The sequence below is a fragment of the Achromobacter sp. K91 genome (assembly GCF_003576205.1).
Taxonomy (GTDB): Bacteria; Pseudomonadota; Gammaproteobacteria; order Burkholderiales; family Burkholderiaceae_B; genus Achromobacter; species Achromobacter aegrifaciens.
Genome location: NZ_QWFB01000025.1, coordinates 1 through 54,660, shown reverse-complemented (window position 1 = coordinate 54,660; position 54,660 = coordinate 1). Strand labels below are relative to the sequence as shown.

The following is a 54,660-nucleotide window of genomic DNA, read 5'->3' as shown; positions in this document are numbered from 1 at the left end:
GCACCAGTTGCAGCAGCTTGCGCTTGCTGGTGACGACGTAGCTCACGTTCAGGCGTGCGAATTCGTACTGGTGGGGCAGCGGCTGCGCCAGCTTGCCGAGTTCGGCCAGGCGCGCCAGGATCCAATCGTAGAACGGACGCTGGTCTTCGAATTCCAGCGTGCAGACGCTGTGCGTGATGCCTTCCAGCGCGTCTTCGACCGGGTGCGCCCAACTGTACATCGGGTAGATGCACCACTGGTCGCCGGTGCGGTGATGGTGGGCGTGGCGCACGCGGTACATGACCGGGTCGCGCAGGTTGATGTTGGGCGAAGCCATGTTGATCTTCGCGCGCAGCACCAGGCTGCCGTCCGGATGCTTGCCGTCGCGCATTTCGCGCAGCAGCGTCAGCGACTCGGCGGCCGGGCGGTTGCGCCAGGGCGAGTCGGTGCCGGGTTCGGTCAGCGTGCCGCGGTTGGCGCGGATCTCTTCGGGGCTTTGCTCGTCGACGTAGGCGTGGCCGGCCTCGACCAAGGCCTCGGCGAACTCGTACATGTAGCCGAAGTAGTCGCTGGCGAAGTACAGGTTGTCATTGCCGTCGGCCTTCCAGTCGAAGCCCAGCCAGTGCACGGCCTCGATGATGGCGTCGACGTATTCCTGGTCTTCCTTTTCCGGATTGGTGTCGTCAAAGCGCAGATGGCAGACGCCGCCGAAATCGCGGGCCAGCCCGAAGTTCACGCAGATGCTCTTGGCGTGGCCGAGGTGCAGGTAGCCGTTGGGCTCCGGCGGGAAGCGCGTGCGGATGCGGGCCGAATCCAGTCCGCCTTGTTGTTGCAAGGCCGCCGGGCCAGGCTTGCCCGCCCAACGCTTGCCTGCGAAGCGCTGGGCTTCGAGGTCGTCTTGAACGATGTTGAGCAGGAAATTTGATGCGGCAGGGGTCGGCGTCGTGGCGGAGGTCATTCTTGAAAGAATAGGAAAAAGCAGCGACAAAGAGTCAATTTTGCCACGTTCCGCAGGCGGGGCCTTTTTGCTGCCGGTGCAACCGGTTTCAAACTGTCCCCACAGTCATGTAACTGGCTCTACACTACGGGCCATCATGGACATATCCACGTTATCCCTGGCCCGCACGCAGTTCGTGGCCAGCCTGAGCTTTCTGGCGTTTTTCCTGGCCTTCTCCCTGGCGCTCGCCTGGGTACTGCTGTTCTTCAAGATCAGGGCGCGCTGGTCCGGCCAGGGCGGCTGGACCGCCGCGTACCGCTTCTGGGTGCGGATATTCGCCCTGGCCTTCGTGCTGACGCTGGCGGCCAGCGTGCCGGTGCTGATCCAGCTGGGCAGCCTGTGGGCCGGCCTGATGGACAAGATCGGCAACGTGGCAGGCCCCTTGCTTGGCTACGCCATTCTCTCGGTCTTCATCCTCAAATCCTGTTTCCTGGGCGTCATGCTGTTCGGCCAACGCCGTGTGTCGGACGGCGCCCACACGTTGGCCGTGCTGATGGTGGCGGTGGGGCAGCTGGTGGCGGTGTTCTGGGTGCTCGCGCTGCAATCCTGGATGCAGACGCCGGACGGCGCGCTGCTGGTCGATGGACGCTATCAGGTCTATGACTGGATGGCCGTGGTGCTGAATCCCTCCGTGGGCTGGCGCATGGCGGTGGTGATGGTGGGCGCGGCGCTGGCCGCCGCGTTCCTGATGATGGGCGTGACGGCGCTGCAGGCCCTGCGGCGTCCGCTGGGCGACGGCGAGCGCAACGCGTTCAAGACCGCGCTGGTGGTCGCCGTGGTGGGGGCTTTCATGCAGTTGCCGGTCGCGACCGGCGCCGGGCAGATGATTGCCAAGCTGCAGCCCGCCAAGGCCGCTGCCGCCGCGGGCTATTGGGAAAGCGGCGCGGAGCCGCAACTGGTGCTGTTCGCCTGGCCCGATGCGCGCGCCCATACCAACGTGGCCGACGTGACCCTGCGCAACATGGGTGGGATGTGGCTGCACCGCAACCAGGACGGCACCTACCGCGGCCTGGACAAGTATTCGGGCATGTTGCCGCCGGTGGCGCTGACCTTCTGGTCGTTGCGCGTGGCGGCAGGGCTGGGCTTGCTGATGCTGGCCGTGGCCTGCGTGACCTTCCTGTGGACGTTCCGGCGCGGGTTGGACCCGTCCACGCTGCCGCCGTGGTGGCAGCGGGTGCTGTGCGGCATGATGTTCTCCGGCGCCATCGCCGTCGTGGCCGGGTGGTGGGTATCCATCCTGGGCTTGCAGCCGTTCGCGGTGAACGGCACCGTCACGCAGTCCGAGGTGCTGGGCATCGTGGCCTCCAGCACCGTGCTGTACGGGTTGATCGGCTATGGCGTGCTGTACCTGCTGCTGCTTGCGGCGTTCGTCGGCATGCTGTTCCACGCGGCGCGCTATGGCGTTGTGCCCGTGCGCAAACTGGCTGGAGGTACGCCATGATCGCCATGCTGGCCGCCTCCCAGGGCCTCAACCCCGACGATCCCTCTTTCTGGATGCCGCTGGCCTTCATGGCGCTGCTGTTCGTGGTGATTGCCGCGGGCATGGTGCTGGACGGTTTCGACCTGGGCGTGGGCATCCTGCTGCAACTGGCGCCGGAACACGAGCGCGGCCGCATGATGAGCCTGCTGAGCCCGTGGCGCGACGCCAATGAGTTCTGGCTGCTGCTGGGCATGGGCCTGTTCGCGGCGGCGTTCCCGTTCGCCTGGGGCGCGGTGCTGGGCAAGCTCTACGGACCGCTCACCTGCATGGTGCTGGGCGTGGTGCTGCGCAGCGTCTCGTTCGAGTTCCGCATCCGCGCGCGCAACGAAATGAAGCCGCGCTGGATCTTCGGCTTCTGGGCGGGGTCGCTGATCACCGCTTTCGGCCAGGGCATGCTGCTGGGCCGCATCGCCACCGGCTACCAGTCCGATGCCGGCTACGGCTGGTTCTCCATGTTCGTCGGCCTGTGCGCGGTGGCGGCCTATGTGCTGCTGGGCGCGTCCTGGCTGGTCATGCGGGTGGACGGCGATCTGCAGCGCCGCGCCGCCAACTGGGCCCGCCACGCCATCCGCTGGACGGCGGTGGGCATGGTGGCCATCGCGGTCACGCTGGGTCTGGCCAACGCGGGTATCTTCTACAAATGGAGCAACATCGCCCACCTGAGCCTGGCGGCGACGGTCTGGGTGCTGATGCTGGCGGGTTTCGTCGCAGCCGAAATGCTGCTGGCGCGGTTGCCGGGCAAGGCCGACCGTTTCAGCTGGCTGCCGTTCGTGTTGTGCGTGGCGCTGTTCCTGCTGATGCTCAGCGGCCTGGCCTACAGCCTGTTCCCCTACCTGATCCTGGACGACATGACGCTGTGGGACGGCGCGGGCGCGCTGGGTTCGATGCGTCTGGTGCTGGCCGGAGCGGTGGTGGGCATACCGGTGGTGCTGGTATTCAATATCCTGGCGTACCGCTCGGTGTTCGGCAAGGAACGCGCCCCGGTGCCGCTGCTGCCGCCGCCGAGCTGATCCGGCCGGGAAGTCCGGCCGGAGCCGTCGTCACAAGACCGGCTTCGCTACCCGCTGCAGGATTTCTTCGCCGTAGGCTTCCAGCTTGCGGGCGCCCACGCCGCTGATGTGGCTCAGCTCGTCCATGGATTCGGGCTGGGCCAGGGCGATTTCGCGCAGAGTCGCGTCGTGGAAGATGACGTAGGCCGGCACCCCGTGGCTCTTGGCGACTTCGCCGCGCCAGGCGCGCAGGGCCTCGAATACAGGTTGCAGTTCGGCCGGCAAGTCGATGGCTGCCGCCTTGGGCCGGCCGCTGCCGCTCTTGCCCGAGCGCGGCTTCTTTTCGGATTCCCGGCGCAGCATCAATTGGCGTTCGCCCTTGAGCACGGCGCGGCTGCCTTCGGTCAGGGCCAGCGTGCCGTAGCCTTCGTGGTCCACCGTCAGCAGGCCTTGCGCCAGCAATTGGCGCAGCACGCCGCGCCAGGCGGTGTCGCTCAGGTCCGCGCCCACGCCGAATACGCTCAGCGTTTCGTGGCCGTGCTGCTTGGTGCGGTCGGTGACCTTGCCGCGCAGGATGTCGATGATGTGGCCGGCGCCATAGCGCTGGCCGCGCTCCTTCCACAGGCGGTAGACGGCGGACAGCACCTTCTGCGCCGCGACCGTGCCGTCCCAGGCCTGCGGCGGTTCCAGGCAGACGTCGCAATTGCCGCAGGCCGTGATCTGCTGGCCGAAGTAGGCCAGCAGACGCACGCGCCGACATTCCACCGTTTCGCACAGCCCCAGCATGGCGTCCAGTTGCTGGCCCAGGCGGCGGCGGTAGGACTCTTCGCCCGGCGATTCGTCGATCATGCGGCGCTGCTGCACCACGTCCTGCAGGCCATAGGCCAGCCAGGCCGTGGCAGGCAGGCCGTCGCGGCCGGCACGGCCGGTTTCCTGGTAATAGCCTTCCACGGACTTGGGCAGGTCGATGTGCGCCACGAAGCGCACGTCGGGCTTGTCGATGCCCATGCCGAAGGCGATGGTGGCCACCATGACCACGGCGTCCTCGCGCAGGAAGCGCGCCTGGTTGGCGGCGCGCACCTGCGCGCTGAGGCCGGCGTGATAGGGCATGGCGTCGATGCCCTGGTTGCACAGGAACTCCGCGGTCTCTTCCACGCGGGCGCGCGACAGGCAATAGACCACGCCCGATTCGCCTTCATGATCGGTCTGGATCATTTCCAGCAATTGCTTGCGCACCTCGTTCTTTTCGATGATGCGGTAGCGGATGTTGGGGCGGTCGAAGCTGGAAACGAAGTGGCGCGCATCGTCCAGCGACAGGCGCTGGGCGATTTCGCGGCGGGTGTCGGCGGTGGCGGTCGCGGTGAGCGCGATGCGCGGCACGTCGGGCCAGCGCTCGTGCAGCATCGACAGGCCCAGGTATTCAGGGCGGAAGTCGTGGCCCCACTGGGACACGCAGTGGGCCTCGTCGATGGCGAACAGCGCGATGCGGCCGCGTTCCAGCAATTGCAGGCAGCGGTCGGTCAGCAGGCGTTCGGGCGCCACGTACAGCAGGTCCAGCTCGCCGGCCAGGAAGGCCTGCTCGACGTCGCGGGCCACCCGCCACTCCTGCGTGGAGTTGAGGAAGGCCGCGCGCACGCCCAGTTCGGTCAGGGCGTCGACCTGGTCCTGCATCAGCGCGATCAGGGGCGACACGACGATGCCGGTGCCTTCGCGGACCAGGGACGGAATCTGGTAGCAGAGCGACTTGCCGCCGCCCGTGGGCATGAGGACCAGCGCGTCGCCGCCGTCGATCACCTGTTCGACAATGGCTTGCTGGTCGCCGCGGAAGGATTCGTAACCGAAAACGCGCTGCAACACGCCGAGGGCGCGCGCGTCAGACATGGGGGTAGGCCGGGAGCATCATGGCAGGGATTTTAAGCCGCAATTCCGCCGGACCTTTTCCGGCAGGGAGATTTCTGTCCTGACCGCGGTCTGCCTACCAGCTCAGCCAGGTGCCGCGCATGAAGGTATCGACGGGCATGCTGAGGTTGGCGCGCCATTCGTAGTTGCCGGAAATGATGTCGCGGTCCGCGCCCACGGCCAGCTTGACCTTGGGCGCGACGAACATGCTGTGCGACAGGCCCACGCGCTGTTCGGCCAGCTCGGAGCCTTCCCGCAGCCCCGAATAGGTGCCGCTGAGCACGCCCCAGCCGGTGATGGGGACGCCGGCGGAAAGCGTGTTGCGGGTGTGCGCAGCCGAAACCCCGCCACCCGAGTAGCTGGACAGGTCGCCGTAGCCCGCGCCGACCTGCTCGTTGGAATAGCCCAGGTTGACAGCGTCGGCCACGGCCACGTTGTAGTCGAAGCGATAACGCCACGCGCTGGCCGCGTCGAAGGTGCTTTGCGTGGCCCCGGCGCGGAAGGTTCCATAGTCGCCCGCGGCGTAGGTGGTACCCATGCCGCGCGTCGTCAGCGACGGCGCGCTTTGCATCTGGCCCTCCACGGTCAGCGCCGGCGTAAGGCCGTAGCGCACGCTGCCGCTGCCTACCGGGTCGCCGTAGTCCACGGCCCCGGAACTGGCGGCCGGGTCCATGCGGTTCAGGCGGCCCAGCGACGAGGAATAGCCGAAGCTGCCTTCCGGGGCCGTGGCGCCGGATCCGGCCCAGTTCGAGATCTGCAGCCCGCCCACCGGCGCGCCGCTGCCCCAGGCGGGCGCCCTGGCGTCGATGTTGCCGACGGCGACGGAGGGGCCCGAGGTATTGCGGTAGACCCAGTTGCGGTTGCCGCCGTAGCGCAGGCCATCCTGGCTGCTGGCGGAGGCGAACCAGGGCCGGGAAGCGCGCGACACGCCAGAGATCATGACCACGGGTATGCGGGGCAGGTCGCCATCCTGGAGGGTGAGCGAGTAGTCCGGCGCAGGGTCTTCGGGCGTCGCGAGCACGGTGCAATCCTGCGGAACCGGCGCGGGCTGGGCATCGCCGGACAGTCCCAGTCCGGTGCCGGGGATCAGGTCCGTGTCGCCCGTGCTGTGTACGCTGGTGTCCAGCGCCGGCTCCATGGTCTGCATGTCGCAAGGGGACGGATCCAGCGGCACCGCGCGCGACGCCATCGAGGCTGCGGGGCGCACGGGCATGGGTTGAACCGGGGACAGTATGCCGATGCCGCGCGCAGAGGGCGGAGCGGGCATATAGGGGGACGCCGCAAGCGGATCGCCCAGGGCCGGGGCGATCGGGCAGGCAGAGGCCGCGACCAGCGCGGCGCGCAACAAGGGTTTTCGCCAGAGGAATGCAGGGGCGACCATAGGCACAGTGTAGAAAGGGAGCGCTGCCTTGCCTGTAAACGTTTTTTAGCAAAGCGGACAGAAGGCGGGCCGGGTTCCATTTTAGGGCCAGTCCGCATCGGGCGCTGCGCCGTGGCGGGAAAGCGCTGGTAAACGCGCTCAACATCGTGCAACAGGTATATTTCAGTTGATTTCCCGCCTCTTGCGGCTTGTAGCGGCGGGCCGCACTATGGCATCCATGGACAATCCCCACACCAAGCTGCTGGTCGTCGACGACGATCCGGCCCTACGGCAATTGCTGGCCGACTACCTGAACCGGCACGGCTACGACACCCTGCTGGCGCCGGACGCCACCGACCTGTCGTCCCGCATCACCCGCTACGCGCCCGACCTGCTGGTGCTGGACCGCATGCTGCCCGGCGGCGACGGCGCAGACGCCTGCCGCCGCCTGCGCGAGCAGGGCGAGGACATCCCCGTCATCCTGCTGACCGCGCGTGACGAGGCGGTGGACCGCATCATCGGCCTGGAGGCCGGCGCCGACGACTACGTCGGCAAGCCGTTCGATCCGCGCGAGCTGCTGGCCCGCATCGAAGCCGTGCTGCGCCGCAAGCGCGGTCCGTCCGCGCTGACCAAGGACGCGCCGGTCTCGTTCGGTCCCTTCGTGTTCGATCCCTCCACCCGCCAGCTGTCGCGCGAAGGCACAGTGGTCAAGCTGACCGGCGGCGAAATCAATCTGCTGGAGGCGCTGGTGCGCAACGCGGGCAAGCCGCTGTCGCGCGAACGGCTGCTGGCGCTGGCGCGCGACGACGACGCGGGCGAACGCAATGACCGCGCCATCGACATCGCCATCCTGCGCCTGCGCCGGGTCATCGAAGACGATCCCAAGCAGCCGCGCTGGATCCAGACCGTCTGGGGCATTGGCTACCGGTTTTCGCCCTGATGCGCTTTTCTCCTGGCTTCCTGGTGCCGCGTTCGCTGCGGGCAAGGCTCATCCTGCTGATCCTGGGCTCGGTCCTGCTGACGCAGGCGGCCACGCTGGTGACGGTGTCGTACTTCCGGCACAAGTTCATGGAAGACGTGGCCATCGGCTACATCGTCACCACCATCCGCACCTTGCGCGCCGCGGTGTCGCAGGTGCCGGCGGAGGAACGCGCCGACTTCGTGCGCGCCGCCTCGCAGAACCAGTGGCGCCTGTGGTCGCGGGTGCTGCCCGCCGAGGCCAAGCTGCAGCGCTTCAATGGCCGCCGCCCGCCGCCGAAGGCCGCCCCGAAGCCGCCGCCTCCGCCGCCCGCGGACATGCAGATACACGGCCCTCCGGCGCCGCCCCCCCCGGAAGTGCGCGACGAGGAGCACGGCGATGAACGCGCCAGCGCCAGGGAAGGCGAGCGCGCGCGCGATCGCGACCGCGAAGAACACAGCCGCCGCTATCAGCCTGAACCGGATGACATCCGCCGCGACCTGCGGGTGCTGGTGCAGCAGCTCAATGAACGTTTGAACGACGGCACGCGCGTGGCGCTGTCGCGTGGACCCACGCCGGAGATCTTCATTTCGCTGGCGCCCAACCCCGCCAGCGAGGACGCGCCGCGCCTGCGCGAATGGCTGGTCATCCCGCTGGACCGCCTGGATCCGCCGGTTGCGACGCCGTTCATCGCCGCCTGGCTGGGCGGCCTGGGGCTGCTGCTGTTGCTGGCAGTGGGTTTTTCCTGGCACATCACGCGTCCCATCACCCGGCTGGCCGACGCGGCCGACCGGTTGGCGGCAGGGCAGCCGCAACGGGTCGAGCCCTCGGGCCCTCACGAAACGCGGGTATTGGGAGAACGCTTCAACGCCATGCTGGATGCGCTGTCCGAATCCGATTCGGTGCGCCGCACGCTGCTGTCGGGCCTGCCGCATGACTTGAAGGGTCCCTTGTCGCGGATGTGGCTGCGCATCGAGCTGGCCGACGACTCCAAGCTGAAGGAGGGGCTGCGCGCGGACCTGCAGGACATGCAGCACATGGTCGACCAGTTCATCGGCTTCGTGCGCGGCACCGACCCGGCCGCCTACCGCTACGCCTCGATGCTGCTGTCCGACTGGCTGACCGAGCGCGTGGGCGCCTGGCAGGGCGCCGGCACCGATATCAGCCTGCGGGCCGGCGACGACGTCGCGACCCTGGTGGTGCAGGCGGACGCCGTGGCGCTGGGCCGCCTGCTGGACAACCTGATCGGCAATGCGCTGAACCACGGCGCGCCGCCGGTCCAGGTCAGCCTGAGGCATGAGGGACGCCACGCGGTGCTGGACGTGGCCGACCATGGCTCCGGCATCGTGCCGGAACGGCGCCAGGAAGCGCTGCGCCCGTTCAGCCGCCTGGACGACGCGCGCACGCGCACCGGCAGCGTGGGCCTGGGGCTGGCGCTGGCCGAGGCCATCGCGCGGGCCCATGGCGGCTCGCTGGAGCTGCTTGAGGCGGAGTCCGGCGGGCTGTGCGTGCGGGTCAAGCTGCCGCTGTCCGAGACGCCCTAGGGGCGCCCGCAAGGGCGCTCGCTTCCCCCTGGGCGGGGCGCGCTACGGTACGATGCATCCTGCTCAGCATTTTGTCGTTTCCGCACCATGGCCATCCAGTCCGATTCGCTTTCCTCCCGTCCCGACGCCCCCCGTATCGTGGCGCCGCAGCCGGTCTCGCCCAACGAGGAGTCGATCGAACGCGCCCTGCGGCCCAAGGCGCTGGACGAGTACGTCGGCCAGCAGCGCGCCCGGGAACAGCTGGAGATCTTCATCGCCGCAGCCAGGAAGCGCGGCGAGGCCCTGGATCACGTGCTGCTGTTCGGTCCCCCGGGCCTGGGCAAAACCACGCTGGCCCACATCATTGCGCATGAAATGGGGGTGCAGCTGCGCCAGACCTCCGGTCCGGTGCTGGAACGCCCGGGCGACCTGGCGGCGCTCTTGACCAACCTGGAAAAGAACGACGTCCTGTTCATCGACGAAATCCACCGCCTGTCGCCCGTGGTCGAGGAAATCCTCTATCCGGCGCTGGAGGACTTCCAGATCGACATCCTGATCGGCGAAGGCCCGGCCGCGCGCAGCGTGAAGCTGGACCTGCAGCCCTTCACCCTGGTCGGCGCCACCACCCGCGCCGGCATGCTGACCAACCCCCTGCGCGACCGCTTCGGCATCGTGTCGCGGCTGGAGTTCTACAACGCCGCCGATCTCGGCCACATCGTCACGCGCAGCGCCGGCCTCTTGAACGCCGGCATCACGCCGGACGGCGCGGCGGAAGTCGCGCGCCGCGCCCGCGGCACGCCCCGCATCGCCAACCGGCTGTTGCGCCGGGTGCGCGACTATGCCGAGGTCAAGGCGGGCGGCACCATCGATGCGGACGTCGCGGGCCGCGCGCTGGCCATGCTGGAGGTGGACCCGCAAGGCCTGGACCTGATGGACCGCAAGCTGCTCGAGGCCATCATCCACAAGTTCGACGGCGGTCCCGTCGGCGTGGACAGCCTGGCCGCCGCCATCGGCGAAGAGCGCGACACCATCGAGGACGTGATCGAGCCCTATCTGATCCAGCATGGCTACCTGCAGCGCACGCCGCGCGGCCGCACCGCCACGCTGACCACCTGGCGCCACCTGGGGCTGACCCCGCCCGCCGGCGCCACGGCGGGCTCCGGCGATCTTTTCGGGAAGTAGGCTGCGGGCAAACCGGACCGTGCCCGGGCGCCGGAGGGCGCCCGAAGCCGGCCGCGGGTTTATCATCCGGAGGTTTTGATTATTCTCCGCGATCAAAGGACCCAAGCCCATGCAGCCCGAATTGCCCACCTATGACGACGTCGTGCGCGCCAGCGAGCGCCTGGCCGGCAACGCGCACCGCACGCCCGTACTGACCTCGGCTACCGCCGATGCGATCAGCGGCGCGTCGGTCTTCTTCAAGTGCGAGAACTTCCAGCGCATGGGCGCTTTCAAGTTCCGCGGCGGCTACAACGCCATCGCCCGCCTGACCCCGGAACAGCGCGCCGCCGGCGTGGTCACGTTTTCGTCGGGCAACCACGCGCAGGCCATCGCCCTGGCCTCCAAGCTGCAAGGGGTGCAGGCCACCATCATCATGCCGTTGGACGCCCCGGCCGCCAAGCGCGCCGCCACCGAGGGCTATGGCGGCAAGATCGTCACCTATGACCGCTACACCGAGGACCGCGAGGCGATCGCCCGCCGCATCCATGCGGAAACCGGCGCCACCCTGATCCCTCCCTACGATCACGAAGACGTGATCGCCGGCCAGGGCACCGCCGCCAAGGAACTGTTCGAGGAAGTGGGCGAGCTGGACTACCTGTTCGTCTGCCTGGGCGGCGGCGGCCTGCTGTCGGGATCGGCCCTTTCCGCCTACGCGCTGAGCCCGCGCTGCCTGGTCTACGGCGTCGAGCCCGAGGCTGGCAACGACGGCCAGCAGTCCTTGCGCAAAGGCGAAATCGTCCGCATCCCGGCGCCCAAGACCCTGGCCGATGGCGCCGCCACGACGCACCTGGGCAACCTGACCTTCCCGCTCATCCAGAAGCATGTGCGCGACATCGTCACGGTGACGGACGAACAGCTGGTCACCACCATGCGGTTCTTCGCCGAACGCATGAAGATGGTGGTGGAGCCCACCGGCTGCCTGGGCGCGGCCGCCGTCATGCAGAACGTGGTGCCGGTGCGCGGTGCGCGGGTCGGCGTCATCATCAGCGGCGGCAACGTCGACCTTCCGGCCTACGCCAAGCTGCTGGCGGGCTGAGCCCCTTCTGGCGGCCCCCTTGCGGGCCGCCGCCGCGCGCTTGCGGTTGTCGCGTGTGCAAGGCAGAATCGGGACTGAATCCTGACGAACAGGGGCTGCGACATGCGTATCCTTGTCATCGGCGGCACCGGTTTCATAGGCCGTCATCTGGTAGCGCGGCTATCCGCGGATCAGCATCAGATCGTCGTGCCCACCCGGCTCCACAGCCGCGGGCGCGACCTGCAGATTCTTCCCACCGTGACCTTGCTCGAAGCCGACGTGCACGACGACGCCACGCTGGACGGCCTGGCGCAGGGCTGCGACGCGGTCATCAACCTGGTGGGCATTCTGCACGGCAACGCCGGCCGGCCTTATGGCTCGGAATTCGCGCGGGCCCACGTGCTGCTGCCGCAGCGCATCGCGCAAGCTTGTCGCCGGCAGGACGTGCGCAGGCTCATCCACATCAGCGCGCTGGGCGCCGATTCCAACGGCGACAGCATGTACCAGCGCTCCAAGGGCGACGGCGAAGCCGCCATCAAGCAGGAATTCCAGGGCGATCAGGACGGCGGCTGGACCATCTTCCGGCCCTCGGTGGTCTTCGGTCCGGACGACAAGTTCACCAATATGTTCGCCGGGCTGGCGCGGTGGCTGCCGGTGCTGCCGCTGGCCGGTGCGCATGTGCGCATGCAGCCGGTCTACGTGGGCGACGTGGTCGCTGCCATCGTCTCGGCCCTGGGCAATACGCACACCTGCGGCAAGACCTATGAACTGGGCGGACCCCAGGTCTACACCTTGGGCGAGATCGCGCGCCTGTGCGCCGCCTGGAGCGGCCATCCGCGGCCGGTGGTCAGCATGCCGATGGGCGTGGGCCGCATGCAGGCCCGGCTGTTCGAATGCATGCCGGGCACGCCTTTGATGTCGCGCGACAATCTGGATTCCTTGCGCCGCGACAACATCTGCAGCGGGCCGATCGCGCCCGAACTGCACGTGGTGCCGACGGGCCTGGAAGCCGTGGCGCCGCGCTACCTGTAAGCCGGTTTCAGCGCACCAGTGCTTTCAATGCCTGCTTGATGCCGTCGGACACGCCCACGCCTTCGGGCAGCGTCTTCAGCGCCGACAGCGATTCCTTTTCTGAATAGCCCAGCGCCAGCAGCGCGTTCAGGATGTCCGACTGGTTGTCCGGCGCTGCATGCGGCGAGGCGCCGATGTCCGCGCCCAGTTTGCCCCGCATTTCCAGCAGCAGGCGTTCGGCGGTCTTCTTGCCGATGCCGGGCACGCGCGTCAGGCGGCCCGATTCCTGCAGCGTAATGGCCTGCGCCAGGTCAGCCACCGACAACCCCGACAGCACCGACAGCGCGGTGCGCGCGCCGATGCCGCTGACCTTGATCAGTTCGCGGAAAGCGCTGCGTTCGCCTGCCGAAGCGAAGCCGTACAGGATGTGGGCGTCTTCGCGCACCGTCAGGTGCGTGTAGAGCGTGACGCGCGCGCCCGTGTCGGGCAGCGAGTACAGCGTGCTCATGGGCACGTCGATGTCATAGCCCAGACCGCCCACGTCCACACAGATGGTGGGCGGGAGTTTCTCGATCAGGGTTCCGGTGATGCGTCCGATCATGGTGATGGTGGCCTGGCAATGGTGAGGCCGCTGAATGCGCGGCGGATGCGGGGATTCTATACGCGCGGGCGCGCATGCGGCGGGAACGGGTCCCGCTTCGCGGCAAATCGCGGCGTGCCAGGCGTTCAGCCGATCAGGCGGCCGTTGCGGATGCGGGTCTTGCCGCTCATGCGCAGCGAAGCGCCCAGGCGTTCGAGCTTGTCCTGCAGCGGGCCGGCATGGGCATGGCAGATGGCACAGGCCAGCGCGTCGGCCGAGTCGGGTGCGGGCGCGCCGTCCAGCGACAGCAGGTGCTGCACCATCATCTGCACCTGCTCCTTGGCGGCGCGGCCGGTGCCGACCACGGCTTTCTTGATCTGCAGCGCGGTGTACTCGTGCACGGGCAGCGAACTGTCGGCCAGCGCGCACAGCGCGGCGCCGCGCGCCTGGCCCAGCAGCAGGGTGGAAGCGGGGTTGGTGTTCAGGAAGATGATTTCCAGCGCGGCCACGTCGGGTTGCGTGTCGCGAGCCACCTGGCGCAGATTGTCCAGGATGACCTTGAGGCGTTCGGACAGCGCCAGCGCCGGCGGGACCACGATGGTCCCGCTGGCCACATAGCGCAGCCGCGGGCCGTCGGCATCGATCACACCGAAGCCGGTGCGGCGCAGGCCGGGATCGATGCCGAGGACGCGCATCAGTGGCGGAAGTGGCGGGTGCCGGTCAGCACCATGGCGATGCCGTGCTCGTCGGCTGCGGCAATCACTTCGTCGTCGCGCACGCTGCCGCCCGGCTGGATCACGCAGGTTGCGCCCGCGGCCACCACCACGTCCAGGCCGTCGCGGAACGGGAAGAAGGCGTCCGACGCCACGGCCGAGCCCTTCAGGGTCAGACCGGCGTTTTCCGCCTTGATCGAGGCGATGCGGGCCGAGTCGATGCGGCTCATCTGGCCGGCGCCCACGCCCAGGGTCATGCCGCCGCCCACGAACACGATGGCGTTGGACTTGACGTACTTGGCGACCTTCCAGGCGAATGCCAGGTCGTTCATTTCGGCTTCGGTGGGCTGGCGCTTGCTGACCACCTTGAGCGCGTCGCGCGGCACGTTGTAGGCGTCCGGGCTCTGCACCAGCCAGCCGCCGCCCACGCGCTTGATGTCGAAGGCGTTCTGGCCCGTGCCCATCGGCACTTCCAGCACGCGCACGTTCTTCTTGGCGGCCAGGATGGCCAGCGCGGCGCCGTCATAGGCGGGAGCCAGCAGCACTTCCAGGAACTGCGCGCTCACGGCTTCGGCCGTGGCGGCGTCGACCGGGCGGTTGAAGGCGATGATGCCGCCGAAGGCCGAGGTCGGGTCGGTCTTGAAGGCTTGCTGGTAGGCGCCCAGCGTGTCGGCCGCGACGGCCACGCCGCAGGGGTTGGCGTGCTTGACGATGACGCAGGCGGGCGCTTCGAAGCTGCGCGCGCATTCCCAGGCGGCGTCCGCGTCCGCAATGTTGTTGTAGGACAGTTCCTTGCCCTGCAGCTGGCGGTAGTTGCCCAGCAGGCCAGCCGGACGCTGCGCGTCCACGTAGAAGGCGGCGGTCTGGTGCGGGTTCTCGCCATAACGCAGGGCCTGTTCCTGCTTGACCTGCAGGGTCAGGGTGCCGGGCCATTCGTTGCGGGCCGGCACGGCTTCCTGCTTGGGCTCGGCTTCGGCCAGGCTGGTCAGGTAGGCGGCGATGGCGCCGTCGTAGGCGGCGGTGTGGGCGTAGACCTTGGAGGCCAGCGCCAGGCGCAGGCCATAGGAGGTGTTGCCGCCCTTGTCCATTTCGGCCAGCACGCGCGAATAGTCGACGGGGTCGATCACCACCGTCACGCCGCCGGCTTCGGTGCCGTGGTTCTTGGCCGCCGCGCGCAGCATGGCCGGGCCGCCGATGTCGATGTTCTCGACGGCGTCGGCGAAGGTGCAGTCCGGCTTGGCAACGGTTTCGCGGAACGGGTACAGGTTGACCACCAGCATGTCGATGCGGTCGATGCCCGCCGCCTTGATGGTGTCCATGTGCTCGGCGCTGTCGCGGCGCGCCAGCAGGCCGCCGTGGATTTTCGGGTGCAGCGTCTTGACGCGGCCATCGAGAATTTCGGGCGAACCCGTGTGGGCCGCCACTTCGGTGACGGTCAGGCCGGAGTCGGCCAGCAGCTTGGCGGTGCCGCCGGTGGACAGCAGGCGCACGCCGCGCGCAGCCAGGGCGCGGGCAAATTCAACGATGCCGGTCTTGTCGGACACCGAAAGCAGGGCGGTTTCGATTTTCATGGTGAGGGACGGAGTGGGGCGGGAGCGCCTTTCTCGTTCAGGTCGGATGGGAAATCTGGGGGAGCGGGCGGCGCGATGCGCCTGCCGCCCGCGCGCGAAAGCTATACCTGGATATTGTGCGCCAGCAACTTCTTGCGCAGGGTGTTGCGGGTGATGCCCAGCATTTCGGATGCCCGCGACTGGTTGCCGCCCGACCTTTCCAACGCCACTTCAAGCACCGGGCGCTCCACGCAGCGCATCACCATGTCCCACATATCGTGGGGTTCGGATTCGCCCAAGTCTTCGAAATAGCGCTCCAGGCTGGCGCGCACGCATTCTTCCAGGACATCTTTCTTGCTCATTTGAGTACAGATATTTTTATGTTGGTGTTGAGGCGGTTATGCCGCCAGCAGGGCTTCTGCGACCGGCGCCGGATGGGATCCGCCGTCGCGCGAGATGAGGTCGAACCAGTCCGACACGGCCCGCCACTGGTCGCGGGTGTTGTCGATCAGATTCATGCGGGCGCAGAACGAATCCGCCCCCGGCAGGCCGTCCAGATACCAGCCTATGTGCTTGCGCGCCGTGCGTACGCCGGTGTGCTCGCCGTAAAACCGGTAATGGTCGTCGAGATGTTCGAGCAGCAGCTCGCGCATTTCCCCATAGGAGGGAGGGGCCAGTGTTTCGCCCGTGCGCAGGTAGTGGTCGATTTCGCGGAAAATCCAGGGACGGCCTTGGGCCGCCCGGCCGATCATGACCGCGTCGGCGCCAGTGTAATCCAGGACGTGCCGGGCTTTTTCGGGCGTAGTGATATCTCCGTTGGCGACAACGGGGATTTTCAGCTCGGCCTTGACGGCGCGGATAGTGTCATATTCCGCCTCGCCCGTATAGAGGTCGGCGCGGGTGCGGCCATGCAGGGTCAGGGCGGCGATGCCGGCGTTTTCGGCCATTTTCGCCACCCGCAGGGCATTGCGGCTTTCGCGGTCCCAGCCCGTGCGGGTCTTCAGGGTCACCGGCACGTCCAGCGGCGCGCAGGCGGATACCACCGCGTCCAGGATGCGGGCGATCTGGTCTTCATGGCGCAAGAGCGCCGACCCGGAGGCCACGTTGCAGACCTTCTTGACCGGGCAGCCCATGTTGATGTCGATGATCCGGGCGCCCTTGCTGGCGTTGAACACCGCCGCCTCCGCCATCATGGCAGGGTCGGCGCCGGCGATCTGCACCGAAATGGGGGCGATCTCGCCGTCATGGTTCAGGCGGCGGGAGGTTTTGACGCTATCCCACAGCTTGGGGTTGCTCGCGGCCATTTCCGAGACGGCATAGCCCGCCCCCAGCTTCTTGCAAAGCTGGCGGAAAGGACGGTCCGTCACGCCCGCCATGGGCGCGACCAGCACGTTGTTGGGAAGGGTCCATTGACCTATGCGCATGCTCACATTTTAACCGGCTCGTTCGCGCCCTCTTTGTCACCTGGAGAACAATTCGTAACAAAGGAAGGCGAAAGCAGACAACCGCCCCCATTATCGGGGGCGGATAGGAAGAGTTCAGGCGCGGAAACCTTGCAGCAGATGCTGCGCCAGCGGCGCGCGCAGCGGAGAGGCCAGATCCATCCCCAATAAGGCCAGACCACAGGCGTGCTCCACCGGCGCCAGGCCGGTCGAGAAGATGCGGGGCATCAGATCGGTCAGGCCGGCGGTGATGAAGCGGTCCACGTGGCGCGCTCCGGCGAATTCCGCCAGGGCGGAGCCGGGATTGACCTCCGGGTGAGCCAGCCAGCCGGCCAGCGTCTGGGCCAGGCGGGCTGCGTCGCGCAGGCCCAGGTTCAGGCCCTGGCCTGCGACCGGATGCAGGGTTTGCGCGGCATTGCCGATGGCCGCCACGCGGCCGTGCACCTGGGCGCGGCGGGCGCTGAGCGCCAGCGGAAAGACATGCCGGGGCGCCTGGCTGGAAAGCCGTCCCAGGCGGTCGCCGAAGGCGACGGACAGCGCCCGCGAAAACGCGGCATTATCCAGCGCCGCCAGTTCGGCGGCGCGCTCGGGCGCGCTGCACCAGACCACCGAATAGGCGTCCGGGGTCTGCGGATGCGGCAGCAGCGCCAGCGGGCCCTCGGCGGTGAAGCGCTCCCAGGCCCAGCCGCGGCGGGGCAGGGTGGCGTGCGCCGTGGTCAGCACCGCATGCTGGTCGTAGTCGCGGCGCACGTCGACCGCGCCCGCGCCGTCGGATTGCACCGCCACCCGGCACAGCAGCGTCGTGTCGCCTTGTTCGATGCGCACGCCGTCCGCGTCCTGCATGCCGATCCGGGCGGGCGGGCCCGGCAGCACGGTGACGCCGCAGGCGGCCACGCATTCGTCCAGCTTGGCATGCAGGCCGGAATAGGCGACCACGCTGCCCAGCTGCGGCACGCCGAAATCGGTGTTCTGGATCAGGGTCCGGCCCAGCCGGCCGCGTTGCGACACATGGATGTTGCGGATGTCGGCCGAGCGTTCGGGCCAGGCATGCAGCGACTCCAGCAGCACCCGGCTGCCGTGGTTCATGGCCAGCACGCGGGGATCTGTGGCGGGCGCCGCCGCCGACGGCGCGACCGGGGCGGGCGCGCTGGCGGCAAGCAGCGCGATGCGCGCGGGGTCGGGCGCCACGCGCGCCAGCATCAGGGCCAGCACGCGGCCCACCGGGCCCGCGCCTAGAATCGCTATGTCGAAGGCGGATGAAGTCATGCCCGGATTTTAACCGTCCACTACAATCCGCAGCAGCCGGCGCGTCTTGGCGCCGTGGTCCTCTTTCCGGTCGATCGACATGACGCAGCTACAGGCCTCATCCCCGTTGTCCGCAGCTTCCGCCCGCCGCCCGCGCGGCAAGGTCGCGGTCGGGCTGCTGGCCTGCCTGTTCGGGGCGGTGGGGGCGCATTGGTGGTATCTGGGGCGCCGCCACGCATGGCTGGTGACCGCGTACACGCTGATCAGCCTGTTCTGTGCCGTCAGCTTCTACCCTGTCTGGTACGACAACCCCGCCTTCTTCCTGGTGTTCATACCCATGGTCGACGGGTTTATCGAGAGCGCGGTGTTCTCGTTGATGCCGGACGAGAAATTCGACCGCCTCTACAACGACGGATTGGGCCGGCCGACCCAGACCGGCTGGGGGCCGGTGCTGGTTGCGATCCTGGCCTGCCTGGTCGGCGCCATCGTGTCCATGTTCGCCATCGCCATGGTGGTGGTCTACACCTGGATCGCCATGGGCTGGCTCGACGGCTACGTCTTTTAGCGCGGCTCTGGCGCGCCGCCAGCCTACTCGCGCATCAGCGCTTCGATCTCGCCGGCCTGCACCGGCACGCCGCGGGTGATGAGTTCACAGCCTTCGTCCGTGACCAGCGCGTCGTCTTCGGTGCGGATGCCGATGTTCCAGTAGGCCTCGGGCACGTCGTCAGCGGGCCGCACGTAGATGCCGGGCTCGATCGTCAGCATCATTCCCGGTTCCAGCTTGCGCCAGGGGCGTTCGGCGCCGTGGGCCGGGCCGGGCTGGCGGTAGTCGCCCACGTCGTGCACGTCCAGGCCCAGCCAGTGGCCGGTGCGGTGCATGTAGAAGCGGCTGTAGTCGCCGGATTCCAGCACCCCGTCCAGCGAGCCTTTCAAGAGTTTCAGGTCCAGCATGCCCTGCGCCAGCACGCGCAGGGCGGCCTGATGGCCGTCGTTGAAGCTGCGGCCGGGCGCCGTGGCCTGGGCGGCGGCATCCTGCGCGGCCACCGTCAGGTCGTACAGCGCGCGCTGCGGACCGCTGTAGCGGCCGTTCACCGGGAACGTCCGGGTGATGTCGCTGGCGTAGCTGTCGACCTCGCAGCCTGCGTCGATCAGCACCAGGTCGCCGTCGCGCAACACGGCTTCGCCGGCCGGGTAGTGCAGCACGCAGGCATTGGCGCCGGCGGCCACGATGCTGTTGTAGGCCACCGATTGCGCGCCGTGGCGGCGGAACTCGTACAGCAGTTCGGCCTCGATCTCGTACTCCCGCATGCCGGCGCGGGCGACGCGCATGGCGCGCACGTGGGCGCCGGCGGAGATCTTGGCCGCGCGCCGCATGGCCGCGATTTCCGTGGCGTCCTTGATCAGCCGCATCTCGGCCAGCAGCGGCCGGATGTCCTGTTGGCGCGAAGGCGGCGCATGGCCGCCGCGGCCGGCCTCGCGCGCCGCGGCCAGCCAGCGGTGCAGGCGCCCGTCGCTGCGCTTGTCGCCCGCCAGTGGAGCGTACAAGGTGGCATGGTCCTGCAGCAGCGCAGGCATCAGTTCGTCCAGCGCATCGAGCGGATGGGCGTCGTCGAAGCCGAAATGCGCGGCAGCCGCCTCGGGGCCGAAGCGCTTGCCCTCCCATATTTCATGTTCGATGTGGCGGGGGCGGCAGAAGAGCACGGCGCGGTCGGTCGCACCGGCGGTCAGTACCAGCCAGGCGCCGGGTTCGGTGAAGCCGGTCAGGTAGAAGAAGTCGCTGTCGTGCCGGTATGGATATTCCGCGTCGCGGTTGCGCGTGGCTTCCGGGGCGGTCGCCAGTATGGCGATGCCGCCGCCCTCCGCGCGCATCTGCGCCATCAGGCGTTGGCGCCGCGCGGCGTAAGGGGCGATGTCGTCGGGAGGCAGGCTCATGGCGGACTGGGGCGCGAACCCCGGCAGGGTGAGGATGCCGTTTACTTTACCTGCCATCCCCTGCTTGCGACAGCCCGCAAGGGGCGCACTGAATTCGCTGGACCGCGCAGGCCAAGCTGCTACAATCGCCGCTCTGTCATTGGGGAGTAGCCATCCTTTGTCCCCACAAAGGAGCTAGCGTCAACAGACTTGGTGGTTCAGCGCTGCGCAGCAGCCGCTAGAACTCCATGGCGCTAGTAGCGGTATCCATGCACGGCGGCACCCGCCGCATGGATCAGCCAGGCGAGACCTTTGGCCGCGTTGCGTTCACCCCAGCCGGGCGAGCCGCGACGTCGCGCCAATTGGTTTCTGCTCGTCCGGCTCGCCCATATGTTTCTCACCCTGTTCCTGTTTTTCCTGTCAGCGGCAGTGATCTACTTCGCCTGCGAGTTCTTCGTGAACGGCGTCGAATGGGTCGGCCATCGCTTCCAGCTTGGCGCCACCGCCACCGGCACCGTGCTGGCCGCGTTCGGTACGGCCTTGCCGGAAAGTGCCGTGACCTTCATGGCTGTCGTGTTTGGCGAGACCCCCGAGCAAAAAGACATAGGCGTCGGCGCCGCCATGGGCGGCCCGCTGGTGCTGGCGACGCTGGCGTATGCGGTGGTTGGCCTGGCTCTGTGGCGCTCGCGCCGCGGGCGGGCCACGCAGGCGGACTGTATCAACGCGGACCAGCGCCGGCTGGCCCGCGACCAGGCCTGGTTCATGGGCATCTTCATCTTCAAGGTGGGCCTGGGCCTGCTGGCCTTTGCCTGGAAGCCCTGGTTGGGCATCCTGTTCCTGGCCACCTACGGCCTTTACGTCAAGCGCGAGCTCAGCAACGACGAGGAGAGCCTGGACAGCGAGGACCTCGAACCGCTGAAGCTGCGCCCGCGCGACGAGGATCCGAGCATGTTCTGGGCAGTCACGCAGACGGTGCTGGCCCTGGTCGTGATCGCCGGGGCATCGCATGTGTTCGTGAACCAGATCGAGTTGCTGGGCGTGGCGATGGGCGCATCGCCTCATGTGGCCGCGCTGTTGCTGGCGCCGGTGGCGACCGAGCTGCCGGAAATCATGAACGCGCTGATCTGGGTGCGCCAGGGCAAGGAACGGCTGGCGCTGGCCAATATTTCGGGCGCCATGATGATCCAGGCGACCATCCCAAGCGCGCTGGGTATCTTCATGACGCCCTGGCTGCTGGACGGTCCCCTGCTCGCGGCAGGCCTGTTCACGATGCTGTCGATCGGCCTGCTGTGGCTCCGTTTCCGCCGCTCGGCCATGAGCGTGCCGGCGTTGTCGGCCGTGGGGGGCCTGTATGCCGTGTTCGCAGCCTATCTGGGCTGGCATTTCTACGTCTGACGGCGTTTGGTGCGCGGGGCTTGGGGCCCCGCGTTTTTTTCCGCATTCAGGCTCGATTTAGCGCCAAAAGCCTTGTCCATAAGTGGAAACCCGCGTAAAATCTTGCCCGTTATCCATCCCAGGAGCAGTCTTCGTGAATACCGATTCCGGCGAAAGTTGTCGATCTTGCATCGACGTCGCTGTTTAACAGGTCCACGCAGAACTCCGTCTGCCGCAGCCTGTTGAACAGGTTGCGGTTGTATCCCAAGCTCCAGGCGCAAGCCAGGGCAATCGCGCAAGCCAGCGGCTTGCCGGGAAACTCCCCAACATAAACCGCCAGAACCGCCGCTTCAGCCGCAGCGTCAGCGTTCGCGCACGTTTTTCTCGTGCCTGTCCGCCAAGCGCAGCGCGCATGCGCGCGTATTCGCGATCACGCTCCCCATTCTTGCAATGGAGGTCGTTATGCGTTTCTTCGACTTGTTCCTACGCCGCGCCGGCGTGGACCGCGCCACCGCCCTGGGCCGCCGCCGCGGCACTTCGCGCCTGACGGTCATCTGTCCGCGCGACGAGCTGGGCGCCTTGCGCAAGCAGATCTGCCTGGACTTCAGCGCCGCCGGCCTGGACGTCTCGCAAGTGCAGATCGACCAGGGCCGGGATCCTGGCATGGCATCCGCCTGCATCACCGTCAATTGCCCCCCGGAGCTGCGGGGCGAACTGATGTCGCAGGCGCGCCGCCTGAGCGCCAATCCCGCCGTGCGCCACGTGCATTTCGGCACCCAGACCACGACGCCGGCCGCGCAGGCCGCGCTGGCCTGAAGCCGCCCTTTCTTCCACAGGAGAAATCATGCCCAGTGCCTTAGACCCCGAGCCTCGATTGCGCCCAGTGCGCGGCGCCGGCATGCCTGTCTGACCTGTCTCCTCGCTGCGAGCCGACAGGCAGGATAGTCATCCTGGCCCGTACGGAGTCCGCAGCCAAGAATCACCGGCCTGGCCCACGTCGCGTGCGCCTCTGCCGCCGGCACCGATTCCTCCGCTAGCTCCCATCCGTTTTCCGCACCCGGCGCATTTCATGCGATCCGGATACCGGCAACATTGCCCCGGCGCCTGCGCACGCCTGTACGCGGCGGTTTGACGGCTTTCTGCGCGAAAGCCGCGGACCGCTGCTGCCCGCGCGCAGCCAGCAGAGGGCAGGGTCGTCCGTGTCTCCAACAACTACACGTACAACCGGAGCACTCCGATGTTCAAGTTTCTCAAGTCCTTCTTTACGTCGGCGGCGGGCCTGCGCCATAGCGCCAGACACTTCCGCCGTTCGCCCATGCCGGAACGCGGCGTCGCGACCGCCGCGGCGTCTTCCGACACCGCGCGCCATGCCAACCGCCAGATGCTGGACCTGTCGCGCATGGGCTTCGGCGCCCTGTTCGCCCTGTTCGGCAGCAGCCGCGGCGGGCTGTCCGAGGCCCAGGCCCAGACCGCGCGCGAACGCTACGGCGCCAACGAGGTCGACCACGAAAAGCCGCTCTCCTGGTACACGCATCTGTGGCTGTCCTATCGGAATCCGTTCAACCTGCTTCTGACCGCGCTGGCGGCGCTGTCCTGGCTCACCGACGTGCGCATGGCCGTGCCGGACGACCAGTCCTGGACGGCGGTATTCATCATCGGCGCCATGGTGCTCATCTCCACCGTGCTGCGGTTTGCGCAGGAACAGCGCTCCAGCCGCGCCGCCGAGGCGCTCAAGGCCATGGTGCAGAACACCGCCACCGTGCTGCGCAGCGACCCGGCGACCCAGGCCGAGGGCGATGCCCGCCGCTATTTCGGCGTGGCGCTGCATGTCAGCGGCTCGCGCCAGATCGAGGTGCCGCTGGCGGAGCTGGTGCCGGGCGACGTGGTGCTGCTGTCCGCGGGCGACATGATTCCCGCCGACTGCCGCATCCTGAATGCCAAGGACCTGTTCATCGCGCAGGCCGCGCTGACGGGCGAATCGCTGCCTGTCGAAAAGTACGCCACGCAGCGCAGCGAGACCGCCAACGCGCTGGAACTTGAGAACATGGCGTTCATGGGTACCAACGTGGTCAGCGGCTCGGGCAGCGCCCTGGTGGTCGCCACGGGCTCGCGCAGCTACTTCGGCCAATTGGCCGGGCGCGTCACGCAGACCAGCCGCGCGCCGACCCAGTTCCAGCAGGGCATCAACCGCGTGAGCTGGGTGCTGATCCGTTTCATGCTGGTCATGGCGCCCATCGTCATGCTGATCAACGGCTTTACCAAGGGCGATTGGATGGAGGCGCTGCTGTTCGCGCTGGCCATCGCCGTGGGCCTGACGCCCGAAATGCTGCCCATGATCGTCACGGCCACCCTGGCCAAGGGCGCCGTGCGCATGTCGCGCCGCAAGGTCGTGGTCAAGCGGCTGGACGCGATCCAGAACCTGGGCGCGATGAACGTGCTGTGCACGGACAAGACCGGCACCCTGACCCAGGACCGCATCGTGCTGGAGCGCCACACCGACGTCTACGGCGCCAGCAGCGACGACGTGCTGGCCTACGCCTATCTCAACAGCTACTACCAGACCGGTTTGAAGAACCTGCTGGATGTGGCGGTGCTGCAGCACGCCGAAGTCGAGCGCAAGCTGGATCTGGCGGCGAAGTACCGCAAGGTCGACGAGATCCCCTTCGATTTTTCCCGGCGCCGCATGTCGGTCGTGGTCAACGAAACCGAGAATGGCCGCGAGCATCACGAATTGATCTGCAAGGGCGCGCTGGAGGAGATGCTGGCGGTCTGCACCCGCCTGCGCGTGGGCCACGAAGAGCATCTGCTGACCGATGCCCGCCGGGCCGACATCCGCCGGGTGACGGCGGACCTGAATCGCGACGGCCTGCGTGTCATCGCGGTGGGCGTCAAGGAAATGCCGCCCACCCAGCAAACCTACGGCGTGGCCGACGAGTCCGATCTGGTGCTGGTCGGATACATGGCCTTCCTGGATCCTCCCAAGGAATCCACCGCCCCCGCGCTCAAGGCGCTCAAGGATTCCGGCATCGAAGTGAAGGTGCTGACCGGCGACGTGGAGCTGGTGACGCAGAAGGTCTGCCGCGAGGTCGATTTCGAGGTGCGCAAGGTCTATCTGGGCGCCGATATCGAGGCAATGGACGAGGCGCAACTGGCCGCCGCCGTGCGCGAGGCCAATGTGTTCGCGCGGCTCACGCCGGCCCACAAGGAGCGCATCGTGCGCAGCCTCAGGGCCCAGGGAAACACCGTGGGCTTCATGGGCGACGGCATCAACGACGCGCCAGCCCTGCGGGCGGCCGACGTGGGCATCTCGGTGGATTCGGCGGTCGATATTTCCAAAGAGGCCGCGGACATCATCCTGCTGGAAAAGAGCCTGATGGTGCTGGAGGACGGCGTCATCGAAGGTCGCAAGACCTTCTGCAACATGCTCAAGTACCTGAAGATGACGGCCAGCTCGAACTTCGGCAATGTCTTCTCGGTCCTGGTCGCCAGCGCCTTTCTGCCGTTTCTGCCGATGCTGCCCATCCACCTGCTGGTGCAGAACTTGATGTACGACATTTCCCAGACCGCAATCCCGTTCGACAATGTCGACGAAGAATTGTTGAAGAAGCCCCAGCAGTGGGACCCTGACGGCCTGGGTCGCTTCATGGTGTTTTTCGGTCCGATCAGCTCCCTGTTCGACATCGCCACCTATGCGCTCATGTGGTACGTTTTCCAGGCCAATACGCCGGAACACCAGACGCTATTCCAGTCGGGCTGGTTCGTCGAAGGATTGTTGTCGCAGACGCTCATCGTCCATATGATCCGCACACGCAAGATCCCGTTCCTGCAAAGCCGCGCCGCGTGGCCGCTGATGGGCATGACCCTGCTGGTGGTGACGATGGGGTTGCTGCTGCCGTTTTCGCCCTTGGCCGAGTACCTCCAGCTGCAGCCGCTGCCGTTGAGCTACTTCCCCTGGCTGGTCGGCATCCTGTTGGCCTATTGCACGCTGACGCAGTTCCTGAAGGGAATCTGGGTCCGCCGCTACGGCTGGCAATAAGTAGATGAGGCCCGCGGCGGGCGCAAGCCCGCCGCGCGATCAGGAGAAACACATGAGAATCGCTACTTTTGCCGCGCTGATGGCAGTGGGCCTGGCCCTTCCCTTGGCGGGGCGCTGCGCCGAGACCGGGCAGGGGCTGACGCTGTACGGGGTGGTGGACGCGGGGCTGGCCGTCACCTCGGTCTCGGGGCAGGGCAGCCACAGCGGGCTGCTCAACGGCGGATTGACCGATACCCTGTGGGGCATGACGGGGGCGGAAGACATGGGCGGGGGCTGGAGCGCCAGGTTCCAGCTGGAAAGCGGCTTCGATCCCTCGTCGGGCAAGCGGGCCGACGACGACCGCTACTTCAATTACGCCGCCTGGGTCGGCCTGGGGCATGACAGCTTCGGCGACCTGCGGTTGGGGCGCCAGCACACCATAGGCCAGGTCTACGGCAATTCCCTGGAAATCGCGTCCTGGAAGGAAATGGGCATGGGTGCCACCTTCAAGGCGTCCGACAACTACCAGCTCAGCAACCTGGTCAATTACTACACGCCGGTATGGCAGGGCTTCCAGGCAGGCATCGGCTATTCCTTCGACGCCGACGACCGCAGCCAGTTCAAAACAGCCAACAACAACCGCGCGCTCAGTCTCGGCCTGAAATATGAGGATGGACCCTTGCTGGCGGTCGCCACCTGGGACCAGCTGCGCCTGGCCGACGCGCCGCCGGGCAGCAACGGACGGCCGCAAGCGGTCCAGCTGGGCGCTTCCTATGACTTCGAGGTGCTGAAGCTGTCCCTGGCATGGTCGCGCCAGCGCAACGGCGATGTCGGGCTGGACGGGGGCGATCCCGACGGACTGGGCATGGGCCTGGGACCGGCTGCCTTCGTGCGCGGCGGCACGGTCGATGCCTGGCTGGTCGGGGCCAGCGTGCCGGTCGGGCCTGGCGCCGTGCTGGTGCAATGGTCGCTGGCCCATCCGGACTGGCATTGGGACAACGGCATGACGGCGCGCAATGCGCAGGTGATGACGCTGGGCTATACCTACAGCCTGTCCCCGCGCACGACGCTCTATGCCTTCGCCGGCTATGCGTCGAACTACACGCTGGACGACCAGTTCGATCCTGCCCATTCCCACACCACGCGGGTGGGCACGGGCATTTCGCACCGTTTCTGAGCGCCGGGGCAGGGCGGGCCGGGGTCAACTACAATCGGCGGGTGCGGCGCATGGCGCCCGTCCTCGTACAGCCCCGACGTTTTCCGGATGGTTTGCATGGATAGTCTCGAATGGCTCATACCCTGGGAGTTCTCTCCCACGCTGGTGGCCTCCTTCCTGGTGGCCATCGTGCTGTTCTTGCGCGGCCAAAAGGTCCATCGCGTGACCGCCGCCCGCAGCATCCTGTTCTGGACCGGCATGGTGCTGCTGTACCTGTCCATGCATACCCGGCTGGACTACTACGCCGAGCGCATGTTCTTCATCCACCGCATCCAGCATCTGGTGTTGCACCATCTGGGGCCGCTGCTGGTGATGGCGGCATTCCCGGGGCAGGTGATGCGCGCGGGCCTGCCCATGCGCTGGCGCATCCGCCTGCGCGACTTCCTGCGCACCGGCGCCGGCCGCGCCACGGTGGCGGTGCTGACCCACAAGATCTTCGTGCCGACGCTGTTTGTTTTCCTGGTGCTGGTCTGGCTGATCCCGTCGGTGCAGTTCTATTCCATGCTGGACTGGCGCCTCTACCGCCTGATGAACTGGTCGGTGGTCATCAGCGGCTTCATGTACTGGAACCTGATCCTGGACCGCAGGCCCGCGCCGCCCGCGGCCATGACGCCGGGCGGCCGGGTCATTTCTCCCGTGCTGACGATGCTGCCGCAAATGGTGGCCGGCGCGGTCATTGCCTTCACTGAAAGCGACATCTATCCGCTGTTCGAACTATGCGGCCGCGCCATCGCCATGTCGGCCCAGACCGATCAGACCATAGGCGGCCTGACCATGTGGATTCCGGCCGCGCTGGTCGAGGTGATCGGCCTGATGGTGGCCCTGGGAACCTTGATGCGCCTGTCGGCCAAGGGGCGCTTGCGCAAGGCGGATCGCGATGCGCTGGCCCGTTCCAAGGCCCGTGCCCGCGCCGCTTCGGCCTGAAAACCGCGGCGGGTGGCATACGCCGTCAGCTTAGAAGCTCTTCGGCGTATTTCATCTGCGCAGCCTTGCTGACGAGGTGCTGGAGGGTACGTACCGCCAGGAGGTGCTGTACACGTCCGCACTGGGCGCCGTGATCGTCCTGATGGGCGTGGCGGCACAGCGCTTTGGCATCGGCGGGCCGAAGGCCCATGAGCCCTCGGCGCGGAAGATTCTGGAACAAGGCTTCAACGGCCGGCGCGAGGCCGCGGCGCTTAAGCCTTGACGCGGCACGAATAGCCGCAGGCTTGCGGCTATTCCGGCAGCAGGCCGTGGTACTTCTTGCCCAGCGCCACGGTGGCCTGGAACATGCCGGCCTTGCTGCCACAGTCGTAGCGCACGCCTTCATAGCGGTGCGCATACACGGCGCGCTCGCGCATCAGCGAGGCGATGCCGTCGGTCAGCTGGATCTCGTTGCCGGCGCCCATCTTGGTCGAGCGCAGGTGGTCGAAGATCGCGGCTTCCAGCACGTAGCGGCCCACCACGGCGAGCGTCGACGGCGCGGCTTCGGGGTCGGGCTTTTCGACGATATGGGTGACGCGTTCCGTGCGGCCGTTGGCGCTGGCCTCTCCCTGGCGGGTGGCCACGATGCCGTACTTGCGGGTATCCGCGCGCGGCACGTCCTGTACGCCGAGCACACTGGCGTTCTGCGCCACGGCCACGTCGATCAGCTGCTTCAGCGCGGGCTGGTCGGAGTCGATCAGGTCATCGGCGAGCAGCACGGCAAACGGTTCGTCGCCCACGGCCGGTGCGGCCGACAGCACCGCGTGGCCCAGTCCCAGCGGGGCCGACTGGCGGATGTAGAGGCAATTCACATGCGCAGGTAGAATGCCCCGCACCATGGCCAAAAGCTCGTGCTTGCCCTTGCTTTCCAGGTCCGATTCGAGTTCCGGCGCGGAGTCGAAGTGGTCTTCGATGGCGCGCTTGTTGCGCCCCGTCACGAAGATGAGATCGGTGATCCCGGCGGCCACGGCTTCTTCCACGGCATATTGGATCAGCGGCTTGTCGACCACGGGCAGCATTTCCTTGGGCATCGCCTTGGTGGCGGGCAGGAAGCGCGTACCCATGCCAGCGACGGGGAAAACGGCTTTACGGACAGGACGCATTGAGACCTCGTTGGGGCTATCGATGAAACATTTTAAGCGCATCGCTATCATAGGCTTATGAACCGCAGGAAAATGCCATCCATTTGCTCGATTGCGAAACGGGGTGCAATCGTCGGGCTGTCCGTGGCCCTGGCCGTGCCCGCCCTCCCCATCGCCGCCTGGGCGCAGCCCGTAGGCCTGCCCTCGATGGGTGCGGCCTCTGCCGCTGAACTGTCCCCTGCGCTGGAGCGCAGCCTGGGCGAGGCCATCATGGCCCAGGGGCGGCGCGACCCGACCTATGTGGACGATTCCGAACTCAGCCAGTACCTCACCACCATGGGGCGCAAACTGGCGGCCTTCGCGCCCGGCGCGGTCCCCGAGGTCGAGATGTTCGGCGTGCGCGACCCCGAAATCAACGCTTTCGCCATGCCCGGCGGCTTCATCGGCGTCAATACGGGACTGATCGTGGCTTCCGCCAGCGAGTCCGAACTGGCGGCGGTGCTGGCGCACGAAATCGGCCACGTCGTGCAGCGCCACATCGCCCGCGGCATGACCCAGCAGAACCAGAACAGCATGGTGATGCTGGCGAGCCTGGCGGGGGCGCTGCTGGCGGCCCTGGCCGGGGGCGGCGGCAACCTGGCGGTGGGCGTGGCGGCATTCGGCCAGGCCGCGGCCATCAACCGCCAGCTGGGTTTTTCACGCGATGCGGAACGCGAAGCCGACCGGGCCGGGCTGCAGATGCTGACCAAGGCGGGCTACGACGCCGAAGGCATGGCGCAGATGTTCGGGCGCCTGATGAATGCGTCGCGCCTGAATGAAGGCGCGGGCGGCGGCTCATGGGCCAGCACCCACCCGCTGTCCATCGAGCGTATGTCGGACGTGCAGAATCGGGTGCGCAACCAGTCTCCGGTGGCGCGCCATGTGGATAGCGACGACTTCTGGTACATACGCGCCAAGATGCGCGTGGTGCAGGGCCGCGACGCGGTCAGCCTGCGCACCGCCGGCCAGCAATTGCAGGACGAGGCCCAGGCCCTGTCGGGCGTGCGCAAGTCGGCCGCCTACTACGGCCTGGCGCTGCAGGCGTTCCAGCGCAACAACCTGGCCGAGGCCGAGCGCAACTGGAACCTGGCGTCGGCGGACGGTCGAAGCTCGGCCCAGCTGGCCAAGCTCAGTGTGGATATCGCCCTGGCCCGCAAGGAGTACCCCCGGGCGCTGGAGCTCGCCCAGGCTGGCACCAAGCGCTGGCCCGCCCACCGGGCCCTGGGCATCGCCTACGCCCAGGCGCTGCAAAGCGTCGGCCGCCACACGGACGCGCAGGAATACCTGCGGGCCAAGATCAAGCAATGGGGCAGCGACGAGCCCAGCCTCTACCAGATGCTGGCGCAGAGCGAAGACCGCAACGGCAAGCCCGTGGCTGCGCGCCGCGACCAGGCGCGCTTTTACGTCATGACGGGCGCATACGCCGCCGCGGAATCGCAGCTGCAGCAGGCGCGCAACATGTCCACCGACTTCTACGAGCAGTCTCAGATCGACGTGCAGATCAAGGAAGTGAAGGACAAGCTGGCCGAAGAGCGCCAGTTGCTGGAACGCTTCAAGTCGGGCTGAGCGCCCGGCCGAGCCGGGCAGGGCGCAGGACGCGCCCTACAGGCCGGTTTCGAAGAAGCGTCCCAGCCGCTGGGGCAGCCAGTTCAGGTGGGCGGGGAAGCTGCCGGTCGGAAAACCGGCATGGCCGCCATCGGTAGGCTGATGCAGCAGGATGGTGGACGAGCATTCCTCGGGCGTCGGCAGCGACGCGGCCGGCACGAACGGATCGTTGCGGGCATTGAGCACCAGCGTCGGCACGGATATCTTCGGCAGCCAGGGCTTGCTGGACGCCCGCGTCCAGTAATCCAGCGCATTGCGAAAACCGTGCATGGGCGCGGTGTACGTGTCGTCGAATTCGCGCAGATCATGCGCATGGGCGATGCGCATGACGTCCACGGCGCCGGGATAGCGGTGCGCCTTCTCCAGCACCTTGTGCTTGAGCGTCTTCAGGAAATGGGCGGTGTAGACCCTGCGGTTGAATATGCCGGTGGACAGCGTCTTGCCGCAGGCCACCAGGTCCAGCGGCACGGACACGCCCGCGCAGGCCGTCAGCCAGCCGGTATCCTCCTGGTGTTCGCCCAGGTATTTGAGCAGGGCGTTGCCCCCCAGCGATACGCCGACCGCATGCCATCGAGCATGCGGGATGCGCTGGCGCACGGTATTCAGCATGAAGCCGACCTCGGCCGAATCACCCGAGTAGTAGGCGCGGGCCAGGCGGTTGGGCACGCCCGAGCAGCCGCGGAAATGCGCGATCACCACGATCCAGCCGCGCGCGCGGAAGTGATGCGCGATGGACTGCGCATAGCGGCTATTGCTGCCGCCTTCCAGGCCGTGGAACAGGATCAGAGCTGGGGTATCGGGCGTATGCGGCAGGGACTTCCAGTCCGCATCCGTCATCCACCGGGCCGCGGCGGTCTTGCCATTGGCAACCGGACGCTGGCCGCTGACGGGCGCACCGTCGGCGGACTTGTGTGGGAACAGGCCCGGACCGGTCCAATCGAAATCGACGAAGTCGGTGTCGGGCGTGTCCACCCGTTCGCGTACGAATGCGATGCGGTGATACTGCGCGAACAGGGCGGCATAAACCGTCTGGCTGTCGCCTCCGGGCAACCAGGAGGGGACGGGACAGGGCGTTGTATCAAGACGAGCAGCGGCCAACTAAAAATCCACCCGATTCAGTGCAGCATGTCGGGTACGTCGTGCAAGTCGAGCACCCCGGCTTCGGTGGGCGCCGGCGAGGCATGGTGCATGACCATGCGCCAGCCGGTGGGCCCCTTGTGGTAGATGTTGGTGGCGTAGCAATTGGCGAATTGCGTGCCTTCCCGCGTCTGCACCGCCACCTGTTCCACCAGCACGTGCACCGCGCACATCATGCTGAGCATGACCAGCGGGCGCAATGGGCGCACGTGCAGCGGGCCGTTGGCCAGCACCTGCTGCCAGGAATCGTGCACCGCCGAGTGGCCGACGATGCGCAGGCCCCCCGGATGGATGCAGACGACTTCCTCGTCGTCCGCCCAGACTTGCATCAGGCGTACGACGTCCGCCTGGTCGAGGGCTTCGTAGAACGCGTGCTCTGCTTCTTCGGGCGTGGCGAACATGGCGGCGGAAACGGGTGGACGTTATAGAGCGGGTGACTCAGTGCCCGTGGCCGTGCAATACGGTGCCGGGCTTCAGGCGGTATTCGGCGCCGCAGTAGGCGCAACTGGCGGAGCCGGTGCGGGCCACGTCCAGGAACACGCGCGGATGCATGCTCCAGAGCGGCGCCTTGGGGCCCGGACAGAACACGGGCAGGTCGTCAGCGCCGACCTCGATGACTTCGTGGGGGTGGGGGACGGCGGCCGGAGCAGCAGCGGTCATGGATATTCCTGAAAAAAAACCGGTAATCGGCAGGTTGGGGCAATGATGCGGCCTGGTCATGGACCGGGCCGCGCGGATCAGACTTTACTCAGCCAGTGATGGTACTTCGGGTTGCGGCCATTCACCACGTCAAAAAATGCTTTCTGCAGCCGCTCCGTGATCGGGCCGCGCCGGCCGGAGCCGATCTGGCGGTTGTCCACTTCGCGGATGGGGGTCACTTCGGCGGCCGTGCCGGTGAAGAACGCCTCGTCGGCGATGTAGACGTCATCGCGTGTCAGGCGCTTGGTCACCACGCGCAAGCCCAGGTCGGCGGCCAGCGCATGGATGGTGGAGCGGGTAATGCCGGTCAGGGCGGATGCGATCTCAGGCTCGCAGAGCACGCCGTCCTTGACGATGAAGAGATTTTCGCCGGAACCCTCGGCCACGAAGCCTTCCGTGTCCAGCAGCAGGGCTTCGTCGTAGCCGTCCTGCAGGGCTTCGGTATTGGCCAGGATCGAATTGGCGTAGGTGGTGGCCACCTTGGCGCGCGGCATCGTGACGTTCACGTGCTGGCGCGCGAATGACGACACCTTGACGCGGATGCCTGCGGACAGCGCCTCTTCGCCCAGATAGGCGCCCCAGGGCCAGGCGGCGATGGCCACGTGCACCCGGGCGCCCTTGGGCGACACGCCCATTTTTTCGGGGCCGTAGAACACCAGGGGGCGCAGGTAGCCGGCTTCCAGCTGGTTTTCGCGCACGACCGTCCGCTGCGCCTCGTTGATCGTGTCGCGATCGAAGGGCATCGGGATCTGATAGATGTGAGCCGAATTGAAGAGGCGGTTGGTGTGGTCTTCGAGGCGGAAGATGGCGGTGCCGATCTCGGAGCGGTAGGCGCGCACGCCTTCGAATACCGACAGGCCGTAATGCAGGGAGTGCGTCAGGACGTGCGTGGTCGCGTCTCGCCACGGTACGAGCTTGCCGTCATACCAGATGAAGCCGTCGCGGTCTGCCATCGACATGGTCTACTCCCAAGCGCCCAAGAATCCCGAGGCCCGTATTGTATCAAGCAGCGAGGTTACAATACGCCCCTATTCGCGCCCCGGCGCGGCGCCGCCAGGCCCGCGCATAGTGATCCCGGCGGGCGAACGGGTTGTCGTGCGTTCCTTTTCCTTAGAGTTTCCATGTCGTCCTGTCCGAATCGCCAGGGGCCAGCAGTTGTCCTCTGAATCCGCGCTTCCTGAATCCGAAGACCCCGTCGCGGTCCGCCAGGAGCGTATCGCTGCATTCCGGGCTGGCGTGCACGCCATCGTGCCCGCCCTGATCGCCACCGCCACTTGGGGGCTGGTCACCGGCGTGGCCATGGTCAAGTCGGGCTTGACCGAAACCATGGCGCTGGCCATGACCCTGTTGCTGTACGCGGGCTCGGCCCAACTGACGTCCCTGCCGCTCATCGCTACTGGCGCGCCGCTTTGGCTGATCTTCGCCGCCGGCTGCGTGGTGAACCTGCGCTTTCTCATTTTCGGCGCGGCGCTGCATCCCTATTTCCGCCACCTGTCCTGGCCCAAGAGGCTGGGGCTGGGGTATTTCACGACCGACATGGGCTTCGTGCTGTTCATGCCGCGCTTTGGCGATGCGGCCGTGCGCGGCACCCGCGAGCAGCTCTGGTTCTTCCTGGGCGCCATCGCGCCGGGCTGGTTCGTGTGGCAGACCTCGTCCATCGTCGGCATCTATCTGGGCTCCATGGTGCCCACGGACTGGTCGCTGGACTTTGCCGCGGTGCTGGCGCTGCTGGCCATCACGGTGCCGCTGGCCAGCACCAAGCCCATGCTGATTTCCATGCTGGCAGCCGGCGTGGTCGCCTGGACCGGGCAGGTCCTGCCGCTGCGCCTGGGCCTGGCCGCCGCCGTGGTGGCGGGCGTGGTCGCCGGCATTTGGGCCGAACGCTACTTCAAGGCCCGCGCATGACCCTCTGGCCTGCTGAAATCTACGTCTATTCCGCCATCCTGCTGCTGGCGCTGTGCAGTGTGCTGACGCGCGCCGGCTTCATGCTGTTCGGCGACTACATCCCCCTGCCGGAAGGCGTGCGCCGCGCCTTGCGCTACGCGCCCGCCGCCGCCCTGACCGCCATCATCGTGCCCGACCTGCTGCCCTGGAAGGCCGGCCTGGGGCCGGTGTTCGACTACAAGCTGGTCGCGGGCGTACTCGCCATCCTGGTATTCCTGCGCACCCGCAGCGCGGTGCTGGTCATCATCGTCGGCATGCTGGCGCTCTGGGGCCTGCGCTGGCTGGCCGGCTAAGAGTCATTACCCAAAACGTCCATCCAGTGGACGCGGCTGGTATGCCCGGCGGGCGCTTGCTGACAGCGGGCGGAAGGCGTTTGCAATGCCTTTCAGAAGGCGGCTGGACCGTGTGGTAATGCGGCTGCGCTAAAATCATGTTATCCACAGCAATCCGGGCCTGGTACTGCCCTCATAAGTATCGAATCCAGAATGCGCCGCCTGGCCAGCAAGGCAGGATGCAGATTGCGCGTGTTCAGGTTGTTCCGATGCATATGTAGTGCAGTGCGCGTAGCACTCTCGTTTTGTTCTTTTTCACTGGTCCCGGTATCTGCCTAACCCTGATGACTGAATCCACTCAATCCGTAGCACCTGCCGCGCCCGCGCCGACGTTCACCGATTTCGGGCTGCACCCTCTGCTTCTGCAGTCCATCGCCGAAACCGGCTACACCACGCCCACGCCGATCCAGGCGCAGGCCATCCCCGTCGTGGTGGAAGGGCGCGACGTCATGGGCGCAGCCCAGACCGGCACCGGCAAGACGGCCGCCTTTACGCTGCCCATCCTGCATCGCCTCATGCCGCTGGCCAATACCAGCGCATCGCCCGCGCGCCATCCGGTGCGCGCGCTGATCCTGACGCCCACGCGCGAACTGGCCGACCAGGTCTACGAAAGCGTCAAGCGCTACAGCAAGCAGACGCCCCTGCGTTCGGCGGTGGTGTTCGGCGGCGTGGATACCGGTCCGCAGAAGGAAGCCCTGCGCCGCGGCTGCGAAGTGCTGGTGGCCACGCCCGGCCGCCTGCTCGACCACGTCGAGCAAAAGAACGTGAACCTGAGCCAGGTCGGCATCCTGGTATTGGACGAAGCCGACCGCATGCTGGACATGGGCTTTCTGCCCGACCTGGAGCGCATCATCCGCCTGCTGCCCGCGCAGCGCCAGGGCCTGCTGTTCTCCGCCACGTTCAGCAATGAAATCCGCAAGCTGGGTCGCTCGTACCTGAATCAACCGGTCGAAATCGAAGTCGCGGCGCGCAACGCCACCGCCAACACGATCACCCAGATCGCCTACAAGATGCCCAGCGACGCCAAGCGCGCCGCGGTCGTGCATCTGGTGAAGTCGCGCGGCCTGAACCAGGTCATCGTGTTTTCCAACACCAAGATCGGCACGGCGCGCTTGGCCCGCGACCTGGAACGAGACGGCGTCAAGGCTGAATCCATTCACGGCGACAAGACCCAGGCCGACCGCATGAAGGCGCTGGAAGCCTTCAAGGCCGGCGAACTGGAAGTGCTGGTGGCTACCGACGTGGCCGCGCGCGGCCTGGACGTGGCTGGCGTGCCTTGCGTCATCAACTACGACCTGCCGTACAACGCGGAAGACTACGTGCACCGTATTGGCCGCACGGGCCGCGCGGGCGCATCGGGCGAGGCCATCGCCTTGTTCACGCCCGACGAAGAACGCTTCCTGCTCGACATCGAAAAACTCATCAAGCGCGAAGTGCCGCGCGGCACCCTGGATGTTCCTGCCGACCTGGTCGCGCGCAGCCACCGCCGCAGCGACGAGCGCCGCGGTTCGTCGTCGCGCGAAGGGCGCGAGGGTCGTGAAAGCCGTGACAGCCGCGGCGACCGCGGCCGTTCGTCCGACCGCCGCTCCGGCTATTCGTCCGGCGCGCCGCGCCAGCCCGTGGACGATTTCTTCCTGAAGCCCTACGAGCCCTCGGCGCCGTCCGCGCCCGTCGAAGAACCGGCGCCCAGGAGCAACGGCGCATCCTCGGGGCCGAAGCGCCAGATCGCCGTCCTGCTGGGCGGCAGCCGCAAGCCCTGAAAGGCGCCGGCATGAAAAAACCCGCAAGCCCTTAGGTTTGCGGGTTTTTTTATGGCTGGCCCGCGTGACGCCCGCTGCGGCTCAGGCGGCCAGCATGCGCGGCAGGTCCGGCAGCGCGGTGGCGACCGCAGGGCTGTTTTCATTCAGGCTTTCGAGCAGGCGTTCCAGATGGCCGATGTGCGGCAGCATGGGGCCGTAGAACACCACCTTCGATCCGATCTGCACCAGCAGCGTGGGGAAGTTCTCCACGTCTTCGTCGCCCAAGAGTTCGGCGTGGTCCTCGATGTCGATCCAGGCGAAGACGTGCCGCGGCATGGCGGCGGCCAGCGCTTGCAGCTTGGGCTTGTATTGCTCGCAGGTGTCGCACCAGGCCGCGCAGAAGCAGGCCACCAGCCAGGCGTCGGGCGATGAGCCCAGCCGCGCGCGCAGCGCGGCCAGGTCGGTATCGGGTACAAGTAGGGACATGTGGGCAGATGAAGGCGTGTTTGACTATCATACCCGGGATGTCTACCCCCTCATTCCTCGTCCATGACTGCTTTGCGCACTGATTCCGCCACGCCCGACAACGGCCGATTTTCCGCTGCCGGGGCCGGCGCCGTCAGCGTGGGCCAGGCGTTCAAGCGCGCCCTGGTGTCCCAATGCCATCCCTCCATGCTGTTCGCGGTGCTGCTGCCGTTCCTGATCGCGCTGGTGGGGGCCCTGTTGCTGCTGTACCTGTTTTGGACGCCGCTGAACGAATGGCTGGCTGCCGAGGCGGCGCGCTGGGACTTCGTCAACCGGGCCGAGGACTGGATGCTGGCGATGGGGCTGTTCTCGCTCAAGGTCTACATGATCCCCGTGATCGCGGTGGCCATCCTGTTGCCGGTATCGGGCATCCTCGGCCTGGCGATTGCCGCCGTGTTCGTGATGCCGCTGGTGCTGAACCACGTCGGCAAGCGTGAGTATGTGAGCGTCACGCGGCAAGGCAAGCATGCGACGGCGGTCAGCGTATGGAACGCGATCTGGGTATCGCTGGCCTTTGCCGCGGGCTGGCTGCTGACGCTGCCGCTGTGGCTGGTGCCGCCCATGGCTATCGCCTTGTCGATCTTCTGGTGGGCGTTCGCGTTTTCGCGCATGATGCGCGTGGACGCCATCGTCGAACACGCCAGCCCCGCCGAGCGCAAGCTGATCCTGGAACGCAACAACGGCGGCTTCTGGACCATAGGCCTGATCTGCTCGCTGTTGAACCTGTTGCCGCCCGCGTGGGTCATCCTGCCGGTGTTCTCGGCCCTGGTCTACGCCCACTACGGTCTGGAAGCGCTCAAGCGCTTGCGCGAGGACCGGGTCATCGACGTCTGAATCGCGTCATTCTTCTCAACTTCTGGAATCGGACATGGCCGCAGAATCCGCCGCCCGCCGCATTGGCCTCATCATCGTAGGGGACGAAATCCTCTCGGGCCGCCGTCAGGACAAGCATTTTTCCAAGGTCGTCGAGCTTCTGGGCGCGCGCGGCATGCAGTTGGGCTGGGCTGAAATCGTGCCCGACGACCGCGACACGCTCATCGCCACCTACAAGCGCAGCTTTGCCACCGGCGATGTGGTGTTTTCCTGTGGCGGCATCGGCGGCACGCCCGATGACCACACGCGCCAGGCCGCCGCGGCCGCGCTCGGCCTGCCGCTGGCGCTGCACCCGGAGGCCGAAGAGGCCATCGCGCTGCGCACGGCCGAGATGGCTGCCAAGGGGCAGGGCACAGCCGACATGAGCGCGCCGGAAAACCAGCAGCGCCTGCAGATGGGCGTGTTTCCGGAAGGCTGCGAGATCGTCCCGAATCCCTACAACCGCATTCCCGGCTTCTTCATCAAGGACCACACCTTCGTGCCGGGCTTTCCCGTCATGGCGTGGCCCATGCTGGAATGGACGCTGGACACGCGCTATCGTGCGCTGCAGCATGTGCGCGCCCACGCGGAGCATTCCTTCCTGGTATTCAGCATGCCCGAATCGCGTATTACGCCGGCCATGCAGGCCGTGGAAACGCGCTGGCCCGGCGTGCGCGCGTTCAGCCTGCCCAGCGTGGGCGAGGCCGGCGGCACCCCCCATATCGACCTGGGCGTGAAGGGCGAACCGGCCGCGGCAGCCGAAGCGCTGGAGTATTTGCGGGCCGAGGTGCTGCGCCTGGGAGGCAGGCTGGCGCCCCCGCCAGTAGCCTGAAGTCAGGGCCGCACCCGATGTGCGGCCCTTTTTTTGATACAAAAAGCGGTTGCCAAACGCGCCAGTAAATTTCACAATACGGGAAAGAACTGTTTGCTGCAATGCCGCAAGTCCGGTTCCCTAAGGTGGGGCCCTACAGGCGGCGCGGCTGTCCACGCCCCCCTTTCCATGTCCCGTCTCCCCACTACCCGCAACGCCCTGGACGCCGAGACCGAAGGCGCCTCCGCCCATCCCATCGCCATCCAGGTGATCGAACGCGCCATGCGTCTGCTCGATGCCCTGGCCGCGCAGCCGGATCCGGTAACGCTGAAAGAACTGTCCGCGACCACGGGCCTGCATGCGTCCACCGCGCATCGCATCCTTAACGACCTGGTCGTGGGCCGCTATGTCGAACGCGTCGACAACGGCCTGTATCAGCTGGGCATGCGCCTGCTGGAGCTGGGTTCGCTGGTCAAGGGGCGCCTGAACGTGCGCGAGGCGGCCATTTCCGCCATGCGCTCGCTGCACAAGCTGACCGGGCAGACCATCAACCTGTCGGTCCAGCAGGGCGACGAGATCGTCTACATCGACCGCGCCTGGAGCGAGCGTTCCGGCATGCAGGTGGTCCGCGCCATCGGCGGCCGCGCGCCGCTGCACCTGACCTCCACCGGCAAGCTGTTCCTGTCCACCGCCGATGCGCGCCAGGTCCGGGCCTACGCGCTGCGCACCGGCCTGGCCGGCCACACGCGCAACAGCCTGACCGACCTGGACCGCCTGGAGCGCGAACTGGCGTTAGTGCGGCGCCACGGTTATGCGCGCGACAACGAAGAACTGGAACTCGGCGTGCGCTGCATCGCCGCCGGCATTTTCGACGATACCGGCAAGTTGGTCGCCGGCCTGTCCATTTCGGCCCCCGCCGAGCGCCTGCAGGATGACTGGATCAAGGCGCTGGTCGACACCGCCGCCAGCATCTCGGAAGCGCTGGGCTACGAGCCCTCCGTTTCCACCGGCTTCAACGGTCTGGGCATGGCCGCAGAGGCTCTGCGCCCGTAATCCAGGGCCGGCCTGCAAAAAAAGAAAAGCCCCGGACGGGGCTTTTCTTTTTGCATGCGCCGCCAGGGCGCATGGTTTGGGTTACTGCTGTTCGACGCCAGCCTTCTTGAACAGCTCGCCCCACTGCGGGACTTGCTGCTTGACCTTGGCTTCCAGGGCTTGCGGGTTCGCTTCGGACGTCAGCACCGTCGCGCCCAGCTGCTTCATGCGTTCCTGGAATTTGGGATCGGCCAGGCCAGCCTGCAGGCTCTTGACCAGCTTGTCGACGACGGGCTTGGGCGTGCCCTTCGGCACCCACATGCCATGCCAGATGCCCACTTCGAAGCCCTTGTAGCCGGATTCGTCCATGGTCGGCAGGTTCGGCAGCGTGGGGACGCGCTTCAGGCTGGTGACTGCGTAGGCCTTCACCTTGCCGCTGTCGATCTGCTGGGTGGTGTTGGTGGTCTGGTCGCAGAGCAGGTCCACCTGCTTGCCCAGCAGGTCGTTCATGGCGGGCGCCGTACCCTTGTAGGGGATGGTCAGCAGCTGTACGCCCAGCGCCTCGACCAGCATGGTGCCGCACAGATGGCTGGCGGCGCCGATGCCGGCGTTGGCCAGGGACACCTTGTCCTTGTTCTGTTTGACGTACTCGGCCAGTTCCTTGATGTTGTTGGGCGGGAAGTCCGAACGCGCGATGATGGTCATCGGCACGTCGACCACCAGGCCGATGGGCTCGAAGCTCTTGTAGGGGTCGTACCCCGGATTCTTGTACAGCGAGGGCGCCGTCGAGAAGCCGGCGTGCATCAGCAGGACGGAGTAGCCGTCAGGCTGGGCGCGCGCTACCTGGGTCGTGCCGATGGTGCCGCCGGCGCCGCCCTTGTTCTCGACCACGACCGTCTGGCCCAGGCTCGGCCGCATGGCTTCCGCGAGCGAACGCGCGACGTTGTCCGTCGGGCCGCCAGCGGCGAACGGCACCACCATGTTGATGGGGCGATCCGGATATTCGGCTTGGGCGGCGCCGGCTGCGAGCATGGCGCTGGCCGCGAGCAAGGCCGAAAGCGTGCGGGGGATGAGGGTCATGGAGTCTCCAATTGCAGGGTTTGCTGCGATTTGCTGTTGCGCGCTGACTTGTGGGTTTATTTGTCTGTCATCAGCGTGAAAGCAGTTTAGAAAACAATTGATACGACGTCACTTCGGGTATTTCCTGAATCCTGGGAAACCTTTGTGCTGGATCAAACCCGGACAAGGCATGCACCGTCAAAGTGCAATTCTTTGTTGCGTCGCACAAAAACTCCTTGACAAGGATTTTTCTCAGCCTAGAATGTCAATTGTGCAGTGCATCAAACGGGCCGGCGGTAGCTTGTAGTACCAGTTTCCGCGCACGTTTCTATAGTTCGTCGCAGACAACCATTCCTTATTTGCCGGACAGCCTCCGGCTACCCTGAAGGAGCATTCTATGAGCGCTATCCCGCAACAAGTCCTGGACCGTCAAAAGGCCAGCATCAATACCATCGTGGCCGCCCAGTCGGCCGTGTTCGCCGGCTTCGAAAAGCTGGTCGAGCTGAACCTGAAGGTCGTCAAGGCCACCCTGGACGAAGTCGCCCAGAAGTCGCAGCAAGCCGCTGAAGTCAAGGATCCGCAGGAAGCCGCCGCTTTCGCCTCGGGCCTGCTGCAGCCGGGCGCCGAAAAGGCCATGGCCTACACCAAGCACGTGTACGACATCGTTGCCGGCGTGCAGACCAGCCTGGTCAAGCTGACCGAGGAACAGATCGCCGAAGGCCAGCAGCAGCTGAGCGAAGCCGTCGACCAGTTCTCCAAGAACGCCCCGACCGGCTCCGAAAGCGCCGTTGCCCTGATCAAGTCCTCGCTGGCCACCGCGACCAGCGCCTACGATTCGATGACCAAGGCCGCCAAGCAGGCCGCCGAAGTCGCCGAGTCGAACCTGAATGCCGCCGCCAACGCGACCTTCAAGGCTGCCTCGGATGCCGCCGACGCCGCCACCAAGGTTGCCAGCCGCAGCCGCCGCAGCGCCTAAGTTTTTGGCGCGCAGTGCTGCGCAAACCGCAGTTATGTAGTACTGTTGAGTGACAGAGCAGAGCTGGAATTAGGGCCACCCACCGGGTGGCCCCTTTTTTTGCCTGCTTTTTTCGCTGTACGGCCGGCGGATGCCGGCCGCGTCCGGGCTCAGCGCGCCACGGCGCGCACGCACTCGCCTACCAGCGCCGGGCCGCGGTAGATCAGGCCGGTATAGAGCTGCACGGCGTCGGCGCCCGCATCCATCTTTTCGCGGGCCTGGCGGCCCGACATCACGCCGCCCACGCCGATGATCGCCAGGCTGCCGCCCAGCTTTTCCTTCAGGCGGCGGATGACGGCCAGAGACAATTCATGCACCGGGGCGCCCGACAGGCCGCCCGCTTCCTCGGCATGCGGTTGGCCGGTGACGGCGTCGCGCGAGAGGGTGGTGTTGGTGGCGATGACGCCGTCGATGCCGTGGCGCGGTAGCGTTTCCGCGATGGAATCGATCTGTTCGTGCGTCAGGTCCGGAGCGATCTTCACCGCCATGGGCACGCGCCGCTGGTGCTGGTCTTCCAGCGCGCGGCGCTTGTCCGCCAGTTGCGCCAGCAGGGCCGACAGTTCGTCGCCGCCTTGCAGCGCGCGCAGGTTCTTGGTGTTGGGCGATGAAATATTCACCGTCACGTAGTCGGCATGCGGATACACGCCTTCCAGCCCGATCAGGTAGTCATCCGCGGCGCGCTCGATGGGCGTGTCCGCGTTCTTGCCGATGTTCAGCCCCAGAATGCCGCCTTGCTTGCGCCAGGTGCTGCGCTGCACATTGGCCAGGAAGGCTTCCAGGCCCTGGTTGTTGAAGCCCAGCCGGTTGATCAGCGCATTGGCGCGCGGCAGCCGGAACATGCGCGGCTTGGGGTTGCCGGGCTGCGCGCGCGGGGTCACGGTCCCCACCTCGATGAAGCCGAATCCCAGGTTGCCCAGTGCGTCGATATAGGCGCCGTTCTTGTCCAGGCCCGCGGCCAGCCCGATCGGGTTGGCCAGCTGCAAGCCCATCAGCGTGCTTGGCGCCTTCGGCTGCGCGTGCATGAGCTTGCGGGTGGCACCGCATTCATAGGCGCGTTGCAGGCCCGACAAGGTGACTTCGTGGGCGGTTTCCGCGTCCATGGCGAACAGCGCCGGGCGGGCCAGGGGATAGGCGTGGAAGAGGATAGACATGGGGCGGAATTGTAGAGCGAATTTTGCCGGCCCTGCGCCGCCCCAGACGCTCCAAAGAAGGGGCGGATCAGGCGGGCGGCAACGCGGGTTGGTCGCCCCACACGCCGTCGACCAGAAACTGGGCCGGATGGAAGCTGGATTTGTAGGACATCTTGCGGCTGTCGGCGATCCAGTAGCCCAGGTACAGCCAGGGCAGGTTCAGCGTGCGGCATTGTTCGATCTGCCACAGGATGCTGTAGGTGCCCAGGCTGCCGGCAATGTCGGGATCGTAGAACGTGTAGACGGACGACAGGCCGTCGTCCAGCACGTCGATGATGGACACCATGACCAGCTCGCCGGTCTCGTCGCGGAACTCGACCAGGCGGGTGTTGACGCGGCTGGTGAGCAGGAATTGCGCATACTGCGTGCGGCTGTCCTCGTCCATGCCGCCGCCCGGATGGCGGCCCTGCTGGTAGCGCGTATAGAGCCGGTAGTGCTCGGGCGACCAGGCCAGCTCCGCCACGAATGACTGCAAACCCTGGTGATCGCGCCAGGCGCGGCGCTGGCTGCGATTGGGCGCGAAGCCCGCCGTATCCACGCGCACCGGGATACAGGCGTGGCAGTTGTCGCAATGGGGCCGGTAGGTGAACAGCCCGCTGCGCCGAAAACCTTGCTCCACCAGTTGCGAATACGTCCCTGCGTTGATCAGATGACCGGGCGCGGCAACCTGCGACCGTGCCTGGCGACCCGGCAGATAGCTGCAAGGGTAGGGAGCGGTGGCGTAGAACTGCAGGGTGGAGAAAGGGAGTTCTTTGAGCTGGCTCATCGGAGGTCCCGCAATGCGGCAGCAGGCCCGCAAGGGGAGTGGCTACATATTAACGCCGAACCCCGGGCCCGATGCTGTGTCGGGATGCAAGCGGCCAGCGCTGTCCAGCGTGCCCCGCGCCCACGCGACGGCAGGTAGCGCAGTGGCGGTGCGCACATGCTGCAGGAAAGCGGCGCGCGGGATGGGGCGCGCGCCCAGGCTGGCCAGGTGGCGCGTCTGCTGCTGGCAGTCGATGCGTTGCACGCCTTGCGCGGCCAGATAGCGCACCAGATAGGCCAGCGCGATCTTCGAGGCGTTGGGCGCGCGGGTGAACATGGATTCACCGAAGAACATGCGGCCCAGGCTGATGCCGTAGAGGCCGCCGGCCAGTTCGCCGTCAATCCAGGTTTCGATGCTGTGCACGTAGCCGGCCTCGTGCCAGGCGCGATAGGCCTGCTGCATGGCTGCGGTGATCCAGGTGCCGGGCTGGCCGTCACGCGGCGCGGCGCATTGCGCCATCACCTCGGCGAAAGCGGTGTCCACGCGTACCTGCACGCGCGGCGCGGCGCCTTGCTCCTGGCTGGCGATCTGCCGCAACAGCTTGCGCAGCGAATGCGAGGGCGCGAAGTCCTTCACGGCGAGCACCATGCGCGGATCTGGGCTCCACCACAGGATGGGCTCGCCCTCGGAGTACCACGGGAATATGCCGTTGGAATACGCCTCGATCAGCCGGGGCGTGGACAGGTCGGCACCCGCCGCGAGCAGGCCGTCGGGATCTGCAAGCGCAAACTCCGCGGGCGGAAAAGGGGTGTCGACGGCGAGCCAGGGCAGTTTCAACGGTGCGATTCTAGGGTGTAGTGATGGGGGGGGTACATGCCCTGCTTGCGGTCGTCGAAGTAGTGGCGCAGCGTGGTCGCCACGGTGCGGAACGCCAGGTCGTCCCAGGGGATCTCGGATTCGTCGAAAAAGCGCGCTTCCAGGCTTTCGGGGCCCGGGTCGAGGTCGGCCGACAACGCCTGGGCCAGGTAGAACACGTGCACCTGATCGATCTGCGGCAGGTCGATGACGGTGTAGAGCTCGCCCAGCTTGATGCGCGCGCCGGATTCTTCCAGTGTTTCGCGGGCGGCGCCCTGCGCCGTGCTCTCGCCCAGCTCCATGAAGCCGGCGGGCAGGGTCCAGGTGTTGTAGCGCGGCTCGATCGCGCGCCGGCATAGCAGGACGCGGTTCTCCCAGACCGGCACCGTGCCGACCACCAGCCTTGGATTCTGGTAGTGGATCGCACCGCAGTGATCGCAGATGTCGCGTTCGCGGTTGTCGCCTTCGGGAACCCGGCGGCTGATGGGCGAGCCGCATTGGCTGCAGAAATGCGAACGGCGCGGCGCGGGGAAGTATTCGAGGGGCGATTTTGCGGTCATGGGTACGATTCTAACGGCTGCGGCGGGGGCTGGCGCGCCGGCCCGGAACGGCTGGGGAGGAGGCGCCGAAGCGGCCTTCCAGATGCTCCACGAAGGATCGTACCTTGGGCGACAGAAAGCGCCGGTGCGGGTAGACGGCGTACATGGAGATCGGGGTGTGGGCGTAGTCGGTCAGCAGCGCAATCAGGCGCCCGGCGCGGACGTCGTCGCCCACCAGGAAATCGGGCTGCAGGATGACGCCGTGCCCGGCCAGGGCCGCGGTCCGCAGCACATCGCCGTTATTGGCCCGCAGGGCCGCGTTCACGCGCACCAGATGGGTCACGCCGTCTTTCTCGAAATGCCATTCGTTGCCGGTGCTGGCATAGGCGTAATGCAGGCAGCGGTGCTGCTTCAGTTCCTCGGGCGTCTGCGGCGTGCCATGGCGTTGCAGGTAGTCGGGCGCGGCGCAGACCAGCAACTGCTGCGGCGCCAGCGGCCGCGCGACCAGCGAGGAATCCTGCAGCGGCCCGATGCGCACCGCCACGTCGTAGCCGTCCTCCACCAGGTCCACCACGCGGTCGTTCAGGTCCAGGTCGATGATCACGTCCGGGTAGCGTTGCAGGTACTCGGCTATGGCAGGCCCCAGGTGCAGGATGCCGAACGACACCGGCGCGCTCACCCGCAGCCGGCCGCTGGGCCGTTGGCCCTCGGCCTGCAGCGACAGCTCCAGGTCCGCCACCTCGGCCAGGATGGGCCGCACGCGTTCATAGAAGGCGCGTCCGGCGTCGGTCATGCTCAGCTTGCGCGTGGTGCGGTTCAGGAGGCGCACGCCGTACTTCTGTTCCAGATAGGCGATCTGGCGCGTGACCACGGAACGGGCCTGGCCCATCTTGTCGGCCGCGGCCGCGAATGAGCCCAGCTCCACGACCTTGGCATAGGTCTGCATGGCGGTGTGCGTGTCCAAGATTGTTTCCTATCGGGGAACAATAATTTGCAATTCTGCATGTTTATCTTTGTTTTTGGAATCGCAAGAATAGCGCTCATCAAGAATCTTCCCATCCTGGGCGATTCCCCTACCGCTCTAGGAGAGTGCAATGGTTGATACCCGTACCGCGCCCTATGCCGCGCTGTTGCTGCGCGTGGCGCTCGGCGTCATGTTCCTGGCCCATGGCCTGACCAAGCTGCTGGTGTTCACGCTGCCCGGCACCGCGCAGTTCTTCGCCAAGATCGGCTTCGCCGGCTGGCTGGCATACCCGGTGACGTTTTTCGAGGTCGGCGCCGGCGTGCTGTTGATCCTGGGCGTCGTGCCGCGTTGGGTCGCCGTCATTGCCGTGGTGCAGCTGTTCGTGGCGTCGACGGTGCATTTTCCCAATGGCTGGGGCTTTGGCAATGCGGGCGGAGGCTGGGAGTATCCGATCTTCCTGACCGTGGCTGCCGCCGTGCTGGCGCTGCTGGGCGACGGCAAGTACGCGCTGCTCAAGAGCGGCCGCGGCTGATCGCTGCGCGCACCAGACTGTCTACTGCCACGGACGTGGCCGACAGGACGGCCGGACCATAGAATGGCCCGGCCGTTTTTCCATTCCGGAGTTCTCCATGTTCTTCTCCAAGCCGTATTTCAAGCGCGCCGCTGCCGCAGCCATGCTGGCCCTGGCGTTGTCTCCCGCCGCCCATGCGTCCGCCGAGCAGGAATCCGCCAACAAGGCGGCCGTGCTGGCCTTCTACGAGAAGGGCCTGAACCAGAAGGACGCGGATGCCGCCTTGAAGTACGTCGGCGACCGCTATGTGCAGCACAATCCGAATGCGGCGGACGGCCCCGAAGGCTTCCGCAAGTTCATCGCCTTCCTGCGCGACAAGTTTCCGCAGTCACGCAGCGAGATCAAGCGAGTCTTCACCGATGGCGACTACGTGATCCTGCACGTGCATGCGGTGCGCCAGCCCGGCGATCGTGGCAGCGCCATCATCGATATTTTCCGCCTGGAGCAGGGCAAGATCGTGGAACATTGGGACGCGGTGCAGCCCATTCCCGAGCAGTCCGCCAATCCCAACGGCATGTTCTGAACGCGCCGTTCAGGCGCGGGGATTCGCTTCGAAGCCCAATTCCCGCGCCACATCCTTTTGCGCTATCAGCGCCAGCGGCGCGGCCGCATAGGTTCCGGGCAGGACGGCCTGGACTGCGCCACCGGGCGCAAGATCCGCCAGCGCATCCAGCAGCGGGGCGCCGTCCGCCGTGGCCATCTTCTCCAACAGCGGCTGCAGATCGCGGTCCAGCACGATGCCGGCGCCCAGGGGCGTCATCGCATACAGCTGTCCCGCGTCGTCCAGCTTCCACGTATCGACCGAATCGACCGCGACGTTCGTGTGCGTGAGCAGTCGGCGGCTGTCGTCGCTCAGCCGCAGCACATAGGGCGCGGCGTCCAGCCGCAGGAACACGCGCTGCGGACCATTCTGGAAGAACCAGCGGCCCGCTTCATCGTGTTCGTAATTGCGGTTGATGAATTCCAGGATCTGGGTATTGGTTATGGATTCGCCCGGGCCGCCTTCGGCTGATTGCCCTTGCGGATGCAGGCGCCAGCGGCCGCGCGCGTCCAGCGACAGCCAGCCGTATACCGCTGGCACGTCGGGCCAGCGGGCTAGCGCGTCCTTCACCGATTGATCCATGTTCAGGGGCGGATGATGATGGGGGGCGGGTTGATGACAATGGCGGGCGCCGGCATCACGGCCACCGGCTGCGGCACCTGCACATAGCCGTGGCGGTAGTCGTCCCGGCACTTGCGCTTTTCCTGGTAGTCGCCATTGCGCTTCCATTTGCGCTCGACCTTACAGGCGCCGTCCCAATACTGCTCTTTATACTCGCGCCCGTGGCGATGGCGGTGCTTGTCCGAATCGGCCTGCGCCGCAAGCGGGGCGAGCGTGAGCAATGCCGCCGTGGACAGCGTCAACAACGCGGAGGAGGGGCGGGCTCGAGAGTTCGGAATGGTACGCATAGGGTCCGTCATCAGTTGCAAACGGCGTCACCATAGCAATCATTTGATTGACGGCGCGTAGGGATGCGTAACCAGATGCTGGCAGAAAGCCGCAATCGTACCTGAGCCGCGGTTTACTGCGGCGCGGCAGGGCGCCGCTGCGAGCGTCTTTCGCGCCTTATGAATCCCAAGAGCGCTTCGGCAGCGGGTGAAAGGCTGCTGCCGCGGCGTTGCATCAGCACGAATGCCCGCGACACAGCGGGGCGCACCAAGGGCACCGCCGCCAGCATCGGATAGGCCCCAGGTTGCAGGGCGAGATCGGGAACGATGGCCACGCCCACTCCCGCCGCCACCATGCCCACCGCGGTCGTGCTTCTTTGGACCTCGAAGCGGGCCTGCAAGGCGATGCCCGCGGGCAGTTGATCATCGAGCAGGGGGCGGTTGCTGCTGCCCGCGCCAGGCAGGATCAGCGCTTCGTTCTCCAGCTCGGACCAGGGAACCGCCTTGCGCCGGGCCAGGCGGTGTTCATTTCCGCAAACCAGCACGAAACGGTCGTGCAGGAGTTCCTCGTATTCGATTTCGGGTACGAGTCTGTCCGCGATCCCTATGCCGAACTCGGCGGCGCGGTCCAGAACGGCCTGCTGCACGGCAGCGGAAGAGTGGTCCAGCACGCTGACCCGGTTGTCCGGAAATGCCGAGGCATAGGCTTGCAGCACGCGTGGCAGAAAGCGGACGCCCACCGTCGGCACGCAGGCCATGGTCACGTTACCCGCGAGCGCCTGCCGTTGTTCCCGGATCTGCTGCAGAGCGCTTTCCAGTTCACCCAGCAGGCGCCGCGCCTGCGGCAGGAAGCTGCGGCCCACGGTGCTCAGCGAGAGCGTGCGGGTGGTGCGATCGACCAGGCGTACGCCCAGGTGGATTTCCAGGTTCCGGATGCGGCGGCTCAGCGCCGCCTGCGAGAGGAACAGCGACTCGGCGGCCTTGCCGAAACTTTCCCGTTCAGCCAATGCCACAAATGCTTGAACACCCAGGACGTCCAGTTTCATAGATTTTTTGCATCAATGAACGAAATCATTTCATTTTACGAGGGGCCCCGGGCAGCGTAAAAATTGAGCACTCACTCTCACCCAGCGGGGTACCGCAAATGAAGATCGCTATTCTGGACGACTGGTTCGACACTCTCCGTCGCCTTCCTTGCTATGCCCTCTTGCGAGATCACGAGGTCACCGTCTGGACGGATCACGCCGAAGATACCGATGTGCTCGCGCAGCGCCTCGCCGATACGGAAGCGTTGGTCTTGATCCGCGAGCGCACCACCATACGCCGCGAGTTGATCGAAAAGTTGCCCAAGCTGCGCCTGATTAGCCAGCGCAGCGTCTGTCCGCATATCGACGTCGCCGCATGCAGCGACCATGGCGTCCTTGTCTGCTCGGACCTGCACGCCGATACGCCCTCTTATGCCGCGGCGGAGCTGACCTGGGCGCTGGTGCTGGCCGCCATGCGCCAATTGCCGCAGCAGGTGGAGTCCATGCGCCAGGGGCGTTGGCAGTGTGGGGTGGGCCACACCGTGCGGGGCAAGACCATGGGCATCTTCGGCTATGGGCGCATCGGTCGAGTGGTTGCGGGCTACGCGCGGGCGTTCGGCATGCGGGTGCTGGTCTGGGCGCGGCCCGAGTCGCTGCAGCGCGCACGCGAGGACGGGCACGAAGTCGCGGCCTCCAAGCAGGAGTTCTTCGCGTCCTGTGACGTGCTGTCGCTGCATATGCGCCTGGTAGCCGCCACCAAGGGCATCGTCAACGCGGCGGACCTCGCGGCCATGAAGGAAGGATCGTTGTTCGTGAACAGCAGCCGTGCCGGACTTGTCGAACCTGGCGCATTGGAGCGGGCGCTGCGGGCAGGCCGTCCGGGTATGGCGGCGCTGGATGTCTTCGAGCAGGAGCCATTGACCGATACCGCGAATCCGTTACTGCAGATGCCCAATGTCCTGTGCACGCCTCACATCGGATACGTGACCTATGAGGAATGGGATCTGCAATTCAAGGACGTGTTCAACCAGATTCTTGCCTTTGCGGCAGGCCAGCCCGTGAACATGGTGAATCCGCAGGTGGCGTCGTCATGAACCTGTCCTTGGAACGCCTGGCAAAGCAGCTGGATCTGGCTGCCGCGAACCAGGAACGCCTGCGACTGGCTTTCGGCCTCGCCTGTGCGCAGCGGGTCGAGTATCTGCTCGAAGAACAGGAGGTCGTGGATTGCCTGGCGAGCCTGGGCCGTTATCTGGATGGCGCGATCGCCCACGAACAGCTGGAGCAGATTTCCAGGCGGGCTGCGAGCCTGGCGAACCAGCACCAGGGATCGAAATCGTTGGACGGCTGCGGCCATGCCGCGGTGTCCGCGACCTATGCGGTTGCCTGCGCCCTGGCCGGCAAGGCGCTGCGCGCAGCCGAATACGCGGCTTACGCAGCGGTTTACGGACAGGGTGGTTACGGCGCCGTGTCTGATCCCGAAGCGTTCGGGGTGGAGTTCGCCTGGCAGACGAAATGTCTGGAGTCCTTGGCTGCCGGTAGGGTTGAATAGTCCGGATCGATGCTGTGGAACGGCGCCTTGTCGTGCGGAGCCCGGCATCTCGGAAAACAAAAAACCCGCAGATTTTCATCTGCGGGTTTCGGAAAATCGCTGGAGGCGCAAGCCGGAATCGAACCGACGTACACGGATTTGCAATCCGCTGCATAACCACTCTGCCATTGCGCCAGCACTTGCAAGAAAAAAGGAAGCGCGGTGTTGGCCGTTGCTTCCTTTTTTGTATTTGGAGCGGGAGACGAGTCTCGAACTCGCGACCTCAACCTTGGCAAGGTTGCGCTCTACCAACTGAGCTACTCCCGCGGGGGTACTGCAATTTGGTGTGTTTTCTGACTTGGTTTTCAGAAAGGCCGTGTCCACCAAAGACAGCGATTATACACAGAATTTTGGGCTTGTGTAGCCTGGCGGGGCGGGGAAGTGAAAAATCCCCGCCCGCCGGGCCAAACAGTGTCCTCAGGGCGTATCGCTCGATGCCGGCGTTGTGACGGTCGCGGCTTCGGGGGCGGCTTCAGGCGCGGGGGCGTCAGCCGGGGCGTCAGCGGATGCGGCAGCCGGCGCGGCGGCCTTTTTCGCGGGACGAGCCTTGCCGGCCGGCCGGCGCGAAGCCTGGCGGCGCGCGTAGGCGGCTTGCTCCGCCGTGACCGTGCCTGCAGGCTGGCCTTGCAGGTCGACGCGTGTAGCGTCCGCGACCATGCTGCTCCAGTAGCGGCTGCCCTTGCACCAGGTGGCGATGGCTTGTTTGAGCTGTTCTTCCGTCATGCCCAGCTTCTCGAGATGCTGGGCCGCGTCGGCCAGGATGCCTTGCTTGAGCGGTAGCTTGGGCGCGGGATTCTTGGGGAACGCCTGCGGGAAGTGCTTTTGCAGGCGCCAGATGGCCTCGACCGCGGGGTCGACGGGCTCGCGCTTTTGCTGAGGGCGGGCGGCAACCTTCGCTTGACCCGACTCGCGCTTTTGCTGCGGCCGCGCCGTAGCCTTCGCTTGATCAGGCTCCCGCTTCTTTGTCCGGCCTGCCGCCTTCGGTTGGACCGGCACCGCCTTTTGAGCCTGTGCCCGCAGCTGCTCGCGCAGGTCGGCAAGTTTTTCAAAACCCATTGTTATTTCCAAGACCTCAGATTTGTTCAGGCTGAAGGTTACCGCATGTGCGCGAATGCAGCACAGCCTGGGCGTTACGCGTGTGGCGCCGACGCCATGGCCGCAGACGTCGGCGGATGCCGGTTTGCCGGCGGATCAGCGTTTGGAAGACGGGCAGGCGGGCTGGCCGGGCACCTGTATGTTTCCCTGGGTTTGCGGCGGGCCGGACCAGGCTGAGTCCGATCGGCGCGATGTCGATGATCTTGCGGTTCAGCGCGGGGCTGTCGATGAGCGCTGTCTGATGCCGTATCGCGGGCGAAACCAGCGTTTCCCTGATGTGGCGTACGCCCAGCTGGCGCCTTGGAAGCTGAAGGAGTCGCGGGCCAACCTTGCCGAGATCGAGCCGGTTGCGGAAGGAGAGGGGCCGCCGTGCAAGGCGACCCGGCTGTCATTGTCGTAAAGCGCATAGCTTGCGCCGTCGCTGGCGTGTTCCGCTGTGATGACGGAGGCGATGTCGTCGACTTCGAGCCCTACCCAGGTCTGCTCGTTGCCAGCCCCTTCGAGCGGCGTATACAGAAACAGATGATCGGTGGCGTCCGCTGTGGTGTCCGCCTAGCCGCGTGTCGTCCACCGCCAGGCGCGTCGAGCCGGGGCCTGCCAGCGTCGTGTAGACGATGCGCGCGTTGGCGGCGGCTACGTCCGCCCGGTTGCGGCGGGTAAGAATCAGCGCCCAATCGTAGGAGTCCGCCCCGTTCATCAGCGGGATGACGTTGACCTGTCCGGTCTGGCCGAAGGTCCTGGGCGTGTGCTGGGCTGGCATGCGGTCGGTGTTGCGCACTGACGAGGAGGCCACTGCCCGGAGCAGCGTTTCGCGCTGATCGAAGAATATCTGCGCGCGGTCAGCGGCGGCATTCATGCGGCGGCGGTAGCTGGAGACCTCGTCACTGAACGACCAGTACATCGACAGCATCGTGCCGATGAGTATGCATGCCTGCAGTGCCATGGCGAGCAGATGCAGCAGGATCATCGGCAATCTGGCGGTTGCCGGCGTGTATCCGTCGGGGAGGCTGGGGGCGGCCATCATGCCAGCGATGGTATGGGCCGGGCCGGGCTTCACGGATAAGAAAATTCTGGAAGCGCGATGGCGCCGGAGGCCTCGTTCCCATACGGCTATGTCAATTTGTTTCCCGATTGCCTCGGAAATCGGGAAATAGTGCGCCAGTGGTGTCGGCGTGGATGGTATCCGACAAGAAAATTTAAATAAATCGGATATTGGTCATTTTATTTATTTTCTACGTGCGGATGGTATCCATATTCAAATTCTGCGATTTTGGATGGTATCCAAGATACTGAATTAATTAATAAAGATGGTATCTATTCATTAATTTTCGATATTGAAAGAAAAGGGGTATAAATTGCCTCCTTTTTTCGCGAAAACTTGTTTCGGCCATTAGGTTTACCCGGTTACTTAATAATACTTTTATAGCGATCCGGTAATGCCTTGGATATCAGATTTATTAATCGACATATGGAGGATTTACGTTGATACACGACACGAAGAAATGGCTGACGGCGACGCTCGCGCTGAGCGCGTCCTACTGCGGTGGCGTTACGGCTGCGGACCTGACGGTTACGTCGGGCAATACGCAGGTGTTCGACGGCTCGGCCAATTTCCCCGGCGGGGTGGATGTCAACGGCGGCACGCTGGTGATCGGCGGCAATGGCGGCGGCTCGGGCGTTACGTTGGGAGGTAACGTCAATGCGAACTCGAACGGCACCGTCGCGGGCTTTGGCTCGATCAATGGCGACCTCAACGTGTCCGGCGCGCGCGTGGCGCCGGGCTATGAAGTCGGCACGCCCACTGGCGTCTCCAACGGCAATCTGGTCGTCAACGGCAACCTGTCGATGAACAATGCCGTGTTCAATTTCGAGACCGGCTACGCGGGGCTGCCGATTACGCAACCCGGCACCGGCGACAACATCACCGTGCGCGGCGATGCCGCCATCAACAACACCACGCTGAACGTCACGGTCAACACCCTGGGCGTCAATGCCGGCTACTACCGGATCCTGTCCTACGGCGGCAATCTGAGCGGCAACGGCCTGACGCTGGGTTCGGTCTCGGGTGATTCCGCCCCTGCCGCGACCATCCAGAACCTGACTGGCGACAAGCAGATCAACCTCATCCTGGGGCCGAGCACGACCAATCTGTGGAACGGCAACGGCGCGGCATCTGCAACCCGCTCGGGCGGCGGCAACGGCACCTGGAGCGCGGCCAGCACCAACTGGAACAGCCCGAGCAATGCCACTGGCGCTCTGCCCGACGGCGGCTATGCGATTTTCACGGGCGCAGCCGGCACGGTGACCGTGGACGGCAGCGCCGGGCCGGTGCGCGTGTCGGGCATCCAGTTCGCCACCGACCGCTATCGCCTGCAAGGCGCTCCCATCACCCTGGTCGGCAGCGGCGGCAACCCGCCCGCGATCGTGGTCGGTGACGGCACCTATGCTTCGGGCCAATTCGTCGACACCATCGACAACGCGCTGCAAGGCACGCAGGGCTTCGTCAAGACCGGCCCGGGATCGGTGATCCTGACCGCGGACAGCAGCGGCCTCACGGGCCCCATCCTGATCGCCGACGGCGCCCTGGAAATCGACGGCAAGCTGAACGGCCCGATGGACATCGGCCGCGAAGTCGTGCTGGCGGGCGTGGGCCAGGTAGGCACCACCAACCTCTATCCCACCGCGGTCATTTCTCCGGGCAATGACGGCACGCCCATGGGCACGCTCACCGTCAACGGCAACCTGACCTTTGGCCAGAACACCATCTACCGCGTGCACGCCGACCCGGCCAGCAGCCTCAGCGACCGCATCCACGTCACCGGCGTCGCCTACCTCGACGGCACCGTGGCGCATGTGGGGCCAGACGGCAACTATGCGCCGCGCACGACCTACAACATCCTGACGGCCGATGGAGGCATCCAGGGCCAGTTCACCGGCGCTTCGAGCGGATACGCGTTCCTGACGCCCACGCTCAGCTACGACCCGAAGAATGCGTACATGACCCTGACGCGCAACGACGTGCCGATCGGCAGCATCGGCGGCTCGGGCAACGAGAGCAACGTGGGTGGCGCGCTGGACCAGGAAGAGCCGCCCGCGACGGGCAACGGTTCGTCCTCGAACGGCAACGGCTCGACGTCGACGGGCAATGGTTCGTCCTCGAACGGCAACGGCTCGACGTCGACGGGCAATGGTTCGTCCTCGAACGGCAACGGCTCGACGTCGACGGGCAATGGCTCGTCTTCTGCCGGCAATGGTTCGACGTCGACGGGGAATGGTTCGTCTTCGACCGGCAACGGCTCGACATCGACCGGCAACGGTTCGTCCACAGCCTGTCTCTTATACACATCT

54 protein-coding genes, 2 tRNA genes, 1 pseudogene and 1 riboswitch (1 of these 58 only partly in view) are annotated in these 54,660 nt (G+C 66.3%); of the genes and pseudogenes, 28 read left to right on the top strand and 29 right to left on the bottom strand.

Features of this window, described 5'->3' with window-relative positions; genetic code table 11:
• Window positions 1-937 carry the 5' portion of a glutamine--tRNA ligase/YqeY domain fusion protein gene (locus DXK93_RS06940; RefSeq protein ID WP_054457358.1) on the bottom strand. 830 nt of this gene lie to the left of the window's left edge, so 937 of the gene's 1,767 nt are visible here — the first part of the coding sequence; the start codon lies at window positions 935-937; the stop codon falls past the left edge of the window.
• 136 nt (window positions 938-1,073) lie between these two features.
• Between DXK93_RS06940 and DXK93_RS06935 the strand changes: the two genes are divergently transcribed.
• Window positions 1,074-2,417, top strand: a complete 1,344-nt coding sequence (locus DXK93_RS06935; protein WP_054457356.1) for a cytochrome ubiquinol oxidase subunit I — start codon at window positions 1,074-1,076, stop codon at window positions 2,415-2,417.
• Window positions 2,414-3,466 carry a cytochrome d ubiquinol oxidase subunit II gene (locus DXK93_RS06930; protein WP_054457351.1) on the top strand — a complete coding sequence of 351 codons (1,053 nt, stop codon included), beginning with the start codon at window positions 2,414-2,416 and terminating at the stop codon, window positions 3,464-3,466. The genes DXK93_RS06935 and DXK93_RS06930 overlap by 4 nt, the downstream gene beginning before the upstream one ends.
• Before the next feature lie 30 nt (window positions 3,467-3,496).
• On the opposite strand, the gene recQ is transcribed toward DXK93_RS06930, so the two are convergent.
• Window positions 3,497-5,326: a DNA helicase RecQ gene (gene recQ, locus DXK93_RS06925; protein WP_054457350.1), complete on the bottom strand. Its 1,830-nt coding sequence runs from the start codon at window positions 5,324-5,326 to the stop codon at window positions 3,497-3,499.
• A gap of 94 nt (window positions 5,327-5,420) precedes the next feature.
• Window positions 5,421-6,689: a fimbrial protein gene (locus tag DXK93_RS06920; protein WP_370126358.1), complete on the bottom strand. Its 1,269-nt coding sequence runs from the start codon at window positions 6,687-6,689 to the stop codon at window positions 5,421-5,423.
• Between the two features lie 253 nt (window positions 6,690-6,942).
• On the opposite strand from DXK93_RS06920, the gene DXK93_RS06915 reads away from it, so the two are divergent.
• From DXK93_RS06915 to DXK93_RS06895, 5 genes are all read left to right on the top strand, one after another.
• Entirely contained in the window at window positions 6,943-7,644 is a 702-nt protein-coding gene (locus DXK93_RS06915) for a response regulator (protein WP_054457345.1), read from the top strand.
• Entirely contained in the window at window positions 7,644-9,206 is a 1,563-nt protein-coding gene (locus DXK93_RS06910; protein ID WP_054457343.1) for an ATP-binding protein, read from the top strand. The genes DXK93_RS06915 and DXK93_RS06910 overlap by 1 nt, the downstream gene beginning before the upstream one ends.
• Window positions 9,207-9,293: 87 nt before the next feature.
• Window positions 9,294-10,367, top strand: a complete 1,074-nt coding sequence (gene ruvB / locus DXK93_RS06905) for a Holliday junction branch migration DNA helicase RuvB (protein WP_054457342.1) — start codon at window positions 9,294-9,296, stop codon at window positions 10,365-10,367.
• A 109-nt stretch (window positions 10,368-10,476) separates the two neighbouring features.
• Window positions 10,477-11,442, top strand: a complete 966-nt coding sequence (locus DXK93_RS06900; protein WP_054457340.1) for a threo-3-hydroxy-L-aspartate ammonia-lyase — start codon at window positions 10,477-10,479, stop codon at window positions 11,440-11,442.
• Between the two features lie 102 nt (window positions 11,443-11,544).
• On the top strand, window positions 11,545-12,453 hold the full coding sequence (locus DXK93_RS06895) for a complex I NDUFA9 subunit family protein (protein ID WP_119449697.1): 909 nt from the start codon (window positions 11,545-11,547) through the stop codon (window positions 12,451-12,453).
• Between the two features lie 7 nt (window positions 12,454-12,460).
• On the opposite strand, the gene ruvA is transcribed toward DXK93_RS06895, so the two are convergent.
• The 6 genes from ruvA to DXK93_RS06865 form a co-directional block, all read right to left on the bottom strand.
• Window positions 12,461-13,033 carry a Holliday junction branch migration protein RuvA gene (gene ruvA, locus DXK93_RS06890; protein ID WP_013391723.1) on the bottom strand — a complete coding sequence of 191 codons (573 nt, stop codon included), beginning with the start codon at window positions 13,031-13,033 and terminating at the stop codon, window positions 12,461-12,463.
• Window positions 13,034-13,158: 125 nt separating this feature from the next.
• Entirely contained in the window at window positions 13,159-13,707 is a 549-nt protein-coding gene (ruvC, locus tag DXK93_RS06885) for a crossover junction endodeoxyribonuclease RuvC (protein ID WP_054457336.1), read from the bottom strand.
• Entirely contained in the window at window positions 13,707-15,296 is a 1,590-nt protein-coding gene (purH, locus tag DXK93_RS06880; RefSeq protein ID WP_054457334.1) for a bifunctional phosphoribosylaminoimidazolecarboxamide formyltransferase/IMP cyclohydrolase, read from the bottom strand. Before purH ends, ruvC begins: the two co-directional genes overlap by 1 nt.
• Before the next feature lie 101 nt (window positions 15,297-15,397).
• The gene (locus DXK93_RS06875) at window positions 15,398-15,637 is read right to left on the bottom strand and encodes a helix-turn-helix domain-containing protein (protein WP_006217670.1); all 240 of its coding nucleotides are present in this window, start codon (window positions 15,635-15,637) and stop codon (window positions 15,398-15,400) included.
• Between the two features lie 36 nt (window positions 15,638-15,673).
• Window positions 15,674-16,699: a tRNA dihydrouridine synthase DusB gene (gene dusB / locus DXK93_RS06870; protein ID WP_054457331.1), complete on the bottom strand. Its 1,026-nt coding sequence runs from the start codon at window positions 16,697-16,699 to the stop codon at window positions 15,674-15,676.
• A 114-nt stretch (window positions 16,700-16,813) separates the two neighbouring features.
• Window positions 16,814-17,983, bottom strand: coding sequence for a UbiH/UbiF/VisC/COQ6 family ubiquinone biosynthesis hydroxylase (locus DXK93_RS06865; protein WP_054457329.1), 1,170 nt, complete (start codon window positions 17,981-17,983; stop codon window positions 16,814-16,816).
• A gap of 79 nt (window positions 17,984-18,062) precedes the next feature.
• Here DXK93_RS06865 and DXK93_RS06860 point away from each other — a divergent pair, with 79 nt between their 5' ends.
• Window positions 18,063-18,527 (top strand): hypothetical protein, encoded by a 465-nt coding sequence (locus DXK93_RS06860; RefSeq protein ID WP_054457327.1) that lies wholly within the window; start codon window positions 18,063-18,065, stop codon window positions 18,525-18,527.
• 23 nt (window positions 18,528-18,550) lie between these two features.
• On the opposite strand, the gene DXK93_RS06855 is transcribed toward DXK93_RS06860, so the two are convergent.
• Window positions 18,551-19,894 (bottom strand): aminopeptidase P N-terminal domain-containing protein, encoded by a 1,344-nt coding sequence (locus DXK93_RS06855; RefSeq protein ID WP_119449696.1) that lies wholly within the window; start codon window positions 19,892-19,894, stop codon window positions 18,551-18,553.
• Window positions 19,895-20,023: 129 nt separating this feature from the next.
• Window positions 20,024-20,256: riboswitch (yybP-ykoY riboswitch) on the top strand.
• 7 nt (window positions 20,257-20,263) lie between these two features.
• Here DXK93_RS06855 and DXK93_RS06850 point away from each other — a divergent pair.
• From DXK93_RS06850 to DXK93_RS06825, 6 genes are all read left to right on the top strand, one after another.
• Window positions 20,264-21,268 (top strand): sodium:calcium antiporter, encoded by a 1,005-nt coding sequence (locus DXK93_RS06850; RefSeq protein WP_119449695.1) that lies wholly within the window; start codon window positions 20,264-20,266, stop codon window positions 21,266-21,268.
• A gap of 441 nt (window positions 21,269-21,709) precedes the next feature.
• Window positions 21,710-22,063, top strand: a complete 354-nt coding sequence (locus DXK93_RS06845; protein ID WP_054449923.1) for a hypothetical protein — start codon at window positions 21,710-21,712, stop codon at window positions 22,061-22,063.
• Between the two features lie 421 nt (window positions 22,064-22,484).
• Entirely contained in the window at window positions 22,485-25,283 is a 2,799-nt protein-coding gene (gene mgtA / locus DXK93_RS06840) for a magnesium-translocating P-type ATPase (RefSeq protein WP_119449694.1), read from the top strand.
• Window positions 25,284-25,335: 52 nt separating this feature from the next.
• On the top strand, window positions 25,336-26,439 hold the full coding sequence (locus tag DXK93_RS06835; RefSeq protein ID WP_054449927.1) for a porin: 1,104 nt from the start codon (window positions 25,336-25,338) through the stop codon (window positions 26,437-26,439).
• An 87-nt stretch (window positions 26,440-26,526) separates the two neighbouring features.
• Window positions 26,527-27,402 (top strand): cytochrome c oxidase assembly protein, encoded by an 876-nt coding sequence (locus tag DXK93_RS06830; protein WP_119449693.1) that lies wholly within the window; start codon window positions 26,527-26,529, stop codon window positions 27,400-27,402.
• A gap of 76 nt (window positions 27,403-27,478) precedes the next feature.
• Window positions 27,479-27,664: a hypothetical protein gene (locus tag DXK93_RS06825; RefSeq protein ID WP_119449692.1), complete on the top strand. Its 186-nt coding sequence runs from the start codon at window positions 27,479-27,481 to the stop codon at window positions 27,662-27,664.
• A 28-nt stretch (window positions 27,665-27,692) separates the two neighbouring features.
• On the opposite strand, the gene galU is transcribed toward DXK93_RS06825, so the two are convergent.
• A complete protein-coding gene (gene galU / locus DXK93_RS06820; RefSeq protein WP_119449691.1) occupies window positions 27,693-28,544 on the bottom strand; it encodes a UTP--glucose-1-phosphate uridylyltransferase GalU in 852 nt (283 codons plus the stop codon).
• A gap of 57 nt (window positions 28,545-28,601) precedes the next feature.
• On the opposite strand from galU, the gene DXK93_RS06815 reads away from it, so the two are divergent.
• A complete protein-coding gene (locus DXK93_RS06815) occupies window positions 28,602-30,128 on the top strand; it encodes a M48 family metalloprotease (RefSeq protein ID WP_054449936.1) in 1,527 nt (508 codons plus the stop codon).
• 36 nt (window positions 30,129-30,164) lie between these two features.
• Here the strand turns inward: DXK93_RS06815 and DXK93_RS06810 are convergent, their stop codons facing one another.
• The 4 genes from DXK93_RS06810 to DXK93_RS06795 all read right to left on the bottom strand — a co-directional run bounded on the left by DXK93_RS06810 (window position 30,165) and on the right by DXK93_RS06795 (window position 32,962).
• The gene (locus DXK93_RS06810) at window positions 30,165-31,265 is read right to left on the bottom strand and encodes a YheT family hydrolase (protein ID WP_054449938.1); all 1,101 of its coding nucleotides are present in this window, start codon (window positions 31,263-31,265) and stop codon (window positions 30,165-30,167) included.
• A 17-nt stretch (window positions 31,266-31,282) separates the two neighbouring features.
• On the bottom strand, window positions 31,283-31,705 hold the full coding sequence (locus DXK93_RS06805) for a nuclear transport factor 2 family protein (protein WP_054449940.1): 423 nt from the start codon (window positions 31,703-31,705) through the stop codon (window positions 31,283-31,285).
• 37 nt (window positions 31,706-31,742) lie between these two features.
• Window positions 31,743-31,964 (bottom strand): zinc-finger domain-containing protein, encoded by a 222-nt coding sequence (locus DXK93_RS06800; RefSeq protein ID WP_059371641.1) that lies wholly within the window; start codon window positions 31,962-31,964, stop codon window positions 31,743-31,745.
• 77 nt (window positions 31,965-32,041) lie between these two features.
• Window positions 32,042-32,962, bottom strand: a complete 921-nt coding sequence (locus DXK93_RS06795; RefSeq protein WP_054449943.1) for a branched-chain amino acid transaminase — start codon at window positions 32,960-32,962, stop codon at window positions 32,042-32,044.
• A 196-nt stretch (window positions 32,963-33,158) separates the two neighbouring features.
• Here DXK93_RS06795 and DXK93_RS06790 point away from each other — a divergent pair, with 196 nt between their 5' ends.
• The 3 genes from DXK93_RS06790 to DXK93_RS06780 all read left to right on the top strand — a co-directional run bounded on the left by DXK93_RS06790 (window position 33,159) and on the right by DXK93_RS06780 (window position 36,039).
• On the top strand, window positions 33,159-33,908 hold the full coding sequence (locus DXK93_RS06790; RefSeq protein WP_175181131.1) for an AzlC family ABC transporter permease: 750 nt from the start codon (window positions 33,159-33,161) through the stop codon (window positions 33,906-33,908).
• Window positions 33,905-34,240: an AzlD domain-containing protein gene (locus DXK93_RS06785; protein ID WP_054449947.1), complete on the top strand. Its 336-nt coding sequence runs from the start codon at window positions 33,905-33,907 to the stop codon at window positions 34,238-34,240. Before DXK93_RS06790 ends, DXK93_RS06785 begins: the two co-directional genes overlap by 4 nt.
• A 323-nt stretch (window positions 34,241-34,563) precedes the next feature.
• The gene (locus DXK93_RS06780) at window positions 34,564-36,039 is read left to right on the top strand and encodes a DEAD/DEAH box helicase (RefSeq protein ID WP_119449689.1); all 1,476 of its coding nucleotides are present in this window, start codon (window positions 34,564-34,566) and stop codon (window positions 36,037-36,039) included.
• An 81-nt stretch (window positions 36,040-36,120) separates the two neighbouring features.
• On the opposite strand, the gene DXK93_RS06775 is transcribed toward DXK93_RS06780, so the two are convergent.
• Complete coding sequence (locus tag DXK93_RS06775) at window positions 36,121-36,504, bottom strand: thioredoxin family protein (RefSeq protein WP_054449951.1); 384 nt, start codon at window positions 36,502-36,504, stop codon at window positions 36,121-36,123.
• Between the two features lie 63 nt (window positions 36,505-36,567).
• Here DXK93_RS06775 and DXK93_RS06770 point away from each other — a divergent pair, with 63 nt between their 5' ends.
• The 3 genes from DXK93_RS06770 (at window position 36,568) to DXK93_RS06760 (ending at window position 39,259) form a co-directional block, all read left to right on the top strand.
• Window positions 36,568-37,377, top strand: a complete 810-nt coding sequence (locus DXK93_RS06770; RefSeq protein WP_054449954.1) for an EI24 domain-containing protein — start codon at window positions 36,568-36,570, stop codon at window positions 37,375-37,377.
• A gap of 34 nt (window positions 37,378-37,411) precedes the next feature.
• Entirely contained in the window at window positions 37,412-38,227 is an 816-nt protein-coding gene (locus DXK93_RS06765; RefSeq protein ID WP_054449956.1) for a molybdopterin-binding protein, read from the top strand.
• 168 nt (window positions 38,228-38,395) lie between these two features.
• Complete coding sequence (locus DXK93_RS06760; protein ID WP_119449688.1) at window positions 38,396-39,259, top strand: IclR family transcriptional regulator; 864 nt, start codon at window positions 38,396-38,398, stop codon at window positions 39,257-39,259.
• Window positions 39,260-39,340: 81 nt separating this feature from the next.
• On the opposite strand, the gene DXK93_RS06755 is transcribed toward DXK93_RS06760, so the two are convergent.
• On the bottom strand, window positions 39,341-40,318 hold the full coding sequence (locus tag DXK93_RS06755; RefSeq protein WP_054449960.1) for a tripartite tricarboxylate transporter substrate binding protein BugD: 978 nt from the start codon (window positions 40,316-40,318) through the stop codon (window positions 39,341-39,343).
• A gap of 376 nt (window positions 40,319-40,694) precedes the next feature.
• On the opposite strand from DXK93_RS06755, the gene phaP reads away from it, so the two are divergent.
• Window positions 40,695-41,273 carry a TIGR01841 family phasin gene (gene phaP / locus DXK93_RS06750; protein ID WP_054449962.1) on the top strand — a complete coding sequence of 193 codons (579 nt, stop codon included), beginning with the start codon at window positions 40,695-40,697 and terminating at the stop codon, window positions 41,271-41,273.
• Between the two features lie 149 nt (window positions 41,274-41,422).
• Here the strand turns inward: phaP and DXK93_RS06745 are convergent, their stop codons facing one another.
• From DXK93_RS06745 to DXK93_RS06725, 5 genes are all read right to left on the bottom strand, one after another.
• On the bottom strand, window positions 41,423-42,463 hold the full coding sequence (locus DXK93_RS06745; RefSeq protein WP_119449687.1) for a quinone-dependent dihydroorotate dehydrogenase: 1,041 nt from the start codon (window positions 42,461-42,463) through the stop codon (window positions 41,423-41,425).
• A 67-nt stretch (window positions 42,464-42,530) separates the two neighbouring features.
• Entirely contained in the window at window positions 42,531-43,268 is a 738-nt protein-coding gene (locus tag DXK93_RS06740) for an arginyltransferase (RefSeq protein WP_054449966.1), read from the bottom strand.
• Between the two features lie 42 nt (window positions 43,269-43,310).
• Window positions 43,311-44,084, bottom strand: coding sequence for a leucyl/phenylalanyl-tRNA--protein transferase (gene aat, locus DXK93_RS06735; RefSeq protein ID WP_054449968.1), 774 nt, complete (start codon window positions 44,082-44,084; stop codon window positions 43,311-43,313).
• Window positions 44,081-44,662, bottom strand: a complete 582-nt coding sequence (locus tag DXK93_RS06730) for an NUDIX hydrolase (RefSeq protein WP_119449686.1) — start codon at window positions 44,660-44,662, stop codon at window positions 44,081-44,083. Before DXK93_RS06730 ends, aat begins: the two co-directional genes overlap by 4 nt.
• A gap of 10 nt (window positions 44,663-44,672) precedes the next feature.
• Entirely contained in the window at window positions 44,673-45,605 is a 933-nt protein-coding gene (locus tag DXK93_RS06725; protein ID WP_175213841.1) for a LysR family transcriptional regulator, read from the bottom strand.
• Window positions 45,606-45,735: 130 nt separating this feature from the next.
• Between DXK93_RS06725 and DXK93_RS06720 the strand changes: the two genes are divergently transcribed.
• Both DXK93_RS06720 and DXK93_RS06715 read left to right on the top strand, forming a co-directional pair.
• On the top strand, window positions 45,736-46,137 hold the full coding sequence (locus DXK93_RS06720; RefSeq protein ID WP_119449685.1) for a DoxX family protein: 402 nt from the start codon (window positions 45,736-45,738) through the stop codon (window positions 46,135-46,137).
• Window positions 46,138-46,234: 97 nt separating this feature from the next.
• The gene (locus DXK93_RS06715) at window positions 46,235-46,699 is read left to right on the top strand and encodes a nuclear transport factor 2 family protein (protein WP_119449684.1); all 465 of its coding nucleotides are present in this window, start codon (window positions 46,235-46,237) and stop codon (window positions 46,697-46,699) included.
• A 9-nt stretch (window positions 46,700-46,708) separates the two neighbouring features.
• Here the strand turns inward: DXK93_RS06715 and DXK93_RS06710 are convergent, their stop codons facing one another.
• The 3 genes from DXK93_RS06710 to DXK93_RS06700 form a co-directional block, all read right to left on the bottom strand.
• A complete protein-coding gene (locus DXK93_RS06710) occupies window positions 46,709-47,299 on the bottom strand; it encodes a DUF2946 family protein (protein WP_054449975.1) in 591 nt (196 codons plus the stop codon).
• A 2-nt stretch (window positions 47,300-47,301) separates the two neighbouring features.
• Window positions 47,302-47,625: a hypothetical protein gene (locus DXK93_RS06705; RefSeq protein WP_054451291.1), complete on the bottom strand. Its 324-nt coding sequence runs from the start codon at window positions 47,623-47,625 to the stop codon at window positions 47,302-47,304.
• A gap of 113 nt (window positions 47,626-47,738) precedes the next feature.
• Window positions 47,739-48,650, bottom strand: coding sequence for a LysR family transcriptional regulator (locus DXK93_RS06700; RefSeq protein ID WP_054449977.1), 912 nt, complete (start codon window positions 48,648-48,650; stop codon window positions 47,739-47,741).
• A gap of 98 nt (window positions 48,651-48,748) precedes the next feature.
• Here DXK93_RS06700 and DXK93_RS06695 point away from each other — a divergent pair, with 98 nt between their 5' ends.
• Both DXK93_RS06695 and DXK93_RS06690 read left to right on the top strand, forming a co-directional pair.
• Window positions 48,749-49,723 carry a D-2-hydroxyacid dehydrogenase family protein gene (locus tag DXK93_RS06695; protein ID WP_119449683.1) on the top strand — a complete coding sequence of 325 codons (975 nt, stop codon included), beginning with the start codon at window positions 48,749-48,751 and terminating at the stop codon, window positions 49,721-49,723.
• A complete protein-coding gene (locus DXK93_RS06690; RefSeq protein WP_119449682.1) occupies window positions 49,720-50,178 on the top strand; it encodes a hypothetical protein in 459 nt (152 codons plus the stop codon). Before DXK93_RS06695 ends, DXK93_RS06690 begins: the two co-directional genes overlap by 4 nt.
• 100 nt (window positions 50,179-50,278) lie before the next feature.
• Here the strand turns inward: DXK93_RS06690 and DXK93_RS06685 are convergent.
• The 3 genes from DXK93_RS06685 to DXK93_RS06675 form a co-directional block, all read right to left on the bottom strand.
• A tRNA-Cys gene (locus DXK93_RS06685) sits at window positions 50,279-50,352 on the bottom strand.
• A 56-nt stretch (window positions 50,353-50,408) separates the two neighbouring features.
• Window positions 50,409-50,484, bottom strand: a tRNA-Gly gene (locus DXK93_RS06680).
• A 150-nt stretch (window positions 50,485-50,634) separates the two neighbouring features.
• Window positions 50,635-51,273, bottom strand: coding sequence for a ProQ/FINO family protein (locus tag DXK93_RS06675; RefSeq protein ID WP_119449681.1), 639 nt, complete (start codon window positions 51,271-51,273; stop codon window positions 50,635-50,637).
• A 55-nt stretch (window positions 51,274-51,328) separates the two neighbouring features.
• Here DXK93_RS06675 and DXK93_RS06670 point away from each other — a divergent pair, with 55 nt between their 5' ends.
• Window positions 51,329-51,712, top strand: coding sequence for a hypothetical protein (locus DXK93_RS06670; RefSeq protein WP_119449680.1), 384 nt, complete (start codon window positions 51,329-51,331; stop codon window positions 51,710-51,712).
• On the opposite strand, the gene DXK93_RS06665 is transcribed toward DXK93_RS06670, so the two are convergent.
• On the bottom strand, window positions 51,701-52,279 hold the full coding sequence (locus DXK93_RS06665; RefSeq protein WP_147400225.1) for a hypothetical protein: 579 nt from the start codon (window positions 52,277-52,279) through the stop codon (window positions 51,701-51,703). The genes DXK93_RS06670 and DXK93_RS06665 overlap by 12 nt on opposite strands.
• Before the next feature lie 515 nt (window positions 52,280-52,794).
• Here DXK93_RS06665 and DXK93_RS06660 point away from each other — a divergent pair.
• Window positions 52,795-54,660, top strand: a pseudogene (locus tag DXK93_RS06660) (autotransporter outer membrane beta-barrel domain-containing protein); the annotation flags it as partial.

Excerpts from the sequence above, each read along its gene's own strand:
- DXK93_RS06935 (WP_054457356.1), top strand. The coding sequence starts at position 1,074 with ATGGACATATCCACGTTATCCCTGGCCCGCACGCAGTTCGTGGCCAGC.
- DXK93_RS06930 (WP_054457351.1), top strand. The coding sequence starts at position 2,414 with ATGATCGCCATGCTGGCCGCCTCCCAGGGCCTCAACCCCGACGATCCC.
- recQ (WP_054457350.1), bottom strand. The coding sequence starts at position 5,326 with ATGTCTGACGCGCGCGCCCTCGGCGTGTTGCAGCGCGTTTTCGGTTAC.
- DXK93_RS06915 (WP_054457345.1), top strand. The coding sequence starts at position 6,943 with ATGGACAATCCCCACACCAAGCTGCTGGTCGTCGACGACGATCCGGCC.
- DXK93_RS06910 (WP_054457343.1), top strand. The coding sequence starts at position 7,644 with ATGCGCTTTTCTCCTGGCTTCCTGGTGCCGCGTTCGCTGCGGGCAAGG.
- ruvB (WP_054457342.1), top strand. The coding sequence starts at position 9,294 with ATGGCCATCCAGTCCGATTCGCTTTCCTCCCGTCCCGACGCCCCCCGT.
- DXK93_RS06900 (WP_054457340.1), top strand. The coding sequence starts at position 10,477 with ATGCAGCCCGAATTGCCCACCTATGACGACGTCGTGCGCGCCAGCGAG.
- DXK93_RS06895 (WP_119449697.1), top strand. The coding sequence starts at position 11,545 with ATGCGTATCCTTGTCATCGGCGGCACCGGTTTCATAGGCCGTCATCTG.
- ruvA (WP_013391723.1), bottom strand. The coding sequence starts at position 13,033 with ATGATCGGACGCATCACCGGAACCCTGATCGAGAAACTCCCGCCCACC.
- ruvC (WP_054457336.1), bottom strand. The coding sequence starts at position 13,707 with ATGCGCGTCCTCGGCATCGATCCCGGCCTGCGCCGCACCGGCTTCGGT.
- purH (WP_054457334.1), bottom strand. The coding sequence starts at position 15,296 with ATGAAAATCGAAACCGCCCTGCTTTCGGTGTCCGACAAGACCGGCATC.
- DXK93_RS06875 (WP_006217670.1), bottom strand. The coding sequence starts at position 15,637 with ATGAGCAAGAAAGATGTCCTGGAAGAATGCGTGCGCGCCAGCCTGGAG.
- dusB (WP_054457331.1), bottom strand. The coding sequence starts at position 16,699 with ATGCGCATAGGTCAATGGACCCTTCCCAACAACGTGCTGGTCGCGCCC.
- DXK93_RS06865 (WP_054457329.1), bottom strand. The coding sequence starts at position 17,983 with ATGACTTCATCCGCCTTCGACATAGCGATTCTAGGCGCGGGCCCGGTG.
- DXK93_RS06860 (WP_054457327.1), top strand. The coding sequence starts at position 18,063 with ATGACGCAGCTACAGGCCTCATCCCCGTTGTCCGCAGCTTCCGCCCGC.
- DXK93_RS06855 (WP_119449696.1), bottom strand. The coding sequence starts at position 19,894 with ATGAGCCTGCCTCCCGACGACATCGCCCCTTACGCCGCGCGGCGCCAA.
- DXK93_RS06850 (WP_119449695.1), top strand. The coding sequence starts at position 20,264 with ATGTTTCTCACCCTGTTCCTGTTTTTCCTGTCAGCGGCAGTGATCTAC.
- DXK93_RS06845 (WP_054449923.1), top strand. The coding sequence starts at position 21,710 with ATGCGTTTCTTCGACTTGTTCCTACGCCGCGCCGGCGTGGACCGCGCC.
- mgtA (WP_119449694.1), top strand. The coding sequence starts at position 22,485 with ATGTTCAAGTTTCTCAAGTCCTTCTTTACGTCGGCGGCGGGCCTGCGC.
- DXK93_RS06835 (WP_054449927.1), top strand. The coding sequence starts at position 25,336 with ATGAGAATCGCTACTTTTGCCGCGCTGATGGCAGTGGGCCTGGCCCTT.
- DXK93_RS06830 (WP_119449693.1), top strand. The coding sequence starts at position 26,527 with ATGGTTTGCATGGATAGTCTCGAATGGCTCATACCCTGGGAGTTCTCT.
- galU (WP_119449691.1), bottom strand. The coding sequence starts at position 28,544 with ATGCGTCCTGTCCGTAAAGCCGTTTTCCCCGTCGCTGGCATGGGTACG.
- DXK93_RS06815 (WP_054449936.1), top strand. The coding sequence starts at position 28,602 with ATGAACCGCAGGAAAATGCCATCCATTTGCTCGATTGCGAAACGGGGT.
- DXK93_RS06805 (WP_054449940.1), bottom strand. The coding sequence starts at position 31,705 with ATGTTCGCCACGCCCGAAGAAGCAGAGCACGCGTTCTACGAAGCCCTC.
- DXK93_RS06800 (WP_059371641.1), bottom strand. The coding sequence starts at position 31,964 with ATGACCGCTGCTGCTCCGGCCGCCGTCCCCCACCCCCACGAAGTCATC.
- DXK93_RS06795 (WP_054449943.1), bottom strand. The coding sequence starts at position 32,962 with ATGTCGATGGCAGACCGCGACGGCTTCATCTGGTATGACGGCAAGCTC.
- DXK93_RS06785 (WP_054449947.1), top strand. The coding sequence starts at position 33,905 with ATGACCCTCTGGCCTGCTGAAATCTACGTCTATTCCGCCATCCTGCTG.
- DXK93_RS06780 (WP_119449689.1), top strand. The coding sequence starts at position 34,564 with ATGACTGAATCCACTCAATCCGTAGCACCTGCCGCGCCCGCGCCGACG.
- DXK93_RS06775 (WP_054449951.1), bottom strand. The coding sequence starts at position 36,504 with ATGTCCCTACTTGTACCCGATACCGACCTGGCCGCGCTGCGCGCGCGG.
- DXK93_RS06770 (WP_054449954.1), top strand. The coding sequence starts at position 36,568 with ATGACTGCTTTGCGCACTGATTCCGCCACGCCCGACAACGGCCGATTT.
- DXK93_RS06765 (WP_054449956.1), top strand. The coding sequence starts at position 37,412 with ATGGCCGCAGAATCCGCCGCCCGCCGCATTGGCCTCATCATCGTAGGG.
- DXK93_RS06760 (WP_119449688.1), top strand. The coding sequence starts at position 38,396 with ATGTCCCGTCTCCCCACTACCCGCAACGCCCTGGACGCCGAGACCGAA.
- DXK93_RS06755 (WP_054449960.1), bottom strand. The coding sequence starts at position 40,318 with ATGACCCTCATCCCCCGCACGCTTTCGGCCTTGCTCGCGGCCAGCGCC.
- phaP (WP_054449962.1), top strand. The coding sequence starts at position 40,695 with ATGAGCGCTATCCCGCAACAAGTCCTGGACCGTCAAAAGGCCAGCATC.
- DXK93_RS06745 (WP_119449687.1), bottom strand. The coding sequence starts at position 42,463 with ATGTCTATCCTCTTCCACGCCTATCCCCTGGCCCGCCCGGCGCTGTTC.
- DXK93_RS06740 (WP_054449966.1), bottom strand. The coding sequence starts at position 43,268 with ATGAGCCAGCTCAAAGAACTCCCTTTCTCCACCCTGCAGTTCTACGCC.
- DXK93_RS06730 (WP_119449686.1), bottom strand. The coding sequence starts at position 44,662 with ATGACCGCAAAATCGCCCCTCGAATACTTCCCCGCGCCGCGCCGTTCG.
- DXK93_RS06720 (WP_119449685.1), top strand. The coding sequence starts at position 45,736 with ATGGTTGATACCCGTACCGCGCCCTATGCCGCGCTGTTGCTGCGCGTG.
- DXK93_RS06715 (WP_119449684.1), top strand. The coding sequence starts at position 46,235 with ATGTTCTTCTCCAAGCCGTATTTCAAGCGCGCCGCTGCCGCAGCCATG.
- DXK93_RS06710 (WP_054449975.1), bottom strand. The coding sequence starts at position 47,299 with ATGGATCAATCGGTGAAGGACGCGCTAGCCCGCTGGCCCGACGTGCCA.
- DXK93_RS06705 (WP_054451291.1), bottom strand. The coding sequence starts at position 47,625 with ATGCGTACCATTCCGAACTCTCGAGCCCGCCCCTCCTCCGCGTTGTTG.
- DXK93_RS06700 (WP_054449977.1), bottom strand. The coding sequence starts at position 48,650 with ATGAAACTGGACGTCCTGGGTGTTCAAGCATTTGTGGCATTGGCTGAA.
- DXK93_RS06695 (WP_119449683.1), top strand. The coding sequence starts at position 48,749 with ATGAAGATCGCTATTCTGGACGACTGGTTCGACACTCTCCGTCGCCTT.
- DXK93_RS06690 (WP_119449682.1), top strand. The coding sequence starts at position 49,720 with ATGAACCTGTCCTTGGAACGCCTGGCAAAGCAGCTGGATCTGGCTGCC.
- DXK93_RS06675 (WP_119449681.1), bottom strand. The coding sequence starts at position 51,273 with ATGGGTTTTGAAAAACTTGCCGACCTGCGCGAGCAGCTGCGGGCACAG.
- DXK93_RS06670 (WP_119449680.1), top strand. The coding sequence starts at position 51,329 with ATGCAGCACAGCCTGGGCGTTACGCGTGTGGCGCCGACGCCATGGCCG.
- DXK93_RS06665 (WP_147400225.1), bottom strand. The coding sequence starts at position 52,279 with ATGATCCTGCTGCATCTGCTCGCCATGGCACTGCAGGCATGCATACTC.